General features: G+C 70.6%; 40 protein-coding genes and 1 riboswitch. Of the genes, 21 read left to right on the top strand and 19 right to left on the bottom strand.

The features are described from left to right. On the bottom strand, positions 1-728 hold a 728-nt coding region (locus tag ACHBTE_RS33895; RefSeq protein ID WP_394729254.1), incomplete at its 3' end, for a maltotransferase domain-containing protein. Positions 729-967: 239 nt separating this feature from the next. After that, entirely contained in the window at positions 968-2,170 is a 1,203-nt protein-coding gene (locus ACHBTE_RS33890; protein WP_394729252.1) for a S8 family peptidase, read from the bottom strand. A gap of 352 nt (positions 2,171-2,522) precedes the next feature. Between ACHBTE_RS33890 and ACHBTE_RS33885 the strand changes: the two genes are divergently transcribed. Further along, positions 2,523-5,141 carry a glycosyltransferase family 1 protein gene (locus tag ACHBTE_RS33885; RefSeq protein WP_394729250.1) on the top strand — a complete coding sequence of 873 codons (2,619 nt, stop codon included), beginning with the start codon at positions 2,523-2,525 and terminating at the stop codon, positions 5,139-5,141. A gap of 170 nt (positions 5,142-5,311) precedes the next feature. Here ACHBTE_RS33885 and ACHBTE_RS33880 read toward each other — a convergent pair whose 3' ends face one another. The 9 genes from ACHBTE_RS33880 to glgX all read right to left on the bottom strand — a co-directional run bounded on the left by ACHBTE_RS33880 (position 5,312) and on the right by glgX (position 21,876). Next, positions 5,312-5,830, bottom strand: a complete 519-nt coding sequence (locus ACHBTE_RS33880; RefSeq protein WP_394729248.1) for a DUF1990 family protein — start codon at positions 5,828-5,830, stop codon at positions 5,312-5,314. 69 nt (positions 5,831-5,899) lie between these two features. Then, positions 5,900-7,564, bottom strand: coding sequence for a M4 family metallopeptidase (locus ACHBTE_RS33875; RefSeq protein WP_394729246.1), 1,665 nt, complete (start codon positions 7,562-7,564; stop codon positions 5,900-5,902). Positions 7,565-7,776: 212 nt separating this feature from the next. Continuing rightward, positions 7,777-9,822 carry a M4 family metallopeptidase gene (locus tag ACHBTE_RS33870; RefSeq protein WP_394729244.1) on the bottom strand — a complete coding sequence of 682 codons (2,046 nt, stop codon included), beginning with the start codon at positions 9,820-9,822 and terminating at the stop codon, positions 7,777-7,779. A 317-nt stretch (positions 9,823-10,139) separates the two neighbouring features. Beyond that, complete coding sequence (locus ACHBTE_RS33865; protein ID WP_394729242.1) at positions 10,140-12,185, bottom strand: NAD(+) synthase; 2,046 nt, start codon at positions 12,183-12,185, stop codon at positions 10,140-10,142. A gap of 75 nt (positions 12,186-12,260) precedes the next feature. Next, positions 12,261-14,024, bottom strand: a complete 1,764-nt coding sequence (locus tag ACHBTE_RS33860; RefSeq protein WP_394729240.1) for an ABC transporter ATP-binding protein — start codon at positions 14,022-14,024, stop codon at positions 12,261-12,263. Then, positions 14,021-15,736 (bottom strand): ABC transporter ATP-binding protein, encoded by a 1,716-nt coding sequence (locus ACHBTE_RS33855; protein WP_394729237.1) that lies wholly within the window; start codon positions 15,734-15,736, stop codon positions 14,021-14,023. Before ACHBTE_RS33855 ends, ACHBTE_RS33860 begins: the two co-directional genes overlap by 4 nt. A 64-nt stretch (positions 15,737-15,800) precedes the next feature. Next, positions 15,801-17,654 (bottom strand): ABC transporter ATP-binding protein, encoded by a 1,854-nt coding sequence (locus ACHBTE_RS33850; protein WP_394729235.1) that lies wholly within the window; start codon positions 17,652-17,654, stop codon positions 15,801-15,803. Continuing rightward, entirely contained in the window at positions 17,651-19,459 is a 1,809-nt protein-coding gene (locus tag ACHBTE_RS33845) for an ABC transporter ATP-binding protein (RefSeq protein ID WP_394729233.1), read from the bottom strand. The genes ACHBTE_RS33850 and ACHBTE_RS33845 overlap by 4 nt, the downstream gene beginning before the upstream one ends. A 113-nt stretch (positions 19,460-19,572) precedes the next feature. Further along, positions 19,573-21,876, bottom strand: a complete 2,304-nt coding sequence (gene glgX, locus ACHBTE_RS33840) for a glycogen debranching protein GlgX (RefSeq protein WP_394729231.1) — start codon at positions 21,874-21,876, stop codon at positions 19,573-19,575. A gap of 159 nt (positions 21,877-22,035) precedes the next feature. On the opposite strand from glgX, the gene ACHBTE_RS33835 reads away from it, so the two are divergent. The 6 genes from ACHBTE_RS33835 (at position 22,036) to ACHBTE_RS33810 (ending at position 28,380) form a co-directional block, all read left to right on the top strand. Beyond that, a complete protein-coding gene (locus tag ACHBTE_RS33835; protein ID WP_394729229.1) occupies positions 22,036-23,283 on the top strand; it encodes an Ig-like domain-containing protein in 1,248 nt (415 codons plus the stop codon). A gap of 173 nt (positions 23,284-23,456) precedes the next feature. Further along, positions 23,457-24,695, top strand: a complete 1,239-nt coding sequence (locus tag ACHBTE_RS33830) for an Ig-like domain-containing protein (RefSeq protein WP_394729227.1) — start codon at positions 23,457-23,459, stop codon at positions 24,693-24,695. A 93-nt stretch (positions 24,696-24,788) separates the two neighbouring features. Beyond that, on the top strand, positions 24,789-25,556 hold the full coding sequence (locus ACHBTE_RS33825) for an enoyl-CoA hydratase/isomerase family protein (RefSeq protein ID WP_394729225.1): 768 nt from the start codon (positions 24,789-24,791) through the stop codon (positions 25,554-25,556). A gap of 309 nt (positions 25,557-25,865) precedes the next feature. Beyond that, positions 25,866-26,369, top strand: a complete 504-nt coding sequence (locus ACHBTE_RS33820) for an ATP-binding protein (RefSeq protein ID WP_394729223.1) — start codon at positions 25,866-25,868, stop codon at positions 26,367-26,369. 56 nt (positions 26,370-26,425) lie between these two features. Then, the gene (locus ACHBTE_RS33815; protein WP_394729221.1) at positions 26,426-27,643 is read left to right on the top strand and encodes a YncE family protein; all 1,218 of its coding nucleotides are present in this window, start codon (positions 26,426-26,428) and stop codon (positions 27,641-27,643) included. A gap of 83 nt (positions 27,644-27,726) precedes the next feature. Beyond that, a complete protein-coding gene (locus tag ACHBTE_RS33810; RefSeq protein WP_394729219.1) occupies positions 27,727-28,380 on the top strand; it encodes an ADP-ribosyltransferase in 654 nt (217 codons plus the stop codon). A gap of 177 nt (positions 28,381-28,557) precedes the next feature. Here the strand turns inward: ACHBTE_RS33810 and ACHBTE_RS33805 are convergent, their stop codons facing one another. Beyond that, positions 28,558-29,196, bottom strand: a complete 639-nt coding sequence (locus ACHBTE_RS33805) for a GNAT family N-acetyltransferase (protein WP_394729217.1) — start codon at positions 29,194-29,196, stop codon at positions 28,558-28,560. A 144-nt stretch (positions 29,197-29,340) separates the two neighbouring features. Here ACHBTE_RS33805 and ACHBTE_RS33800 point away from each other — a divergent pair, with 144 nt between their 5' ends. Further along, positions 29,341-29,559 (top strand): EF-hand domain-containing protein, encoded by a 219-nt coding sequence (locus ACHBTE_RS33800; protein WP_394729215.1) that lies wholly within the window; start codon positions 29,341-29,343, stop codon positions 29,557-29,559. A 122-nt stretch (positions 29,560-29,681) separates the two neighbouring features. On the opposite strand, the gene ACHBTE_RS33795 is transcribed toward ACHBTE_RS33800, so the two are convergent. From ACHBTE_RS33795 to gcvT, 5 genes are all read right to left on the bottom strand, one after another. Further along, positions 29,682-30,239, bottom strand: coding sequence for a glycoside hydrolase family 25 protein (locus ACHBTE_RS33795; RefSeq protein ID WP_394729213.1), 558 nt, complete (start codon positions 30,237-30,239; stop codon positions 29,682-29,684). Between the two features lie 161 nt (positions 30,240-30,400). Beyond that, entirely contained in the window at positions 30,401-31,768 is a 1,368-nt protein-coding gene (locus tag ACHBTE_RS33790) for an L-serine ammonia-lyase (protein ID WP_394729211.1), read from the bottom strand. Positions 31,769-31,871: 103 nt separating this feature from the next. After that, complete coding sequence (gene glyA / locus ACHBTE_RS33785; RefSeq protein ID WP_394729256.1) at positions 31,872-33,137, bottom strand: serine hydroxymethyltransferase; 1,266 nt, start codon at positions 33,135-33,137, stop codon at positions 31,872-31,874. 24 nt (positions 33,138-33,161) lie between these two features. Beyond that, positions 33,162-33,539 (bottom strand): glycine cleavage system protein GcvH, encoded by a 378-nt coding sequence (gcvH, locus tag ACHBTE_RS33780; protein ID WP_394729209.1) that lies wholly within the window; start codon positions 33,537-33,539, stop codon positions 33,162-33,164. 121 nt (positions 33,540-33,660) lie between these two features. Next, complete coding sequence (gene gcvT, locus ACHBTE_RS33775; RefSeq protein ID WP_394729207.1) at positions 33,661-34,779, bottom strand: glycine cleavage system aminomethyltransferase GcvT; 1,119 nt, start codon at positions 34,777-34,779, stop codon at positions 33,661-33,663. A 161-nt stretch (positions 34,780-34,940) separates the two neighbouring features. Beyond that, positions 34,941-35,053: riboswitch (glycine riboswitch) on the bottom strand. Positions 35,054-35,296: 243 nt separating this feature from the next. Here gcvT and ACHBTE_RS33770 point away from each other — a divergent pair. The 9 genes from ACHBTE_RS33770 to ACHBTE_RS33730 all read left to right on the top strand — a co-directional run bounded on the left by ACHBTE_RS33770 (position 35,297) and on the right by ACHBTE_RS33730 (position 45,197). Continuing rightward, the gene (locus tag ACHBTE_RS33770) at positions 35,297-36,001 is read left to right on the top strand and encodes an AAA family ATPase (protein WP_394729205.1); all 705 of its coding nucleotides are present in this window, start codon (positions 35,297-35,299) and stop codon (positions 35,999-36,001) included. Between the two features lie 43 nt (positions 36,002-36,044). Further along, positions 36,045-36,836: an enhanced serine sensitivity protein SseB gene (locus ACHBTE_RS33765; protein WP_394729203.1), complete on the top strand. Its 792-nt coding sequence runs from the start codon at positions 36,045-36,047 to the stop codon at positions 36,834-36,836. A 146-nt stretch (positions 36,837-36,982) separates the two neighbouring features. After that, the gene (locus ACHBTE_RS33760; protein WP_394729201.1) at positions 36,983-37,783 is read left to right on the top strand and encodes an enhanced serine sensitivity protein SseB C-terminal domain-containing protein; all 801 of its coding nucleotides are present in this window, start codon (positions 36,983-36,985) and stop codon (positions 37,781-37,783) included. A gap of 361 nt (positions 37,784-38,144) precedes the next feature. After that, positions 38,145-39,143 carry an ABC transporter permease gene (locus ACHBTE_RS33755; protein ID WP_394729199.1) on the top strand — a complete coding sequence of 333 codons (999 nt, stop codon included), beginning with the start codon at positions 38,145-38,147 and terminating at the stop codon, positions 39,141-39,143. Positions 39,144-39,211: 68 nt separating this feature from the next. After that, positions 39,212-40,966, top strand: a complete 1,755-nt coding sequence (locus ACHBTE_RS33750; protein ID WP_394729197.1) for an ABC transporter substrate-binding protein — start codon at positions 39,212-39,214, stop codon at positions 40,964-40,966. 82 nt (positions 40,967-41,048) lie between these two features. Then, the gene (locus ACHBTE_RS33745; protein ID WP_394729195.1) at positions 41,049-42,056 is read left to right on the top strand and encodes an ABC transporter permease; all 1,008 of its coding nucleotides are present in this window, start codon (positions 41,049-41,051) and stop codon (positions 42,054-42,056) included. After that, a complete protein-coding gene (locus tag ACHBTE_RS33740; RefSeq protein ID WP_394729193.1) occupies positions 42,053-43,147 on the top strand; it encodes an ABC transporter ATP-binding protein in 1,095 nt (364 codons plus the stop codon). Before ACHBTE_RS33745 ends, ACHBTE_RS33740 begins: the two co-directional genes overlap by 4 nt. Next, positions 43,144-44,478: an ABC transporter ATP-binding protein gene (locus ACHBTE_RS33735; RefSeq protein ID WP_394729191.1), complete on the top strand. Its 1,335-nt coding sequence runs from the start codon at positions 43,144-43,146 to the stop codon at positions 44,476-44,478. Before ACHBTE_RS33740 ends, ACHBTE_RS33735 begins: the two co-directional genes overlap by 4 nt. Positions 44,479-44,540: 62 nt before the next feature. Continuing rightward, positions 44,541-45,197: a trimeric intracellular cation channel family protein gene (locus ACHBTE_RS33730; protein ID WP_394729189.1), complete on the top strand. Its 657-nt coding sequence runs from the start codon at positions 44,541-44,543 to the stop codon at positions 45,195-45,197. Here the strand turns inward: ACHBTE_RS33730 and ACHBTE_RS33725 are convergent. Next, positions 45,106-46,344: an alpha/beta hydrolase gene (locus ACHBTE_RS33725; protein ID WP_394729187.1), complete on the bottom strand. Its 1,239-nt coding sequence runs from the start codon at positions 46,342-46,344 to the stop codon at positions 45,106-45,108. The two genes, ACHBTE_RS33730 and ACHBTE_RS33725, sit on opposite strands and share 92 nt — an antisense overlap. Before the next feature lie 178 nt (positions 46,345-46,522). On the opposite strand from ACHBTE_RS33725, the gene ACHBTE_RS33720 reads away from it, so the two are divergent. Further along, positions 46,523-47,386: a thioesterase family protein gene (locus ACHBTE_RS33720; protein ID WP_394729185.1), complete on the top strand. Its 864-nt coding sequence runs from the start codon at positions 46,523-46,525 to the stop codon at positions 47,384-47,386. Between the two features lie 106 nt (positions 47,387-47,492). Here ACHBTE_RS33720 and ACHBTE_RS33715 read toward each other — a convergent pair whose 3' ends face one another. After that, positions 47,493-48,119: a TetR family transcriptional regulator gene (locus ACHBTE_RS33715; RefSeq protein ID WP_394729183.1), complete on the bottom strand. Its 627-nt coding sequence runs from the start codon at positions 48,117-48,119 to the stop codon at positions 47,493-47,495. Positions 48,120-48,322: 203 nt separating this feature from the next. Here ACHBTE_RS33715 and ACHBTE_RS33710 point away from each other — a divergent pair, with 203 nt between their 5' ends. The 3 genes from ACHBTE_RS33710 (at position 48,323) to ACHBTE_RS33700 (ending at position 50,187) form a co-directional block, all read left to right on the top strand. Next, on the top strand, positions 48,323-48,475 hold the full coding sequence (locus ACHBTE_RS33710; protein ID WP_394729181.1) for a hypothetical protein: 153 nt from the start codon (positions 48,323-48,325) through the stop codon (positions 48,473-48,475). A 44-nt stretch (positions 48,476-48,519) separates the two neighbouring features. After that, positions 48,520-48,786 (top strand): DUF4190 domain-containing protein, encoded by a 267-nt coding sequence (locus ACHBTE_RS33705; RefSeq protein ID WP_394729179.1) that lies wholly within the window; start codon positions 48,520-48,522, stop codon positions 48,784-48,786. Between the two features lie 225 nt (positions 48,787-49,011). Then, the gene (locus ACHBTE_RS33700) at positions 49,012-50,187 is read left to right on the top strand and encodes a cysteine desulfurase family protein (RefSeq protein ID WP_394729177.1); all 1,176 of its coding nucleotides are present in this window, start codon (positions 49,012-49,014) and stop codon (positions 50,185-50,187) included. Positions 50,188-50,257: the final 70 nt, after the last annotated feature.

Below are 50,257 nucleotides of genomic sequence, written 5' to 3'. Positions count from 1 at the left end.
CAGGAGCCGTACAGGGCGCGTTCGCGTTCCACCAGCAGCGGCAGCGGATCCGACGACGTCACCAGATCCCGCAACGGATACCGGCCCAGCACCCCCTCCACCTCCGGCGTCAGCGCCGCCGCAAGCCGCCACGCGGCCGGCCGGTCCTCGTCCCGCAGCGCCTCGACGGCCTTGAGAATCACCTCCCTTCGGCCCTCGCCCTCCGGTACTTCGGTGGCCGCGCGCTCGTACAGCCGTGCGCCCTCCTCCAGGACCAGCTCGGTGTCCATCCCGGCCGGGATCTTGATCTCCGCATGATGCCGCCAGGTCGCGACCGGATCGCCCCAGCCCTCCACCCGGTAGGTCCAGCGGCCGGGTTCGCCGGCGGTGACGGTGGCGCCCCAGCGGTCGGTGCCCGGGGCCAGTTCCCGCATCGGGGTCCAGGGACCCGCACGGCCGTCCGGGTCGGTCAGTACGACATTGGCGGCCACGGCGTCATGGCCCTCGCGGAACACAATGGCCGAAACCTCGAAGGACTCTCCGGTGACGGCCTTGGCCGGCCTGCGGCCCTGCTGGACCATCGGCCGCACATCGAGCACGGGTATACGCCCGACGCCGTCGGCCCTGTCGCGCGCGAAGGGTCGCTCCGCGGCAGGCGGTGGTCCGGGGTCGGCGGGGACGGCACGGGGGACGGGGGGTGCGTCGGACTTGCGCGTCGGGGGTGACGACTGGTGGTGCTTGGCGGGCATGACCGCTCCTGTCCGCGTCAACGTTGATGGGCGGAGTGCTGTGGGGAGGTGGGTCCTGCTGGGTGCTTCCACGAGTGCGCCCGGGGGCGCACGGGTGGGGTGTACCGGAGGAGCCTTCCCACCCTGTTCGGGTACGCAATCCGGCACTTTGTTAACTACTCACGCGTATGTCTACACACAAGACCGGCCCCGTTCGGGAAGAACGGGACCGGTGATGGCATCTCGTCGACAACTGGCCGTCAATTGCCCGGTACTTGAAGCAGTTTGTCCGGCGATCCGACCCCCCGTCCGGACACCTTCCCGGCTGCCGCCCCGGCCGTCAGCGCCTTGGCCACCCGTGCGGGCCGGGCCCGGGGACGGTCGGCCAGATACAGCGCCGCCGCGCCCGCCACATGCGGTGACGCCATCGACGTACCCGAATAGGTCGCCTTGCCGGAGTCAGTTGCGTACGACGCCGAGGTGATGGAGACGCCGGGGGCGAACAGGTCCAGGGACGAACCGAAGTTGGAGAAGCCGGCCCGCGCGTCGCCGCGGCCGGTGGCGCCGACGGTCACGGCCTCCTTCACCCCGGCGGGGGAGAACAGGCCGGCCGGCAGCCCGTCGTTGCCCGCCGCGACCGTGTAGGTGACGCCGGACGCGATGGAGGTGCGGACGGCCGCGTCCAGCTGTTCGCTGCGGGGGCCGCCGAGGCTGACGTTGGCGACCGCCGGCTTCCTCGCGTGCCTGGTCACCCAGTCGATCCCCGCGATGACCTGGGCCGTGCTGCCGCCACCGGCGTCGTCGAGCACCCGTACGGAGACCACCTCGGCCTTCTTCGCGACGCCGTACCGTCCGCCCGCGACCGTGCCGGCGACATGGGTGCCGTGGCCGTTGCCGTCGCTCGCGGTCCGGTCGTCGTCCACGAAGTCCCAGCCGTGACTCGCCCGGCCCCCGAAGTCCTTGTGCGAGATGCGGATGCCGGTGTCGATCACGTACACGGTCACGCCGGCGCCCGCGGATCGCGGCCAGGTGTAGCGCTTGTCCAGCGGGCGGTTCGGCTGGTCGACGCGGTCGAGCCCCCAGGACGGCGGGTTGCGCTGCGTGCGGTCCAGGGTCACCCGGGTGTCCTGCACGACGGAGGCGACCCGGGGGTCGGCGGCGAGGAGCCTGGCCTGTCTCTCGTCGGCGCGGATGGCGTAGCCGTTGAGGACGGTGCCGTAAGTATGGCTTATTTTCACCCCGTATTTCTCGGCCAGGCTCTTTCCGGCCGCCGACGGAGCCTTCGTCCCTCCCTCGAGTGTCACCACGTAACTGCCGCTGACGGAGCCGGGACCTCCGGCGCCGCGTATCTGCCCCTCCGGTGCGGCGTGCGCGGGCAGCGTGGTGGCCGAGAGCGCGGCGACACAGGTCACCGCGGCCAGCCCACCCGCCCGGCGCAGACGCCGCGTTCGCGTCCGTGCCATGGTGGTGCGTTCCCCTCCTCGACTCGGCGCAACGACGACCCCGCGAACGCCGGGTGCGCCGGCCGGGCCGGTGCGCCATCAGTCAGCCTCCCGCGCCCCGCGAAGTCGCCACAAGAACGCCCATGGGGGTGGAACCGGCCATATCTGGCAAGGGGTTTCTGTAAAGGTTGCGGCGGCTTTCGGACGGAGGCGAGCGATATCGGCCGTCCGGCGTGGGCGGACGACGCGGATCAGGCCAAACGGGAGACTGGGAGCAGAGCTCCCAGCAAAGGTGACACAAGCGCCGGTACCGTCATGAACCACGACGACGCACACTGTCGTGCGTCATCCAGCGAAGCGCCGAGGTGGAACCGTGAAGGCGATCCGTCGATTCACCGTCCGTCCTGTCCTCCCCGAACCCCTCCGGCCCCTCAGCGATCTGGCGCGCAATCTGCGCTGGTCCTGGCACGCGGAGACCCGCGATCTGTTCCGGTCCGTCGACCCCGAGCGCTGGGCCGCCTCGGGCAACGACCCCGTAAGGCTGCTGGGGAGTGTGCCGCCGGGGCGGCTCGCCGAGCTGGCCGAGGACCGCCCCTTCCGGGACCGGCTGGCCGCCGTCGCCGGCGACCTGGGCGATTACGTCACCGGCGAGCGCTGGTACCAGACCCACTCCGCCGAACTCCCCGCCGCCATCGCCTACTTCTCCCCCGAGTTCGGCATCACGGCCGCCCTCCCGCAGTACTCCGGCGGCCTCGGCATCCTCGCCGGCGACCACCTCAAGGCGGCCAGCGACCTCGGCGTCCCTCTCATCGGGGTCGGGCTGCTGTACCGGCACGGCTACTTCCGGCAGACCCTGTCCCGGGACGGCTGGCAGCAGGAGCACTATCCGGTCCTGGACCCCAACGAACTGCCGCTCGCGCTCCTGAAGGAAACCGACGGCACCCCCGCCCAGGTGCTGCTCGCACTGCCCGGCGGCAGGTCACTGCACGCCCGGATCTGGCTGGCCCAGGTCGGCCGGGTGCCGCTGCTGCTGCTCGACTCCGACGTCGAGGAGAACGACCTCGGCGAACGCGGTGTGACCGACCGGCTCTACGGCGGCGGCAGCGAGCACCGGCTGCTCCAGGAGATGCTGCTGGGCATAGGAGGTGTGCGGGCGGTCCGGACGTACTGTCGTCTGACCGGCCACCCCGGCCCCGAGGTGTTCCACACCAACGAGGGCCACGCCGGCTTCCTCGGCCTGGAACGCATCGCCGAACTCTGCGCCGAGGGGCTGGACTTCGACCCCGCCCTGGAGGCCGTCCGCGCCGGCACCGTCTTCACCACCCATACCCCCGTCCCGGCCGGCATCGACCGCTTCGACCGCGAGCTGGTCGCCCACCACTTCGGCCCCGCCGCCGAACTGCCGACGATCGACGTCGAGCGCATCCTCCGGCTCGGCATGGAGACCTACCCCGGCGGCGAACCCAACCTCTTCAACATGGCCGTGATGGGCCTGCGCCTGGCCCAGCGGGCGAACGGCGTGTCGCTGCTGCACGGCAACGTCAGCCGCGAGATGTTCTCGGGCCTGTGGCCGGGATTCGACCCCGACGAGGTCCCGATCACCTCCGTCACCAACGGCGTCCACGCCCCGACCTGGGTCGCTCCCGAAGTCTTCCGCCTCGGCACCCGCCAGATCGGCGTGCAGCGCACCGAGGATGCGATGACCGTCGGCGGCTCGGACCGCTGGGACTCCGTCGGGGACATCCCCGACCAGGACATCTGGGAGCTGCGCCGGGGTCTGCGCGAGCAGCTGGTGCTGGAGGTGCGGGACCGGCTGCGCGCGTCCTGGCGGCAACGCGGCGCGGGGACGGCGGAGCTGGGCTGGATCGACGACGTCCTCGACCCGGACGTCCTGACGATCGGATTCGCGCGCCGCGTTCCGTCGTACAAACGCCTCACCCTCATGCTCCGCGACCGTGACCGGCTGATGGACCTGCTGCTGCACCCCGAGCGGCCGATCCAGATCGTGGTGGCGGGCAAGGCGCACCCGGCGGACGACGGCGGCAAACGCCTGGTCCAGGAACTGGTGCGGTTCGCGGACGACCCGCGGGTGCGCCACCGCATCGTCTTCCTCCCCGACTACGGCATGGCGATGGCGCAGAAGCTGTACCCCGGCTGCGACATCTGGCTGAACAACCCGCTCCGGCCGCTGGAGGCGTGCGGCACCTCGGGCATGAAGGCGGCCCTGAACGGCTGCCTCAACCTCTCCGTCCTGGACGGCTGGTGGGACGAGTGGTTCCAGCCGGACTTCGGCTGGGCCATCCCCACGGCGGACGGCACCGGCACCGACCCGGACCACCGGGACGCCGTGGAGGCCGCGGCGCTCTACGACCTCCTGGAGCAGCGCATCACGCCCCGCTTCTACGAACGGGGCCAGGACGGCCTGCCCGACCGCTGGATCGAGATGGTCCGCCAGACCCTGACACTCCTCGGCCCCAAGGTCCTGGCCGGCCGCATGGTCCGCGAGTACGTGGAGCGCCTCTACACGCCGGCCGCCCACGCCCACCGCGCGATGACCCCGGACACGGCGCGCGAACTCGCCGACTGGAAGGAGCGGGTGCGCTCCGCCTGGCACGGCGTCACGGTCGACCACGTGGAGACGACGTCGGCCACCCCGACCGCGGAACTCGGCTCCACGCTCAGCCTCCGCGTGCGGGTGGGCCTCGGCGACCTCGCCCCCGACGACGTGGAGGTCCAGGCGGTCTCGGGCCGCGTCGACGCCGAGGACCGCATCGCGGACGCGGCGACGGTCCCGCTGAAACCGGTCGGCAGCCCCGACGTCGAGGGCCGCTGGCTCTACGAGGGCCCCCTCGCCCTGGACCGCACAGGCCCCTACGGCTACACCATCCGCATCCTCCCGTCCCACCGCCTCCTGGCCTCGAACGCAGAGCTGGGACTGGTGGCAGTGCCCTCGGAGGGGGCGGGGGAGGGGGCGGGGGTGTTGATGCGGTAATTACCCCGCCGCTCTGAGGAAACTGCGCGTGACCAGTGGCAGGGGAGAGAAACCTTGCCACTGGCGCGTTGTGGCACGGCTATGAATGGGAGCGTGTTTCTTACGCTCGAGAGAGCGATTGAGGGCGCTATGAAGACCGGCAATCCGCGACTTCGCGTCTGACCGGACTTTCAGCCCGCCTCCCGCTCCGCACACAACCGCCGCAACACCAACCCGCACCGCCGCGCATAAGCATGCTGCACCCCCCGAGTAGCCGGCCCCCCGGCCCGGGTGTACCACTTTGCGCCTCGGCTGAAGGCGTTGACCGTCAGCCATACCGTGCCGTCTCCCGTGCGGTCCACGATGAAGGACTCCTCGCCGCATTCGGGATGGCCGGCAAGGGTGCCGTAGGCCCAGCCGGTGCGGCGGGGTTCCTCGATCGTCCAGACCACGCGGCAGGGGGCCTCGATGAGGCCCGCCAGGGTGACCGTGACGTCGACGTCGGGGGCCGCGCGGTCGGACGTGGCGGTTATGCCGACACCCATCGCGCGGTGCATCTCCCAGGTCATGACCGCATCGGCCGCTCTGCGGAAGACGTCCTCGCCCTCGCCTATGCGGGTGCGCACGTGCAGGGGGTGGAAGCCGGGTGGGCAGAAGCCGTTCTCCCGGGTCGCGCCTACGTCGTCGTACGTGAAGGGCCCCAAAGACATGGGTCACAAGAGTAGGGCGGCACCCGGGGGTGACTTCCTCCCGGGTGCCGCCCTGTGACCGGATGTGCGTCAGGCGACGTTGACCGCCGACCAGGCCGCCGCCACCGTCTTGTACTCCGTCCCGGTGGAGCCGTACAGGGCGGACGCCGCCTTCAGGGTCGCCGTGCGGGCGGCCTTGTAGTCGGTCGTCGACGTCATGTACTCGGTCAGGGCCTTGTACCAGATCGCGGCGGCCTTGGCGCGGCCGATGCCGGTGACCGTCGAGCCGTTGGAGGTGGGGGAGTCGTAGCGGACCCCGTTGATCGTCTTGGCGCCGCTGCCCTCCGACAGGAGGTAGAAGAAGTGGTTCGCGGGGCCGGAGGAGTGGTGGACGTCCATGCCGCCGAGCGAGGACGACCAGTTGTCGGCCGAGGAGCCGTCCTTGCTGGGCTTGTCCATGTAGCGCAGCGGTGTGCCGTCGCCGTTGATGTCGATCTTCTCGCCGACGAGGTAGTCGCCGGGGTCCTTGGAGTTGTTCGCGTAGAACTCGACCGCCGTGCCGAATATGTCGGAGGTAGCCTCGTTCAGGCCGCCCGACTCACCGCTGTAGACGAGGCCGGCGGTGTTGGAGGTGACGCCGTGGGTCATCTCGTGACCGGCCACGTCCAGGGAGGTGAGGGGGTTGGTGTTGCCCTCGCCGTCGCCGTACGTCATGCAGAAGCAGCTGTCGTCCCAGAACGCGTTGACGTACGCGTTGCCGTAGTGGACGCGCGAGTAGGCGGCCTTGCCGTCGTTCTTGATGCCGCTGCGGCCGAAGGTCTTCTTGTAGAAGTCCCAGGTCTCCTGCGCGCCGTAGGCCGCGTCGACGGCGGCGGTCTGGTCGGTGGCGGAGCTGGAGGCGGTGCCGGTGCCCCAGGCGTCGTCGGCGTCGGTGAAGAGCGTGCCGGCGGAGGAGCTGGTGCCGCGGGCCTTGTTGTACGTCTTGTGGCCGCCGCGCGTGGTGTCGTGGAGCTGGTACTTCGAGCCCGACTTGGTCGTGCCGAGGGTGACCGGGCCCGAGTACAGGCTCTTGCCGCTGCCGGTCTCGATGCCCTGGTACTCGTAGAGCTTCTTGCCGGTGGCCGCGTCGGTGACGACGTGCAGTTCGTTCGGGGTGCCGTCGTCCTGGAGGCCGCCGACGACCGTCTCGTAGGCGAGGGTCGGCTTGCCGTTCGCGGCCCAGATCACCTTGCGGGGCGCCTTGTCCGGCTCGGCCTTCTCCGAGCCGGCCGCCTTGGCCAGCCGCACGGCCTGGCCCTGGGCCTTGTCCGCCGCGATGGCCGGCTTGAGCGAGGCGACCTCGATGGTGGCCTTCGTCGCCTTGGTGACGCCCTTGTTCGCGCCGGACGCGGACTCGTGGACGACTAGGTCGCCGCCGAGGACGGGTAGGCCTGCGTAGGTGCGCTCATAGCGCGTGTGGACCGAGCCGTCGGCGTCCTTGACGACGTCCTTGACGACCAGCTTCTCCTGGGGGCCGAGGCCGATCGCGTCGGCGGTCCGGGCGGCCTCGGCCTGCTGGTCCTTGATGAGGGCGGTACGGGCCGTGGGGGCGAGCGCGACCGGGGCGGCGAGGGGGGTCGCCGTTCTGTCGCTCTTCGCCGGGGCCTCGGCGGCGGAACTACCGGCGGTCAGACCGGTGGTGAGCAGGGCTCCGGCCGCCACCGCGGTGGCTATGGCCGAAGTGGTGCGCCTACGACGCGCGTAGAGGGGGGTCACACGAGCTCCTTTGTGGGGGAAGTGCAGTGGTGCTTGTGCGGCAGGTGCAAGGAGAGTGACACCTGGGACGCGTACATGTCAGGAGGGTGCCGGTGATGTTGGTCAAAACTTGACCGACCCGGTGAGCGGGCCGGACACATGAACGGGCGTCGTCCCGGCGGGAGTTGAACCCGCCGAGACGACGCCCTGTCAGAGGTGGACCGTCAGCCGGCCTACGGGAAGGTGAGCTTCCAGCTGTTGATGTAGCCGGTGTCGATGGCCGCGTTGTCCTGCACCCGCAGCTTCCAGACGCCGTTGGCGACCTCGGAGGAGGCGTTCACCGTGTACGTCGTCTTGATGTCGTTCGAGCTTCCGCCGGTGCCGTAGCCCTTCAGCGTGTACGCCGTGCCGTCGGGGGCGAGGAGATCCACCTTGAGGTCACCGATGTAGGTGTGGACGATGTCCACGGCGACCTGGAGGTTGGCCGGCGCGTTGCCCGTCCGGCCCGAGACGGTGATCGACGAGGTGACCGCCGCGCCCCGGTCCGGGATCGACACGTCGGCGGTGTTCTCGAAGGACGTGCCGCCCCCGCCGCCGTCGGACCGCGTGCCCACGTTGACGCCCGCCCAGGCGTCCTGCACCGCCTTGTACTCGGCGCTCGTGGTGCCGTACAGCTCACCGGTCGCCGCGAGGGTGCCGGTGCGGGCGGCGGCGTAGTTGGTGTTCGAGGTGAACTTGGTGGTCAGCGCGCGGAACCAGATCTTCTCCGCCTTGTCGCGGCCGATGCCGGTGACCGGAAGGCCGTCCGAGGTGGGCGAGTTGTAGGTGACACCGTTGATGACCTTGGTGCCGCTGCCCTCGCTCAGCAGGTAGAAGAAGTGGTTCGCCGGGCCGGACGAGTAGTGCACGTCGATCGAGCCGATGCCCGAGTACCAGGCGTCCTTGGACGCGCCGTCCTTGCTCGGCTTGTCCATGTAACGCAGCGGCGTGCCGTCGCCGTTGATGTCGATCTTCTCGCCGACGAGGTAGTCGCCGGGGTCGTTGGCGTTGTTGCCGTAGAACTCGACGGTCGCGGCGAAGATGTCGGAGGTGGCCTCGTTCAGGCCGCCCGACTCGCCGCTGTAGATGAGGCCGGCGGTGTTGGAGGTGACGCCGTGGGTCATCTCGTGGGCGGCGACGTCGATCGACGTCAGCGGGTGGGTGTTGCCCGAGCCGTCGCCGTACGTCATGCAGAAGCAGCTGTCGGACCAGAACGCGTTGACGTAGTTGTTGCCGTAGTGGACGCGGGAGTAGGCGCCGACGCCGTCGCCCCGGATGCCCGAACGGCCGTGCACGTTCTTGTAGTAGTCCCACGTCAGCGCCGCACCGTAGTGCGCGTCCGCGCCCGCCGTCTCCGCGTTGGACGGGTTGCCGTTGCCCCACACGTCGTCGGGGCCCGAGAACAGCGTGCCCGTGCCGGAGGTGCCGCGGTTGAGGTTGTACGTCTTGTGGTTGCCGCGCGCTCCGTCGGTGAGGTTGTACGTCGACCCCGACTGCGTGGTGCCCAGCGTCACCGTGCCGCTGTACATCGTGTTGCCGGTGCCGTTCTCGATGCCCTGGTACTCGTAGAGCTTCGCGCCGGTGGCCGCGTCGGTGACGACGTGCAGCTCGTTCGGGGTGCCGTCCGCCTGGAGGCCGCCGACGACCGTCTCGTAGGCGAGGGTCGGCTTGCCGCTCGCCGCCCAGATCACCTTGCGGGGCGCCTTGTCGACGTCGAGGCTCTTGACCTTGTCCGCCTTGGCCGCGGCCAGTGCCTGCGACTTCGCCTCGGCCGCGGGTACGGCGGCCTTGGTGGTGGCCGGCTTGATGGCGGCGCGGGTCGCCTTGACGACGTCCTTGGTCGCACCGGACTTGGTGGTCTCGACGACCAGGTCGCCGCCGAGGACGGGCAGACCGTCGTAGGTGCGCTCGTAGCGGGTGTGGACCGTGCCGTTGCCGTCCTTGACGACGTCACGGACGACCAGCTTCTCCTTGGCGCCCAGGCCCAGGTCCTCGGCGGTGTCCGCCTTGGTGGCGTTGGCCTCGCGGATCAGCTCGGCGCGCTGGGCGGGGGAGAGCTTGACGGACTCGGCGCCCGGCAGGACCTTGCCCGCGGCCGACGGTGCCTTCTCGGGGGCCGCGGTGGCGGCGCCCGTCTGGACGGCGGCGGCGATCAGGGCGGACACGCCGACGAGGGCCACCGCGGCGGCCCGGCGGTGCGTCCTGTGGGGGGTGCGTCTGTGGGAGGAACTCTCTCTCAACACTGACTCCTTCTGCGCGGCCACGGATCACGCGGCCAGGGGAGACCGGTCGGCGGGTGGGCCGTCCGGGCAGTGCAGGTGGTACGCAGAACGACGTGCGCGTGCGGAGTTCGGCCGCGTGCACCGTCGTGTGACGGTGGTGTGGGGTTGCTGTGACGCGGCCGTGGGAAGAGTGCCAGCTGACCGCGCTTTCTGTCAGGGGCGCGTCAGAAACTTGGCCGGAAATCGTTCGTTGTCCGGGAGTTCATGTTCGCTATACGGACCGGAACACCGAGGGCCCGGAAGGTGGGCCCACGAAGCGTGGACCCACCGCCCGGCTAGTCGCCGACGGCCGCCTCGTCGATGCGGGCGAGATCCCGCAGCCAGGCCGCCGCATTGCCGTCGGACGGCGCCCGCCAGTCGCCGCGCGGGGAGAGCGAACCGCCGGCCGAGACCTTCGGACCGTTCGGCATGGCGGACCGCTTGAACTGTGCGAACGCGAAGAAGCGACGGCAGAACACCTCCAGCCAGCGCCGGATCTCCGCCAGGTCGTACGCCCCCCGCTTGGCCTCGGGGAAGCCCGGCGGCCAGGCACCGGCGTCCGCGTCGTGCCAGGCGTGCCAGGCCAGGAAGGCGATCTTCGACGGCCGGAAGCCGTACCGCAGAACGTGGAAAAGCGTGAAGTCGTGCAGCGCGTACGGGCCGATCTTCGACTCGGTGGACTGCATCTCCTCGCCCGGCACCAGCTCCGGGCTGATCTCCGTGTCGAGGATCGCGGCCAGCGTGGCCCCGGTCTCCTCGTCGAACTGCCCGCTGGTGATGACCCAGCGGATCAGGTGCTGGATCAGCGTCTTCGGCACCCCGCCGTTGACGTTGTAGTGGCTCATCTGGTCGCCCACGCCGTACGTCGACCAGCCGAGCGCCAGCTCCGACAGATCGCCGGTGCCGAGCACGATGCCGCCGCGCTGGTTGGCCAGGCGGAACAGGTAGTCGGTGCGCAGGCCCGCCTGCACGTTCTCGAAGGTGACGTCGTACACCGGCTCGCCGGACGCGAACGGGTGGCCCATCTCCTGCAGCATCAGCCGCGCGGTCGGCGTGATGTCCAGCTCGGCCGCGGTCACACCGAGCGAGTTCATCAGCTTGTGGGCGTTGTCCTTGGTGTGGTCGCTGGTGGCGAAGCCCGGCAGCGTGAACGCCAGGATGTCGCTGCGCGGACGCCCCGCCCGGTCCATCGCCCGGGCCGCGACGATCAGCGCGTGCGTGGAGTCCAGACCGCCGGACACCCCGATGACCACCTTCGGGCCGCCGATCGCGCCCAGCCGCTGCTGAAGCCCCGCGACCTGGATGTTGTACGCCTCGTAGCAGTCCAGGGCCAGCCGGTCGGCGTCGGCCGGCACGAACGGAAAGCGCTCGACCCGGCGCCTCAGCCCCAGATCGGCCGTCGGCGCGTCGAGCCGGAACGACACCCGCCGGAAGTCGCCGGTGCGCCCGGCGTGGGTGCGGCGGTTGTCGTCGAACGTGCCCATCCGGAGCCGCTCCTGCCGCAGCAGATCCAGGTCGACGTCGGCCACCGCGAACTGGTCCTCGGCCGCGAAGCGGTCCGTCTCGGCGAGCAGGACGCCGTTCTCGTAGACCATGGTCTGGCCGTCCCACGACAGGTCCGTGGTCGACTCGCCCAGCCCGGCCGCCGAGTACACGTACGCCGCCAGACAGCGCGAGGACGCCGAGCGGCACAGCAGCCGCCGGTCCTCGGCCCGGCCGACCGTGATCGGGCTGCCCGAGAGGTTGGCGAGCACCGTCGCGCCGGCCAGCGCCGCCTCCGCGCTCGGCGGCACCGGCACCCACATGTCCTCGCAGATCTCCGCGTGCAGCACCAGGCCCTCGACGTCCTCCGCCTCGAAGAGCAGGTCCACACCGAACGGGACCTCCGCGCCGCCGACCCGGATCGTGCCGCCGCGCTCGTCGTCACCGGACGCGATCTGCCGCTTCTCGTAGAACTCGCGGTAGTTCGGCGGGTACGACTTCGGCGCCACGCCGAGGATCCGGCCGCGGTGCACGATCACCGCGCAGTTGTAGATCCGGTGGCGGTGGCGCAGCGGGGCGCCCACGACCAGTACCGGAAGCAGGTCTGCCGACCCGGCCACCACCGTGGCGAGCGCCTGTTCGACCTCGTCGAGCACCGTGTCCTGGAGCAGCAGGTCCTCGATCGAGTACCCGGTCAGGCCCAGCTCCGGGAAGACGGCCACCGCGACCCCCTCCCGGGCGCACGCGCGTGCCTGCCACAGAACCGCCTCGGCGTTGGCGTGCGGGTCGGCGATGACGGTGTGGCCGGTGCACGCGGCCACCCGGGCGAAGCCGTGCTGGTAGAGCGACCAGAAGTTCAATGGACTGCGGCTTTCTGCTGTGGCGTTCTTCGGCGGTTCAGCGATCTCCTACTCCATCGAGCATAGATCCCCTGCTCAGGCGGGCCGCTCCCCGTGCCAGGAGCGCCACAGCGCCGCGTAGGCCCCACCCGCCGCGACCAGCTCGTCGTGCGTACCGAGCTCGGTGAGCCGGCCGCTCTCCATCACGGCCACCCGGTCGGCGTCGTGCGCGGTGTGCAGCCGGTGCGCGATGGCGATGACGGTACGTCCCTCCAGTACGGCCGCGAGCGCGCGCTCGGTGTGCCGGGCGGTCGTCGGGTCGAGCAGCGCCGTCGCCTCGTCGAGGATCAGGGTGTGCGGGTCGGCCAGCACGACACGGGCGAGGGCGAGCTGCTGGGCCTGCGACCCGTCCGTACGGCAGCCCCCGTCGCCCAGCGCGGTGTCCAGGCCGGCGGGCAGCCGCCGGACCCAGCCGTCGGCGCCGACCGCGGTGAGGGCGGCCCACAACTCCTCGTCCTCGGCGGACGGTTCCGCGATACGCAGGTTGTCGCGGACCGTGCCGAGGAAGACATGGTGTTCCTGGGTGACCAGGACGACCTGGCGGCGCAGCTGCTCCGGACCGAGGGCGACGACCGGCACGCCGCCGACCGTCACCGAGCCGGCGGTCGGCGCGTCCACGCCCGCGAGGAGCCTGCTCAGGGTGGTCTTGCCGGCGCCCGACGGGCCGACGATCGCGAGACGCTCCCCCGGCCGCACGGTCAGGTCGACGCCGCTGAGGACCTCGCCGCCGCGGTCGTAGGCGTAGCGCACGCCGGTCACGTCGATACGGTCGTCCCCGGGGGCCGGTGCGTCGGTGTCCGTGGCCCGCGGGGCACGGGCCAGGCCCTCCACCCGGGCGAACGAGGCGCCGCTGCTCTGGAGTTGCTCGATCCGCATCAGGATCTCGTCCAGCGGGCCGACCATCTGCTGGAGATACAGCGCCGCCGCCACCACCGTGCCCAGGCTGATGGTGCCCTGTGCGTGCAGTGCCCCGCCGACGAGCAGGACCGCGGCCACCGGGACGAGATAGGCGATCTCGACCGACGGCAGGAACACCGTGCGCAGGAACAGCGTGTGCAGCCGGGTCCGGCGGGCCGTCTCCAGCGCGTCCCGGCTCGCCGCCACCCGCCGCCGCTCCAGCCGCAGCGCCTCCACCGTGCGGGCGCCGGAGGCGGTGGCGGCGAGGATCTCCGCGACGTCCGAGGTGGCCGCGCCCTCGGCGAGATAGCCGGTGCGGGCACGGCGCAGATACCAGCGCAGCACCGGCCACAGAACCAGAAGGCCGAGCAGCCCGCAGGCACCTAGCAGGGGGTCCAGCACGAGGACCGCGCCCAGCAGGAACATGACCTGTACGGAGTTGATGAGCAGCTCGGGCCCGGCGTCACGCAGGGTGGTGCCCACGGCGGACACGTCGGCGGTGCCGCGCGCCGTCAGGTCCCCGGTGCCCGCCCGTTCCACGACCGAGGCGGGCAGCGCGAGCGTGCGGTCCACGTACTCCTCGCGGACGCGGGCCAGGGTGCGCTCGCCGAAGCGGTGTCCGACGTAACGGGCCCAGCGGGCCAGCAGCAGCTGGGCCGTCGCCGCCAGCAGGATGGCCAGGGCGAGCTCGTCCACGGTCGTGACACCCGCGCCGCGTCCGACCTCGTCGACGATGCGGCCCACCAGCCAGGGGCCGGCCAGGCCGGCGAGCGCCGCGAGGGCGTTCAGGGCGAGCACGGCTGTGAAGGCCCGGCCGTCGGCCCGGACCAGGCGGGTCGTGGCCCGGCGTACGTCCTTCGGCTCGGCGACGGGCAGGGCCGTGCGGCTACCGGTTCGGGTCACCTGGCATGCTCCTCGGCGTCTTCGTCCCGGGCCACCAGGGCTCGGTATCCGGGCTCTGTGCCCAGCAGTTCCCGGTGCGTGCCTGTCGCCGCCACCTTGCCGTCGACCAGGAAGTGGACGGTGTCCGCCCGGTCCAGGACCAGCGGGGACGTCGTCGTCACCAGCGTCGTACGGCCCTGCCTCCCCGTGTGCAGACGTTCGGCGACCTGCGCCTCCGTGTGGGCGTCCAGTGCGGACGTCGGTTCCACCGCCAGGAGCACCTCGGGATCGGCCAGCAGGGCGCGGACCAGGCGGACGCGCTGGCGTTGGCCGCCGGAGAGGCTGCGGCCCTGGGCGTCGACCGGTGCGTCGAGTCCGTCGGGCAGGCCGCGGACGATGTCCTCGGCGACCGCCGTGTGCACCGCCCGCGTGATCGCCGCCTCGTCGCGGTCCGTGGAACCGGCGGCCACCAGCTCGCGCAGCGTGCCCGCGAACAGATCCGCCTCGTGGTCCGCCACCAGGATCCGTTCCCGCACCTGCGGTAACGCGATCTCGTCGAGCGGGACCCCGCCCCAGGTCGCCGTCGACGGCACATACCGGCCGAGCCGGTCGACGACCGTCTCGGCGTCGGCGGGCAGCGAGGCGGCCAGCGCGGTGAGGCGGCCCGGCCGCACCCGCACCCCCGACTCGGGGTCGTGCAGCGCGGCCGGCTCCGCCGGCGCGTCCCGGGTGCCCGTGTTCGCCATCGGCTCCAGCCGCAGGAACCGTACGACCCGCCGGGCCGCCACCACGCCGCGGCTGAGCTGGTAGCCGCACTCGATGAAGAACGCCACCGGCCCCACCAGCACCGCGACATAGCCGTACACCGACACCAGCTCGCCCACGGTGATGTCACCCTGGGCGGCCAGCCGTGCCGCCAGCCAGGTCACCACGGCCAGGAACAGCGTCGGCAGCCCCACCCCGAGCGCCTGCACCCAGCTGGTCACCGCCCCGACCCGGTACCCCTGCGCCCGCAGCCGCTGCGAGTCGCGGTGGAAGGCGTCGGCGACCAGGCCCTTGCCGCCGAGGCCGTTGAGGACCCGCAGCCCGCCCGCCAGGTCGGCGATCCGTGCGGTCAGCACGCCCTGCCGCTCCCGGTACTCCGACTCCGTCCCCTGCAGCCGCCCCAGCAGCGGCCCGACGAGCACACCGATCATCGGCATCCCGAGCAGCACCACCACGGCGATCGGCACCGACACCGACACCAGCAGCCCGGCGATCACCAGATAGGCGACGACCGCCCCGACCCCGGGGCCGACGACCGTCAGGGACTGGCTGATGGTCTGCACGTCACCCACGCCGATCGTGACGACCTCGCCGGCCCCGATCCGGCGTGGCAGCGCGGCCCCCAGGCGTACCGCGTGCCCGATGAGCACCTTGACCGTGCGGAAGTTGGCGTCCATCCGCACCCGGGTCATCGTGCGGTGCCGCATGATGCTCAGCCAGGCGTTGAACGCCCCCACCGCGAACAGCGCGCCCGTCCACGCCGCCAGCGCGCCCTGGTCACCGGCCGTCAGCCCGTCGTCCACGGCACGGGACATCAGATACGGGGTCGCGGCCAGCAGCACCATCCACACACTGGAGATCAGCGCCCCGAGGACGGAGCGCGGCGCCTGGCGCACGACCAGCCACCACAGATACCGCCCCCCGCCGCGGCGATCGGGCTCGCCCGGATCCTCGTACGCGTCGATCATCGTCCCCCGTGCCCCGTTCCTCGCCTCGTGCCGTCTCGTCTCGTGTCGACCGCGTGCCACCCGGCTACGCCAGGCTGTCCCGCCAGGCCCGGTGCAGATCCGCGAACCTTCCCTTCCCCGCGACGAGTTCGGCCGGTGTGCCGTCCTCGACGATCCTGCCGTGCTCCATGACCAGCACCCGGTCCGCGATCTCCACCGTGGACAGCCGGTGGGCGATGACGACGGCCGTGCGGCCGTGCAGGACCGTCGACATCGCGCGCTGCACGGCCCGCTCGCCGGGGATGTCCAGGGAGCTGGTCGCCTCGTCGAGGATCAGCACCGCCGGGTCGGCGAGCAACGCCCGCGCGAACGCCACGAGCTGGCGCTGCCCCGCGGAGATCCGGCCACCCCGCTTGCGTACGTCCGTGTCGTAGCCGTCGGGCAGCGAGGTGATGAAGTCGTGCGCGCCGATGGCCTTCGCCGCGTGCTCGATCTCCTCGCGGGTGGCGTCCGGGCGGCCGATGGCGATGTTCTCGGCGACCGTGCCGGAGAACAGGAACGCCTCCTGCGTCACCATCACCACCCCGCGCCGCAGTTCGGGCACGGGCAGCTCGCGCAGGTCGACGCCGTCCAGCAGGACCCGGCCGTCGGAGGGGTCGTAGAAGCGGGCGAGCAGCTTGGCCAGCGTCGACTTGCCCGCGCCGGTGGAGCCGACGACCGCGACGGTCTGCCCGGCCGGGAGGGTGAGGTCGAAGCGGGGCAGCACCTCGCCGCCCGTGCGGTAGGCGAACCGGACGCCGTCGAAGACGACCTCGCGGCCGGGGTGTTCGCTCTCCAGGGCCGGGAGCCGGCGGGGCGCGGACGGCTCGGGCACGGACGGGGTCTGCGCCAGCAGCCCGGCGATCTTCTCCAGGGAGGCCGCCGCCGACTGGTAGGAGTTGAGGAACATGCCGAGCCGGTCGATCGGGTCGTACAGCCGGCGCAGATACAGCACGGCCGCCGCCAGCACACCCAGGGCGAGGGTGCCGCCCGCCACCCGGTAGGCGCCCCACAGCACGATCCCCGCCACGGCCGTGTTGGCGACCAGCCGGGAGCCGATCACATACCGGGCCATCTCCAGCAGGGCGTCGCCGTTGGTGCGCTCGTGCCGGGTGTTGAGGACACGGAAGTCGGCGTCGTTGGCGGCCTCCCGCCGGAAGGCGCGCACCGGGCGGATGCCGTTCATCGTCTCCACGAACTTCACGATCACGGCCGCGATGGCGGTGGACCGCAGGGTGTACACGCGCGCGGCCCGCCGCCGGTAGAGCCGCACGAGGAGGTACAGCGGCACGAAGGAGGCCACCGCCACCGCGCCCAGCCCGAGATCGAGCCAGAGCAGCATCGCCGAGATGTAGACGAAGGACAGGATGACGGTGACGAGCTCCTGGAGGCCCTCGTCGAGCAGCTCGCGCAGGGACTCCACGTCCGTCGTGGAGCGCGAGATCAGCCGGCCCGAGGTGTAGCGCTCGTGGAAGTCGAGGCTGAGGGCCTGGGCATGGCGGAAGATACGGCCGCGCAGGTCGAGCAGCACGTCCTGGTTGACGCGGGCGGAGGCCAGGATGAACGCGTACTGGAGCAGGCCGGAGGCCAGCGCGCACAGCAGATAGCCGGCGCCCACCGCGAGGAGCGGCCCGAGGTCGTCGCGCCGGAACGCCGGTACGGCCGAGTCGATGGCGTACGCCACGAGCAGCGGGCCCGCCTGCACCGCCGCCTGCTGGAGCAGCAGCAGAAGTGTGGTGAGGGCGACGCGGGCCTTCATCGGCGCGAGCAGGGAACGCAGCAGGGCCGCGGTGGCGCCCGGCGGAGTGGGCAGGACATCGCGGTCGAAGGGATCGCCGGGCCGCTGGGGCGGCTCGGCCGGCTGTTCCTTGCCCGGTGCGGTGGCGGTGGTCGCCGTCATCGGTCGGCCTCCTCGGTTCCGGCCATGAGGTGGGCGTACTCGGCGTTCGTGCGCAGCAGTTCGTGATGGGTGCCGACCGCGGTGATACGGCCGTCGGAGAGCAGCGCGACGCGGTCGGCGAGCAGCACGGTGGACGGGCGGTGGGCGACGATCAGGGCCGTGGTCTCCGCGAGCACGTCCCGCAGGGCGGCCTCCACGGCGGCCTCGGTGTGCACGTCGAGCGCGGACAAGGGATCGTCCAGCACGAGGAAACGGGGCCGGCCGACGACGGCCCGCGCGAGCGCGAGGCGCTGGCGCTGCCCGCCGGAGAGGCTCAGCCCCTGCTCGCCGACCTGGGTCCCGGTGCCGTGCGGCAGGGCGTGCGCGAAGTCGGCCTGCGCCACCGCCAGCGCCCGCTCCAGTTCGGGCTCCGCGGCGCCCGGCCCGGCGCCCATGAGGACGTTGTCCGCGACGCTGGCCGAGAAGAGGGTGGGCTCCTCGAAGGCCACGGCGACGAGTTCGCGCAGCTCCTGTCTGGACAGTGCGGTGATGTCCCGGCCGTCGAGGGTGATCCTGCCGGACGTCACCTCGTGCAGACGGGGGACCAGGGCGGTCAGCGTCGTCTTGCCGCTGCCCGTCGCGCCGACGAGGGCCATGGACTCGCCGGGCCGGATGTGCAGGTCGATGCGGTCCAGGACGGGCGCGGCGTCCTCGGGGGCGTCGGGATAGCGGAACCGCACGCCGTGGAACCGCAGTCCGAGGTCCCTACGGTCCTCCTCGGCAGCCGAGCGCTCATGGCCCTCCGGCGCCTCGTCCATGACCTCGAAGTACCGCTCCGTGGCGGTGGCCGCCTCCTGGCTCATCGCCAGCAGGAACCCGATGGAGTCCACCGGCCACCGCAGCGCGAGCGCCGTCGACAGGAACGCCACCAGCGTGCCCGCCGACAGCTCGCCGTCGGCCACCTGCACGGTGCCCAGCACCAGGGCCGCCCCGATGGCCAGCTCCGGCAGCGTCACGATGACGCCCCAGATCGTCGCGAGCAGCCGCGCCTTGTGCAGTTCGGTGCCGCGCAGCGTCCGCGACAGCTCACGGAACGCCCGGGCCTGACTGCGGTGCCGCCCGAACCCCTTGATGATCCGGATGCCGAGCACGCTCTCCTCGACGACCGTCGTCAGATCGCCCACCTGGTCCTGGGCGCGGCGGGCCACGGAGGCGTACCGCTTCTCGAAGATCACGCAGGTGACCATCACGGGCACGGCCGGGATCAGGATGACCAGTCCCAGCGTCCAGTCCTGGACCAGCATGATGATCACGCCGACGAGGATCGTCACGCTGTTGACGAGCAGGAACGTCAGCGGAAAGGCGAGGAACATCCGCAGCAGCATCAGATCGGTGGTGCCCCGCGACAGCAACTGCCCCGACGCCCACCGGTCGTGGAAGGCCACCGGCAGCCGCTGAAGATGCCGGTACAGATCCGCCCGCATCGATGCCTCGACCCCGGCCAGCGGCCGGGCCACCAGCCACCGCCGCAGCCCGAACAGCAGCGCCTCGGCGAACCCGAGCAGCAGCAGACACAGCGCGCCCAGCCAGACCCCGGCCGGGTCCCGGCCGGCCACGGGCCCGTCCACCATCCACTTCAGGACGAACGGGATGACCAGCGACAGACAGGAGGCCAGGACCGCCACGAACGCCGCGGTGAACAGCCGCGTCCGCACGGGCCGCACATACGGCCACAGACGCAGCAGCGTGCGTACGGCGGAACGGCCGGGCCGGCCGGCGTCGGAGCGGTCGGAGGGATCCTTGTCGGTCGCATGTGAGGTCACCATCAGCAGCGAGCCTACGGATCGCCACTGACACTGCCCACCGAGTTTTGGCCGGGCCGCGGTCCGCCGTTGGTCCTACGACCTGCGTGTTCGAGGGGGCCGACCAGGCATGCCCGTCACGTCGTATCCCTCGCCTCCATCGATCGGGTGAAACCGTCGACCCGCAGCAACAGCACGGACCGCGCCGCGACCGTGATCACCTCGCCCGCCCGGTGCTCCACCCCCGGCGCCTCCTGCTGCTCCTCCCGCGAGGTGTCGACGACCACCTCGTAGCGCTCCGCCCATGGCGGCGCCGGCAGGACGAAGCTCACCGGCCGGTCCCCGGCGTGCAGTACGGCCAGGAAGCTGTCGTCGAGTATCGGCGCCCCGCGCTCGTCCCGGCCCGGGATGTCCCGCCCGGACAGATACATGCCCAGCGTGGCGGCGGGCGCGTACCAGTCCCGCTCCGTCATCTCGGTGCCCCGCGCCGTGAACCAGGCCAGGTCGCGCAGCCCGTCCGCCGAGTGCGCCCGCCCGGAGAAGAACGCCCGCCGGCGCAGCACCGGATGCCGGTGGCGCAGCGCGATCAGCCGTGCGGTCAGGTCGAACAGCGCCCTCCACCGCGGGTCCTCCAGCAGCCCCCAGTCCAGCCAGCTGATCTCGTTGTCCTGGCAGTACGCGTTGTTGTTGCCCCGCTGCGTCCGCCCCAGCTCGTCTCCCGCGACCAGCATCGGTACGCCCGTCGACAGCAGCAGGGTCGTCAGCAGGTTCCGCAGCTGCCGTCGCCGCAGCGCCCGTACCCGCTCGTCGTCCGTCTCGCCCTCGGCGCCGCAGTTCCAGGACCGGTTGTCGTCGGATCCGTCCCGGTTGCCCTCCCCGTTCGCCTCGTTGTGCTTGCGCTCGTAGGACACCAGGTCCCGCAGCGTGAAACCGTCGTGCGCCGTCACGAAGTTGACCGAGGCGTACGGCCGCCGCCCGCCCCAGGCGTACAGGTCGCTGGATCCCGACAGGCGGTACCCCAGATCCCGCACATCCGGCAGCGCGCCCCGCCAGAAATCCCGTACGGCGTTGCGGTAGCGGTCGTTCCACTCCGTCCACAGCGGGGGGAAGGCGCCGACCTGGTAGCCGCCCGACCCCACGTCCCACGGCTCGGCGATCAGCTTCACCCGGCGCAGCACCGGGTCCTGTGCGATGACCGCGAGGAACGGCGAGAGCATGTCGACGTCGTGCATGGAGCGGGCCAGCGCCGCGGCCAGGTCGAAACGGAAGCCGTCCACCCCCATCTCCGTCACCCAGTACCGCAGCGAGTCGGTGATCAGCCGCAGGACGTGCGGCTGGACGACGTGCAGGGTGTTCCCGCAGCCCGTGTAGTCGGCGTACCGGCGGGCGTCCGGCTGCAAGCGGTAGTAGCCGCGGTTGTCGATGCCCTTCAGCGACAGCATCGGACCCAGCTCGCCCGCCTCCGCCGTGTGGTTGTAGACGACGTCGAGGACGACCTCGATCCCGGCGGCGTGCAGCGCTCGGACCATCTGCTTGAACTCGCCGACCTGTTGACCGGTCGTCCCGGAGGCGGCGTAGGCGGCATGCGGGGCGAAGTAGCCGATGGAGTTGTAACCCCAGTAGTTGCGCAGACCTTTGCGCAGCAGATGGTCCTCGTGCGCGAACTGGTGCACCGGCAGCAGCTCCACGGCCGTCACCCCCAGCTTCACGAGGTGCTCGATCGCCGCCGGATGCGCGAGCCCCGCGTAGGTGCCCCGCAGCTCCCGCGGGATCCCCGGGTGCAGCTGGGTGAAGCCCCGCACATGCACCTCGTAGATCACCGAGTCGGCCCACGGCGTCTTCGGCCGCCGGTCGTCCATCCACTCGTCGTCGGGGGCGTCGTCATGGACGACCACCCCCTTCGGGACGTACGGCGCCGAGTCCCGTTCGTCGCGCACGGTGTCGGCGACATGCTGCTGCGGCCAGTCCCTCACATGGCCGTACACCTCGGGCGGCAGGCTGCTGTAGTCATTTCCCTCGGCGCCGTCCACCGCGCGCGCGTACGGGTCGAGGAGCAGCTTCGCCGGGTTCCAGCGGGCGCCGGTCCACGGGTCCCAGCGGCCGTGCACCCGATAGCCGTAGCGCTGGCCGGGCATCACGCCGGGCACGAAGCCGTGCCAGATCTCGTGCGTCAGTTCGGTCAGCTTGGCCCGCGTCTCCTTGCCCTGCCCGTCGAACAGGCACAGCTCCACCGCCTCCGCCCCGCCCGCCCACAGCGCGAAGTTGGTGCCCGCCACCCCGTCCGGGCCGACCCGGAAGCGGGCGCCGAGCGGCACCGGCGTGCCCGGCCACACGGGCACCGCGGGGGCCTTGCGCCGCGCCCCGTTCACCACGGCGGCCGGGCGCCCCTCCTCGGCGGCGACCGCCCCGGCCACCGCCTCCTGTTCGGCTGCGCTCGACACCTGACGGCCTCCCACGGCTCAGGGACCACACGAACGGGGAAGGAGAGCCCGCGCAGTCCCGGTCCGCGGCTCCCCATCGCGTCGTCCTCCCCACTGTTCTGCCCACCGGGTGGCTCGCACTCACGTTTCCCCAGGGCCGCCCCGGTCGTTGGGGTCTTCGTGAGGCACGTACAAGGGCGCGCGCGGCGCGCGGGGGCCGTGTTGGCCGCCGTACTGACATGGGCGGGACTGCTGGCCGGCGCGGCCGGCTGCACTTCGGACACCGGCCGGGGCGGCATCGACCAGATGCTCGGCAAACCGCCCGCGCCCGAGGACGTGATCCGGGTGATGCCGGACGACGGCACCAAGGACGTACGCCCCGACGACCGGCTGCTCGTCCGCGTGCTGAGCGGGCGCCTGGAGTCGGTGAAGGTCGTCAAGTCCCAGGATGCTCAGGATTCCGAGGTGCCCGGGCGCATCTCGCAGGACGGCCGGCGCTGGGAGCCAGACGACGCCGGGCTCGCGCTGGCCGCCAGGTACACGATCGACGCGGTGGCCCTGGACGGTCACGGCAGGCGCAGCGCACGCCACACGACCTTCGCCACGCACGTCCCCGACGAGCGGTTCATCGGATACGTCACCCCCGAGAACCGCTCCACCGTCGGCACCGGAATGATCGTCTCCCTGGAGTTCAACCGGGAGATCCGGGACCGGGCCGCCGTCGAACGCGCCGTCCAGGTCACCGCCGAACCGGCCGTGGAGATCCGCCCGCACTGGTTCGGCGGGGCCCGCCTCGACTTCCGCCCCCGGGACTACTGGCGGCCCGGCACCCGGGTCACCGTCGCCCTGCGCCTGCGGGACGTCGAAGGGGCGCCCGGGGTGTACGGGCTCCAGCACAAGACGTTCTCCTTCACCGTCGGCCGCCACCAGGTCTCCGTGGTGGACGCCGCCAGGCACACCATGGAGGTCCGGCGCGACGGCGAACTGCTCACCAGCGTCCCCGTCACCGCCGGCGCCCCGAAGACCACCACCTACAACGGCAAGATGGTGGTCACCGAGATGCTCGAGCTGACCCGCATGAACGGCGCCACGGTCGGCTTCAAGAAGAAGAACGGCAAGGGCGAGTACGACATCCCGGACGTCCCGCACGCCATGCGGCTGACCGACTCCGGCACCTTCCTGCACGGCAACTACTGGGCGGACGCCTCGGTCTTCGGCCGGGACAACGTCAGCCACGGATGCGTGGGGCTCAGGGACGTCAAGGGCGGCGGCTCCGAGACGCCCGCGGGCTGGTTCTTCGACCGCAGCCTCGTCGGGGACGTGGTCGAGGTCGTCCACAGCAACGACAAGAAGGTCGCTCCCGACAACGGCCTCGGAGGATGGAATATGGGCTGGAAGGAGTGGAAGGCCGGGAGTGCGGTGAAGTAACCGGACAGAGGGGTGCGTTGCCGCCAACCGGCCATCGGCCGATGTTGGAACGCAATGGTGACAATCGCGCGATGCCGACGCCCCTGACCTTGTGGTTAATATGCGCCGGTGAGCGCGGCAGACGCGCGGGGGAGCGGGCCTGGCGGGACCAGGCCCGGGGAGGGGAGTACGACTTGAACGTGCGGCCGATATCGGGGGCGTCGGTTGACGCGCGCGTGCGCAGGCGCAAGGGGATGGCGGCACTCGTGGGTGCCCTGCTGTTCACGGTCACCGCGTGCGGTGGGGGCGGCGGATCGAATTCCGGGGCGGGCGACGGCAAGGGCAAGGACGCCGGCGCGGCCGAGGGCAGGAAGTCACAGGCGGTCGTGACGATAGCCCCGAAGGACGGCGCGAAGTCCGTCGAGACCAGCGGCGCGCTGAAGGTCACCGCCGCCAAGGGCAAGCTCACGGACGTCGAGGTGAAGGACGCCAACGGCAACGCGATAGCCGGGAAGATATCCGGCGACGGCGCCACCTGGACGCCGTCGACGCATCTGGCCGCCGACACCGAGTACACGGTGCACGCGGTCGCCAAGGACTCCGAGGGCGCCGAGGCCGCCGAGGAATCCGACTTCACCACACTGACCCCGAAGAACACCTTCGTCGGCCGCTTCACGCCGGAGGACGGTTCCGAGGTCGGCGTGGGAATGCCGTTCTCGATCCGCTTCGACCGGGGCATCACCGAGCCCGAGGACGTCGAGAAGGCCATCACCGTCAAGACCGAACCGGCCGTCGAGGTCGCCGGTCACTGGTTCGGCAACGACCGCCTGGACTTCCGGCCCGAGACGTACTGGAAGGAAGGCACCAAGGTCACCGTCGACCTCAACCTCGACGGCGTCGAGGGCCGCCCCGGTGTCTACGGCGAGCAGGACAAGAAGGTCTCCTTCACCATCGGCCGCAACCAGGTCTCGATCGTGGACGCCAAGGCCAAGAAGATGAAGGTCACGCAGGACGGCAAGGTCGTGAAGACCATCCCCGTCACCACAGGCGCGCCCGGGTACGAGACCTGGAACGGCCAGATGGTCATGACCGAGAAGTTCGTCCAGACCCGGATGAACGGCGACACGGTCGGCTACGAGGGCGAGTACGACATCAAGGACGTGCCGCACGCCATCCGCCTGACCGACTCCGGCACCTTCATCCACGGCAACTACTGGGCCGGTGGCGCCTTCGGCAACACCAACGCCAGCCACGGCTGCGTCGGCCTGCGCGACGTCAAGGGCGCGTGGGACAAGGACACCCCGGCGGCGTGGTTCTACAACCACTCGATCCTCGGTGACGTGGTGGTCGTGAAGAACTCCGCCGACGGGACGGTGGCCCCCGGGAACGGCCTCAACGGCTGGAACATGTCCTGGGAGAAGTGGAAGGCGTAAGCAGCAGAATCCGGACAGGACGGCCCCGGTGCCCGCCTCATTGTGAGGTACGGCACCGGGGCCGCCGCCGTTAATCCCCGTTAACCTGCTCGCATGACCGTGAATCTCGAAGTCGCCGAGGGCGTCGGCACCCTCCGCCTCGACCGCCCGCCCATGAACGCGCTGGACGTCGCCACCCAGGACCGGCTCAAGGAGCTCGCCGAGGAGGCGGGGCGGCGCGACGACGTACGGGCCGTGGTGATCTACGGCGGGGAGAAGGTGTTCGCGGCGGGCGCGGACATCAAGGAGATGCAGGCCATGGACCACACGGCGATGGTCCTGCGCGCACGGGCCCTCCAGGAGTCGTTCACAGCGGTGGCCCGGATCCCCAAGCCGGTCGTGGCGGCCGTGACCGGCTACGCGCTCGGCGGGGGCTGCGAGTTGGCCCTGTGCGCGGACTTCCGGATCGCCGCCGAGAACGCCAAGCTGGGCCAGCCGGAGATCCTGCTCGGCCTGATCCCGGGCGCCGGCGGCACCCAGCGACTGGCCCGCCTCGTCGGACCGTCGAAGGCGAAGGACCTGATCTTCACGGGCCGCATGGTCAAGGCGGACGAGGCGCGGGAACTGGGCCTGGTGGACCGGGTGGTGGCGGCCGACCAGGTCTACGCCGAGGCGCACGCCTGGGCGGCGAAGCTGGCGCAGGGCCCGGCACTCGCGCTGCGCGCCGCCAAGGAGTCCGTCGACGCGGGCCTGGAGACGGACATCGAGACGGGCCTCGCCATCGAACGGAACTGGTTCGCGGGCCTGTTCGCGACGGAGGACCGCGAGCGCGGTATGCGCAGCTTCGTCGAGGAAGGGCCGGGCAAGGCCAAGTTCCTCTGACGCCCCGCGGTGAGCGCTCGGAAAATTCAGGTGTGAAAATGCGCCGTACCACTTGCAGTTGACGGCGTGTCTGATCCGGGTCCCTCGATGGAGCGCTTTATGGCAGCCTTAAGGCAACCTTAAGCGTGTCTTGTCGAGGGAGTCCGTCTCTTGCCGCCGGCGCGCCCTTCGCCGCAGGTCGGACGGGCTGTTGCAGGTCCCGAACTGCCCCCGTCATATGCCGGTGGAGGCTTTCGGAATGCCGGATTCCGGGGGGTGTATTCCACAGGAACGGCCCCGGAGCGCCCCGGCGGCAGCCATGATGGGGTCATGGCGGGGCTGGAGGGTATCGAACAGCCGCGGGGACACAGCCGTGCAGCCGCGGCGCGCTGGTCGCCGGCGGCGGAGGACGAAGCTGCTGCGAAGGCACTCGAGTTGTTCGGCAATCCCACGGAGGCGGAGGTTCCGCTGCCGTCGCGCCCCGAGTCCGCCGCCACGGCACGGCGGCTGGCCCAGGTCGTGGTCCTGTGCCAGTGGGGCCTCGGCCCGAAGATGACCGAGGACGCGGTCCTCCTCGTCTCCGAACTCGTCGGCAACGCCGTCCGCCACACCGGCGCCCGCGTCTTCGGCCTGCGGATGCGCCGCCGCCGCGGCTGGATCCGTGTCGAGGTCCGCGACCCGTCCCGCGGGCTGCCCTGTCTGATGCCGGTACAGGAGATGGACATCAGCGGCCGGGGCCTGTTCCTCGTGGAAAAGCTATCCGACCGCTGGGGCGTGGACCTGCTGCCGCGAGGCAAGACGACATGGTTCGAGATGAGGGTGGCGGACCGCTAGGTCAGGGATCAAGCTACGAGCTCCGACCCGCCTGGGGCCCGCCTATCGGGTGAATCATGCGTTTTTCGGCGCAGTTCTCATTAAATAGTCCGGTGAACCTGACCCACCGCACCCTCCTCGCCGGCGTCGGCCTACTCGCGCTCGCGGCCTGCGGCACCGAGTCCGCCAAGGACAGGGGCCAGGCCGTCGAGTCCCGCGGCACCCGGGCCGCCGTCCCCGCCCCGGCCAAGCAGCCGCCCGTCGACGGACTGCCCGGCATGCCGCCCGTCCTCGACCCGAAGGACGTCTACGCCGCCGACCGCCCCGACAAGCTCTCCCCGGTCGTCAAGGACTTTCCCTCCCGGGTCTACGTCCCCAACACCGAGTCGGACACCGTCTCGGTCATCGACCCGAAGACGTACAAGATCATCGAGACCGTCCGCGTCGGCCGTCAGCCCCAGCATGTCGTGCCGTCCTGGGATCTGAAGACCCTCTGGGTCAACAACAACCGCGGCCACACCCTCACCCCCATCGACCCGAGGACCGGCAAGGCGGGCAAGGAGGTGAAGGTCCACGACCCGTACAACCTCTACTTCACGCCCAACGGCAAGTACGCCGTCGTCATGGCCTCCCTCGACCGCGAACTCGTCTTCCGCGACCCGCACACCATGAAGCGGCTCAAGACCGAGCCGGTCACCTGCTACGGCGTCAACCACGCCGACTTCTCCCTCGACGGCCGGTACTTCATCGTCTCCTGCGAGTTCAGCGGGGAGCTGCTCAAGGTCGACACCGAGAAGATGAAGGTCGTCGCACAGCAGAAGCTCCCCTTCGACGGGGCCATGCCGCAGGACGTCAAGGTCTCGCCGGACGGCAAGCGCTTCTACATCGCCGACATGATGGCCCATGGCATGTGGGTGCTCGACGGCGACAAGTTCGACGAGCCGACGCTGCTGCCCACCGGCAAGGGCTGCCACGGTCTCTACGTGAGCCGCGACTCACGGGAGATGTATGTCTCCAACCGCGGCGAGGGCAGCGTCTCCGTCTTCGACTTCACCAAGAACAAGCTCACCAAGAAGTGGCAACTCCCCGACGGCGGCAGCCCCGACATGGGCGGCGTCTCCGCCGACGGCAAGGTGCTGTGGCTGTCGGGCCGCTACGACGCCGAGGTGTACGCCATCGACACCCGCACCGGGAAGCAGCTCGCCCGCATCCCGGTGGGCAGCGGACCGCACGGCCTCGCCGTCTACCCGCAGCCGGGCCGCTACTCCCTGGGCCACACCGGCGTCTTCCGTTAGCGGCTGACCGGCGGTCAGCGGACACGCCGCCGTACGGGTGAAGATCCATGGCGCTCCGCCGCGGGGGCGGAATCGTGCTCCCCATGATCACAACTCGTCTGCGGCGGCGTGCCGCTGCCGCCGTACTGTCCCTTGCGGCCGTCCTCACCACGACGGCCGCCACGGCTCCCGCGTCCCCGCCCGCGGCTGCCGCGACCGCCGTGAGGGCCGCTGCGCAGGCCGCAGTTCCTGCTGCCGCGCCCGCCCCGGCCGCCTGTCCCGTTCAGTACGACGACCGGATCGAGGCCGCCGCCGACCGCCGCGTCGACGTCGAGCGCATCACCCCCGACCCGGCCTGGCGCACCAGCTGCGGCACGCTCTACCGGGCCGACGGCCGAGGGCCGGACATCGTCTTCGAGGAGGGCTTCAAACCCAAGGACGTCGTGGACGGCCAGTACGACCTGGAGCAGTACGTCCTGGTCAACCAGCCCTCCCCGTACGTCTCCACGACGTACGACCACGACCTGTACAAGAACTGGTGGAAATCGGGCTGGAACTACTACATCGACGCCCCCGGCGGTATCGACGTCAACAAGACCATCGGAGACACCCACAAGTGGGCCGACCAGGTGGAGGTCGCCTTCCCCGGTGGTATCGCGCGCAAGTACATCATCGGCGTCTGCCCGGTGAACAAGACGACCAAGGTCGAGATCATGAGCGGCTGCCAGAGCAACCCGCACTTCGAGGCCTGGCACTGAGCCACTAGGGGGTGTTTCGAAAGTCTCGTGCGGTGCCCGCGGTGTCCGGTGCGTGCCCTCGGCGTGCCGGACGAAGGCCCTCGTACTGGACGTACTTGGGCCTTTGGCCGGTGCGGCGAGGGTGCGTGCCGGGCGCCGTGGGTGCTGTGCGGGACTTTCGAAACACCCCCTAGCCGCCTATCGGGCGCGGAGCAGCAACTCCGCGCCCACCGGCCGGTACCCGGCCGCCTGGAACGCCCGCGCACTACGGGCGTTCCCAGGCGCGACCTGCGCCCACAGCGGCTCCGTGACGAGATGCCGGGCGGCCGTCACCAGCAGCCGCCCCAGCCCCCGGCGCCGTACGCCCTCGTCCACCTCGACCGAGACCTCCAGCCGCCCGGCGACCCCGCGCCCCAGCACGAGCACCCCGCCCTGAGCCGTCCAGGCGCGCACGGCGTCGCGGCGTCCGTGGGCGTAGCCGACCCGGGGATGGCCCGCGTCCTCGACCTCCGCCAGCGCCAGCGGCGGCTCACCGGGCAGTGGGGAGCCGACCAGAACCGCGTCGACGGTCTCGCACGTCCGGCCCGTCCGCTCCATGAGGGCGGCCAGGAAACGCGGGTTCAGGGGCGCGGCCAGCGCGTCGCAGTCCACGCCGCGGAGGGTGTCGTACACCCAGCCGGGGTCCTCGTCGGTGAAGACCACGGTGTGCGCGGTGAGGGCGAGGACGCCCGCGCCCCGGGGGGACGGCTGGGGCACGACCCTCGTACGGCCGTCCTCGGGCGGGAAGACGCCCCGTGCCGCCGAGTCCAGGATGTCCCGCAGGATCGTCGCTGCCACCGCCGCTCCTCGTCCGCGTCGAGTCCGCACCCCGGCCCCGGTGGTCGCCGCCCGGAAGGTACGCAAGGGCAGCTAATCTGACCTGCGGCAGCAAGCCAGCACAACACGACAGACGCGAGTCAACGCGAGTAAAGGGGCGGACCGGTGGCGCACATCGACATCGAGGAAGCACGCAAGCAGTTCGAGCGCATCGATGCGGACGGGGACGGCACCATCACCGCCGCCGAGTTCAAGACGGCCCTCGCCCAGGGCGGCGACTGGAACGTCACGGAGGCGGTCGCCGAGGCGATCATCAAGAGCCGTGACCTGAACGGCGACAAGCTCCTGTCGTTCGACGAGTTCTGGGCCTACCTGAGCAAGTGACACTCGCGGAAGGGGCGCCCGGCCTGCCCACGCGAGCCGGGCGCCCCTTGCCGCGCGGGCAGCGGTTCGACTCTCGTCAGGCGAGCCGACGCCGCGTCACATGACCCCCGGCGGCCCGGCCGTCAGGCGTTCTCGGCCCATTCGCGCAGGGCCGCCTTGCTGGAGAAACGCGCCACGTTCTTGTCCAGCGGGTCGTCGGTGTACTGGTGGAAGCGCCACTTCGCCTGGATGCGGGGCTTGCCCGCGGACACGTAGTCGGCGATCCAGAGTCCGTCGCCGGCGTACGACGTCGTGTCGACGTTCAGCCAGTAGTGGCGGTTGGCGTACAGGATCACCGGGTTGTTGGGCCGCTTCTCCTTCACCTTCCGGATGAAGAGGTCCTTCTCCGCGTTGCTCGCGTGCGTGCCCTCGCTCGTCGTCTCCCAGTCCACCGCGAGGATGTCGCCGGCCCTCTCGGGGGCGTGCCGGACGAAATAGTCCGCCTGGGCCGAGAGATTGCCCGGCCACAGGAAGTGGTAGAAGCCCACCACCAGGCCGGCGTCACGGGCCCGCTCGGTCTGGGCGGCGAGTTTGGGGTTGATGTACGAACGGCCCTCCGTCGCCTTGATGATGACGAAGGAGAGGCCGTCGGTGTCGTAGGACGAGGACTGATACGCACTCACGTCGATGCCGCGCAGCATGGGGGACTCCCTGAAGTGCCGGTGGGGGGCAGGAGTTGGGGTTGGTGTATGCCCACCGTGGCACGCTTGACGCGTCCCTGACGTGGAATCGTCAACATTCGAACCACCGCACTCGTGTGCGGTGGCCGAGGCCCTGACCGCCCGCGCGGAGGGGGCGCCGATCAGCACTCGATGATGTTGACCGCCAGCCCGCCCCGAGCCGTCTCCTTGTACTTCACCGACATGTCGGCGCCCGTGTCCTTCATCGTCTTGATGACCTTGTCCAGGGACACCTTGTGGGAGCCGTCGCCGCGCATCGCCATCCGCGCCGCCGTGACCGCCTTCACCGCGGCCATGCCGTTGCGCTCGATGCACGGGATCTGGACGAGCCCGCCGACCGGGTCGCAGGTCAGGCCCAGGTTGTGCTCCATGCCGATCTCGGCGGCGTTCTCCACCTGCTCCGGGGAGCCGCCGAGCACCTCCGCCAGCGCGCCCGCCGCCATCGAGCAGGCCGAGCCGACCTCGCCCTGGCAGCCGACCTCGGCGCCGGAGATCGAGGCGTTCTCCTTGAAGAGCATGCCGATCGCGCCGGCGGCCAGCAGGAAGCGGACCACGCCCTCCTCGTCGGCGCCGGGGACGAAGTTGATGTAGTAGTGCAGGACGGCCGGGATGATGCCCGCCGCGCCGTTCGTCGGCGCGGTGACGACCCGGCCGCCGGCGGCGTTCTCCTCGTTCACCGCCATCGCGTAGAGCGTGATCCACTCCATCGCCAGGGCCTTCGGGTCGCCCTCCGAGCGCAGCTTGCGCGCGGTGTTCGCGGCCCGGCGGCGCACCTTCAGGCCGCCCGGCAGGATGCCCTCGCGGGACATGCCCCGCGACACGCACTCGCGCATCACCCGCCAGATCTCCAGCAGGCCCTCGCGGATCTCGTCCTCGGTGCGCCAGGCCCGCTCGTTCTCCAGCATCAGGGACGAGATCGACAGGCCCGTCTCCTGTGTGAGCCGCAGCAGCTCGTCGCCCGTGCGGAAGGGGTACTTCAGGACCGTGTCGTCGAGCTTGATCCGGTCCGCGCCCACCGCGTCCTCGTCGACGACGAAGCCGCCGCCCACCGAGTAGTAGGTCTTCGACAGCAGCTCCGCCCCGGAGGCGTCGTACGCCCACAGCGTCATGCCGTTGGCGTGGTAGGGGAGGGTCTTGCGGCGGTGCAGGACCAGGTCGTCGTCGAAGGAGAACGGGATCTCGTGCTCGTCGAGCAGCCGGAGCCGGCCCGTGGCCTTGATGGCCTCGACGCGCTCGTCCGCCGTCTCCACGTCCACCGTCCGCGGGGAGGACCCCTCCAGGCCCAGCAGCACCGCCTTGGGGGTGCCGTGGCCGTGTCCCGTCGCGCCGAGGGAGCCGTAGAGCTCGCAGCGGACGGATGCCACGGAGGGCAGCACCTCCTCGTTGCGCAGGCGGCGCGCGAACATACCGGCCGCGCGCATCGGGCCGACCGTGTGGGAGCTGGACGGGCCGATGCCGATCGAGAACAGGTCGAAGACCGAGATGGCCACGGGGTACTCCTCAATACGGGGTGGTGCAGAAGGGTTTCTGCGGGGCGCCCCGGTCGCTCACGACCAGTGTGCGGGACACCCCACAGAAAGGAACTACCAGGAACTACTTGTTCAGACCGGGGTACAGCGGGTGCTTGTCCGCCAGCGCCTTCACCCGGGCCTTGAGCGACTCGGCGTCGTAGGACGGCTTCAGCGTCTCGGCGATGACGTCCGCGACCTCGGCGAAGTCCTCGGCCGTGAAGCCGCGGGTCGCGAGCGCCGGCGTACCGATGCGCAGCCCCGACGTCACCATCGGCGGGCGCGGGTCGTTCGGGACGGCGTTGCGGTTGACCGTGATGCCGACCTCGTGGAGACGGTCCTCGGCCTGCTGGCCGTCCAGCTCGGACTCGCGCAGGTCCACCAGGATCAGGTGCACGTCCGTGCCGCCGGAGAGCACGTTCACCCCGGCCGCACGGGCGTCGGCCGCCGTCAGGCGCTCGGCGAGGATCCGCGCGCCTTCCACGGTACGACGCTGGCGCTCCTTGAAGTCCTCGCTCGCGGCGACCTTGAAGGAGACCGCCTTGGCCGCGATCACGTGCTCCAGGGGGCCGCCCTGGAAGCCCGGGAAGACGGACGAGTTCAGCTTCTTGGCGAAGTCCTTCTTCGCGAGGATGATGCCGCCGCGCGGGCCGCCCAGCGTCTTGTGGGTGGTGGAGGTGACGACGTCCGCGTGCTCGACCGGGTTCGGGTGCAGCCCCGCCGCGACCAGGCCGGCGAAGTGCGCCATGTCGACCCACAGGTACGCCCCGACCTCGTCGGCGATCCGCCGGAACTCGGCGAAGTCCAGCTGCCGCGGGTACGCCGACCAGCCGGCGATGATCACCTTCGGCCGGTGCTCCTTGGCGAGCCGCTCCAGCTCGGCCATGTCGACCAGGCCGGTCGCGGTGTCCACGTGGTACGCGACCACGTTGAACTGCTTGCCGGAGAAGTTCAGCCGCATGCCGTGGGTGAGGTGGCCGCCGTGCGCCAGGTCCAGACCGAGGATGGTGTCGCCGGGCTGGGCCAGGGCGAACAGGGCGGCCTGGTTGGCGGAGGCGCCGGAGTGGGGCTGGACGTTGGCGTACTCGGCGCCGAACAGCTCCTTGACCCGGTCGATCGCGATCTGCTCGGCGACGTCGACGTGCTCGCAGCCGCCGTAGTAGCGGCGGCCCGGGTAGCCCTCGGCGTACTTGTTGGTGGCGACCGAGCCCTGGGCCTCCATGACCGCGACCGGCGCGAAGTTCTCGGAGGCGATCATCTCCAGGGTGGACTGCTGGCGCTCCAGCTCGGCGTCGAGCGCGGCGGCGATGGCCGGGTCCAGCTCGTGCAGGGACTGGTTCATGAGTGACATGTCAGACATAAGGGATGGAACTCCTCAGCCGGCGGTGTGGGCGACGTACTCGTCCGCGGAGAGCAGGTCGGCCGGCTCCTCCGTGATCCGTACCTTGAACAGCCAGCCGCCCTCGAAGGGGGCGGAGTTCACCAGCGACGGGTCGTTCACCACGTCCTCGTTGATCTCGGTGACCTCGCCGGTGACCGGGGAGTACAGGTCGGAGACCGACTTGGTCGACTCCAGCTCGCCGCAGGTCTCACCCGCGGTCACGGTCGAGCCGACCTCGGGGAGCTGGGCGTAGACGACATCGCCGAGCGCGTTGGCCGCGAACTCGGTGATGCCGACCGTCGAGACGCCGTCCTCGGCGGTCGACAGCCACTCGTGCTCCTTGCTGTAACGCAGCTGCTGGGGGTTGCTCATGGCCTGAATTCTCCTGTACGCGCGGGAGTGGTGATGGGCGGGGGGCTGCAAGAAACGTCTGTGAGCAGCGGGTATGTGCGCAGAGTCACGCGCTCACCGCTGTCAGTCTCTACTTCTGGCGCTACTTCTGCCGCTTGTAGAAGGGCAGGGCCACGACCTCGTACGGCTCATGGCTGCCGCGGATGTCCACGCCGACCCCGGCCGTGCCCGGCGCCGAGTGCGCCGCGTCGACGTACGCCATCGCGATCGGCTTGCCCAGCGTGGGGGAGGGCGCACCGGAGGTGACCTCACCGATGACCTCGCCGCCGGCGACGACCGGGTACCCGGCGCGCGGGACCCGACGCCCCTCGGCGATCAGGCCGACCAGGACGCGGGGCGGGTTCTGCGCGGCACGGTCGGCGGCCTGCTGGAGCGCCTCGCGCCCGACAAAGTCGCCCTCCTTCTCGAACTTCACCACCCGGCCGAGCCCGGCGTCGAAGGGCGTGAGGGAGGTGGTCAGCTCATGGCCGTACAGCGGCATGCCCGCCTCAAGGCGCAGGGTGTCCCGGCAGGACAGCCCACAGGGGATCAGGCCGACGCCCGCGCCGGCCTTGGTCAGGGCCTGCCACAGTTCGACGGCGTGCTCCGGCTTCACGAACAGCTCGAAGCCGTCCTCGCCGGTGTACCCGGTGCGGGCGATGAGCGCGGGGACACCGGCGACGGTGCCGGGCAGACCGGCGTAGTACTTCAGGCCGTCGAGGTCGGCGTCGGTGAGCGACTTCAGGATGCCGGGGGACTCGGGGCCCTGGACGGCGAGCAGCGCGTAGGCGTCCCGGTCGTCACGGACCTCGGCGTCGAAGCCGGTCACCCGCTCGGTGAGCGCGTCCAGCACGACCTGGGCGTTGGAGGCGTTGGCGACGATCATGTACTCGGTGTCGGCGAGCCGGTAGACGATCAGGTCGTCGAGGATGCCGCCGTCGGCCTGGCAGATCATGGTGTAGCGGGCGCGGCCGACACCGACGGAGGCGATGTTGCCGACCAGCGCGTGATTGAGGAAGGCGGCGGCCTGCGCACCGGTGACGGTGATCTCACCCATGTGGGAGAGGTCGAAGAGCCCGGCCTGCGTCCGTACGGCGATGTGCTCGTCGCGCTCGGAGCCGTAGCGCAGGGGCATGTCCCAGCCGGCGAAGTCGGTCATCGTCGCGCCGAGCGAGCGATGCAGGGCATCGAGCGCGGTGTGGCGGAGTGGCGTACTGCTCACAGTCGGTCGTCTCCAAGGGCAATGACGGGCGAGGTCGTTCCTCCCCATCTGTCATCGGAACCTGAGAGGTTCGCCATGACCACGCGGGTCCATGGCTTGCACCTTGGGTGGGGCCACGCCCTCGAGACGAACGAGGGATGCGGCCCGCTTTTCAGATGTGCCTCGCCCGCGCGGTAACGGGGCCTGAGAGATTCAAGGGAGGGACTTGCTCCTTCGGCGCCCGGACCGTCGTACGTGTCGTCGTACGTGTCCAGGACTCTCCCGCGCGGATTCAAGCGGCCGGTATGCAGTTGGCGCGGACATCATTGCACGCATACGGGCGACACGTCAGGGGGAACCTTTCCCGGGGCCCCGCGGTGCCGCGCACGGCGGGTCCCCGGCCGACGCGGCCGACGGCGGCCCCTGTAGCAGGCTTGTTGCGGGAAGCGGACGAAACAGCAGACACCGGGGATTACCTTCTCTTTACACTCGACGGGGATGGGACTCCCGACCCAATCCCATGGGGAGGACGATCACGGTGAACAGGACCACGGCGTACGCGACCACCCCGGGCCTCGCGCTGCCCCCGCAGCCGACGGCCCCGGCCGGGGAGGTCTGCGGCGCGCGCCCGGCACCCGTGGTCCGCGATCTGCGCGAGCGCTCCGGCCGCAGCCCGCACGCCCTGCTCTTCGCCCCCGAGGACCTCGTCGTGATCACCGGCCTGCCCGGCAGCGGCAAGTCCACGCTGATGCGGCGGACTGTGCAGGGCGTTCGCATCGACTCCCAGGACACCCGGGACCGCTGGGCCGCCCGTATGCCCGGCTTCCTCCCCTACGCCGTCTACCGCCCCCTGGTGCGCCTCGCGCACTACGCCGGACTGCGCCGCGCCGTGCGCTCCGGCGAGGGCGTCGTGGTGCACGACTGCGGCACCCAGGCCTGGGTGCGGGGCTGGCTGGCCCGCGAGGCCCGGCGCCGCGGCGGCTCCCTGCACCTGCTGCTGCTCGACGTCACCCCCGGCACGGCCCTGGAGGGCCAGCGCGAGCGCGGCCGGGGCGTCTCCCGCTACGCCTTCCTGCGCCACCGCAGGGCGGCGGCCCGGCTGCTGAGCTCGGTGGAGCGGGGCGAGCTGCCCCAGGGCTGCGGCTCGGCGGTGCTGATCGACCGGGCCGCGGGGGACGTACTGCGCCGGATCGGTTTCACCGGCGGAAAGGCCGCAGCCGTACGCCGGTCGGCCACCGGCTAGCCTTTCGGTCCACAGACGTAGTTCACAGCAGGCGGTCGGACAGATGGACTTCCCAGCGGATCTCCCCGCGGACTTCCCGGCACGGACACACCCCCACCCGCACGGCGGCTGGCCCGGCAACGAGCTGGAGGAGGTGCTCTCGGCCTCCCTCGGCATGCCCTCTGCGGGCGGCCGGATCATCGAGGTGCTCGGCCGCAGCTTCGTCTGGGTGCCCCTGCCCAACGGCGGCGGCCCCCAGAGCGGCCCGCTGGACCTGCCCACGGTGGAGATCGGCGGCCAGGCGTTCGTGCCGGTCTTCAGCTCCGAGGAGCAGTTCCGCCAGGTCGTCGGCTCCCATATGTCGTACACCGTCGCCCCGGCCGTGGAGTTCGCCCGCGGTCTGCCGCCGCAGGTGGGCATCGCCGTCAACCCGGACGGCGTGGTCGGTGTCCCGCTGCCCCCCGCGGCGGTGGCGGAGCTGTGCCGGACGGGCCGCACGCCCCTGGACGGCCTCACCTCCGGCGGGCGCGTCAAGCTCTACGAGCCCGACTGGCAGGACGACCCGATCGACTTCCTCGCGGCAGCCTCGGCCGAGTTCGCCGGCACCGGCGTCGTCACGACGGCCCGCCGCTGCCTCGCGTCGATCGAGACGGCCGCCCCGGTGATGTTCATCGGCGTCGAACTCGCCCACTGGGAAGGCGACTTGCGTGCCGCCCCCATGGACGCCGTCGCCCGCGCCCTGGGCCGCGCCCCCGTCGCATGGCCGGTCAACCTCGTCCTCCTGGACGTGGCCCAGGACCCGGTGATCGACTGGATGCGGGCACAGGTACGGCCCTTCTACACGCGCGAACTCTGAGAACCTGGGGCCGCGGGAGCCGCGCGAGCGATCCCCACGACCCGCGGCCCGCGGAGCACATCAAGTCCCGAGCTCCCGACGGCTCGCCCGGCGGAGCGCCTAAGCTTGGACCGAAAAGCCATGTTTCCCGAAGGGGCGGTTAAAAGGTGAGCGCGAGCGGCACAACCTCGACCGGGCAGGTCGAGCACATGCTGCGCCAGGTGACCCCCGGGCGCTACGACGCCTACGAGGCCCTGCTGCGCGCCCTCGCCACCCCGACCTCCGGCCAGATCTGGATGCTGCTGTGGCACGGCCAGGCCGGCTCCCCGGACGCCCAGTACGGAAACATGGAGGTCGACGGCTACGGCTACGCCCCCTGCGTCACCTCCGCCCAGGAGCTGTCGGCCAGCGGCTGGAACCGCGCGTACGAAGTGGTCGACGGAATCGACGTGGCCCGCACCCTCTACCCGGACCACTACGGCCTCTGGCTCAACCCGCACGCCCCGGGCGGCGGCGTCGGCATCCCCTGGCTCGATCTGCGCCGCATCGCCACCGGCCTGGACCGGCAGCCCGCGGGACCCCTGCGGCTGTCGGAACCCGGCATCGAGATCCCGCAGTTCTACGCCCTGATCGCGCAGAACGCCCACCGCACGCCGGCCGTCCGTGCCCTGCGCCGCGCCTGGGTGCAGCCGGCGCTCGGCGCCCCGTACCTCGCCATCGGCCTCGACGTGTACGACACCAGCCCGCCGGCCGTCGACTCGGTGCGCTCGATGATGTCGCAGTCGATCGGCGCGGTCCCCGACGGGCTGCCCGTCTCGACCGTGGCGATGTCCGACGAGGACGACCCGGTCGCCATGTGGATGCGTGCGAACACCCGTCCCTTCTACGACCGCGAGGCGCACGCCGCCGCACCGGCACAGGCACCGGCGGCCGGCTACGGCTACCCTCCGGCACAGGGTCGTTACTGATCAATTCCGGCTACCCTACTGAGCAGTCAGCAGGCTGACTCTCGTAGGCGCACAGGTCGCCGGACATCGATTTCACAGGCAGATCTCCGCGCGTAGATGCGATCGGAAGGTCCCGGTCCGCCCTCATACGCCCCAACTGGCTCGCGTCCGGCCGTCGTTACCTCCTGTTCGGATAACGGAACTCCTCGAACAGCATCACGGTTGCGCATCCTTTCCTTGCCAACTCTGGCAACAGATCGCCAAAGCGTTGAAGACTCCCGGCAAGACACGGGCCGGTCGGTCCCGTGTACGAGTGAAAGCGACCGCTACAGCGGCAGCCAGGGGGGTCGGCAACCGCCGGCCGAGAGGGGTCAATCGCAAAGTGACGGCACCGATCGAGACCACCGGATCGCAGGCCGAAGCCCAGCCCGAGGCCGTGCTCGCGGGGGTCGAGTCCAAGAAGATCGAGGGTCGCTCTCTCGGACAGATCGCCTGGTCCCGCTTCAAGCGCGACAAAGTGGCGGTCGTGGGCGGCATCGTTGTCGTGCTGCTCATCCTCGTGGCCGCCCTGTCCCGTCCGCTCCAGGCGCTGCTGGGCCTCGACCCGAACGCCTTCCACCAGGACCTGATCGACCCCAACACCACCCTGCCCAAGGGTGACTTCGGCGGCATGAGCTGGGACCACCCGCTCGGTGTGGAGCCGAAGTTCGGGCGGGACATCCTCGCCCGCATCCTGGAGGGGTCCTGGGTCTCCCTCGTCGTCGCCTTCGGCGCGACGCTGCTGTCCGTCGCCATCGGCACCGTGATGGGTCTGGTCGCCGGTTACTACGGCGGCCGGGTCGACGCCATCGTCAGCCGGCTGATGGACACCTTCCTCGCCTTCCCGCTGCTGCTCTTCGCCATCGCCATCTCGGCGACGCTCCAGGGCGGCGCGTTCGGCCTCGAAGGACTCCCGCTGCACATCCTCGTGCTGATCTTCGTGATCGGGTTCTTCAACTGGCCCTACATGGGGCGCATCGTGCGCGGCCAGACACTGGCCCTGCGTGAGCGCGAGTTCGTCGACGCCTCCCGCGGGCTCGGCGCGAAGGGCCCGTACATCCTCTTCAAGGAACTGCTGCCGAACCTCGTCGCGCCGATCATCGTCTACTCGACGCTGCTCATCCCGACGAACATCCTCTTCGAGGCCTCGCTCAGCTTCCTCGGCGTCGGCATCCAGCCGCCGCAGGCATCGTGGGGCGGCATGCTCAACCAGGCCGTCGACTTCTTCGAGGTCGACCCCCAGTACATGATCGTCCCCGGCCTCGCCATCTTCATCACCGTTCTGGCCTTCAACCTCCTCGGTGATGGCCTCCGGGACGCTCTCGACCCCCGCAGCCGCTGATGTCCACGGCGGCGGACCGGGTCCGCGTCCAGCCCAAGAGTTCGACTACGAAGGGGAATCCGACCATCATGCGAAGGTCAGCAACGGCCGTAGTGGCGGCCATGGCCAGCGCCAGCCTGGTACTGGCGGCCTGCAGCAAGGCCGACGAGGACGGCAACGACGGCGGCAGCAAGGCCGCTGCCAACGCCGCTACCAAGGAGGTCGTGAACGCCTCTACCAAGAAGGGCGGCACGGTCACCTACGCGATGTCCGACGTCCCGGACTCGTTCGACCCGGGCAACACGTACTACGCGTACATGTACAACTTCAGCCGTCTCTACGCGCGTCCTCTGCTCACCTTCAAGCCGGCCCCCGGCGAGAAGGGCAACGAGATCGTGCCCGACCTGGCGGAGTCCAAGGGCCAGGCCTCCGACGGCGGCAAGACCTGGACGTACAAGATCCGCCAGGGCGTGAAGTACGACGACGGCACCGAGGTCACCGCGGCCGACGTCAAGTACGCGGTGGAGCGCTCCAACTTCGCCCGTGACGTCCTCTCCCTCGGCCCCAACTACTTCGCGCAGTTCCTCGACGGCGCCGACAAGTACAAGGGCCCGTACAAGGACAAGAGCACCAAGGGCATCGCCTCCATCGAGACGCCGGACAAGTACACGGTCGTCTTCAAGCTGAAGCAGGCGTTCGCCGACTTCGACTACCTGGTCACCGCCCCGCAGACCGCGCCCGTGCCGCGGGCGAAGGACACCGGCGTCGACTACACCAAGAAGATCGTCTCCTCGGGCTCGTACAAGTTCGAGAGCTACGAGGAGGGCAAGTCGGTCACCCTCGTGCGCAACCCCGAGTGGAGCGCCAAGACCGACCCGCTGCGCCAGCAGTACCCGGACAAGATCGTGGTCAACCTGAAGGTCAACCAGGCCACGATCGACAAGGACCTGATGGCCGGCACCACCACCGTCGACCTCGCGGGCCGCGGTGTGGACACCCAGACCCAGGCCCAGCTGCTCAACAAGCCGGACCAGAAGGCCAACACGGACAACACCTACGGTGGCCGTCTCGTCTACGCGGCGCTGAACACCGAGGTAAAGCCGTTCGACAACGTCGAGTGCCGCAAGGCCGTGCAGTACGCCATCAACAAGGTGGCCGTGCAGACCGCGCAGGGCGGCCCGGTCCGTGGTGACATCGCCTCCACGGTGCTGCCGCCGGACGTCATCGGCTACCAGAAGTTCGACTCCTACCCCACCGCGGGCAACAAGGGTGACGTGGCCAAGGCCAAGGAGCACCTGACGGCCTGCAAGCAGGAGAAGGGCTTCAAGACCTACATCTCCGCCCGCAGCGACCGTCAGCAGGAGGTCGACGCGGCCACCGCGATCATCGACTCCCTGAAGAAGGTCGGCATCAACGCCGAGATGAAGCAGTACCCGTCCGGCAAGTACTTCACGGACTACGCCGGTGTCCCGGCGTTCGCCAAGAAGCAGGGCATCGGCATCATGATGATGCAGTGGGGTGCCGACTGGCCGACCGGCTACGGCTACCTGAACCAGATCCTCAACGGCAAGGCGATCAGCGCCTCCGGTAACACCAACCTCTCCTCGTTCGACAACGCCGAGGTCAACAAGCTGCTCGACGAGGCCATCCAGAACACGGACGAGTCGGCGCGCAACGCCGCCTACGCCGAGGTCGACAAGAAGACCATGGACGAGGCCGTGATCGTGCCGCTGACCTACTTCAAGGTCCTGCTGTACCGCTCGCCCAACGCCACCAACGTGGTGTCCACGGCTGCCTTCAGCGGTCAGTACGACGCCCTGAACCTCGGTACGACCAAGAAGTAGCGCGAAGAAGCAGCCCCGGAAGGCAGGTGAAGGCATTGGCGCCCGCGGGTTCCCCGACCCGCGGGCGCCGGCGCCGGTCCCCGTGATCTCGTACATCATCCGCCGGACGCTCGCGGCAGTGATCCTGCTGCTGGTCGTCACAGCGGTCACCTTCGGCATCTTCTTCCTGCTGCCGAGACTGGCCGGGCAGAGCCCCGACCAACTGGCCGCCCAGTACATCGGAAAGAACCCCTCGCCCGAGGACATCCTGGCGGTCAAGCAGAACCTCGGGCTGGACAAGCCCGTATACGAGCAGTACTGGGAGTTCATCAAGGGGATCGTCTCCGGCGCCACGTACAACCTCGGCCCGACGACGGCCACCTGCGAGGTGCCCTGCTTCGGCTATTCCTTCAAGAACCACACCGAGGTCTGGCCGCAGCTCGTCGACCGCCTTCCGGTGACCATCTCCCTGGCCGCGGGCGCCGCCATCCTGTGGCTCGTCTCCGGCGTCCTCGCGGGCGTCGTCTCGGCGCTCAAGCCGGGGTCGTTCTTCGACCGCAGCGCGATGGGCGTGGCCCTCGCCGGTGTGTCGCTGCCCATGTTCTTCACCGGGCAGCTCGCGCTGCTCGTCTTCAGCTACCAGCTGGACATCTTCGGGCGCACCTATGTGCCGTTCACGGAGAACCCCTCGCAGTGGGCCAACACCCTGATCCTGCCGTGGTGTTCACTGGCCCTGCTGTACTCCGCCATCTACGCACGGCTCACCCGGTCCGGCATGCTCGAGACCATGAACGAGGACTTCATCCGCACCGCACGGGCCAAGGGCCTGCGCGAGCGCAAGGTCGTCGTCAAGCACGGTCTGCGGGCGGCACTGACCCCGATCGTCACGGTGTTCGGCATGGACATCGGCCTGCTGCTCGGCGGCGCGGTGATCACCGAGTCGGTGTTCTCGCTGCCCGGCGTCGGCCAGTACGCCGTCCAGGCCATCACCGACAACGACCTGCCGCCGATCCTGGGCGTCACCCTGCTGGCCGCCTTCTTCGTCGTGCTCTGCAACCTGGTGGTGGACGTGCTGTACGCCACCGTCGACCCGCGGGTGAGGCTCTCGTGACCGACCTGACCAAGACCGGGGCCGCCGTGGGCGAGCCCGCACGCGACGGCGAGCCGTCCCGGGCCTTCCTCGAAGTGCGCGACCTCAAGGTGCACTTCCCCACCGACGACGGCCTGGTCAAGTCCGTCGACGGGCTCTCCTTCCAGCTGGAGAAGGGCAGCACCCTCGGCATCGTGGGCGAGTCCGGCTCCGGCAAGTCGGTGACCTCGCTGGCCATCATGGGCCTGCACCGCCTGGGCGCCCGCGGCAAGAACGTGCAGATGTCCGGCGAGATCTGGCTCGGCGGCAAGGAACTCGTCTCGGCGAGCCCCGACGAGGTACGCCGGATGCGCGGCCGTGAGATGGCGATGATCTTCCAGGACCCGCTGTCCGCGATGCACCCGTACTACACGGTCGGCAACCAGATCGTCGAGGCCTACCGGGTCCACAACGACGTCAACAAGAAGACCGCCCGCAGGCGGGCCGTCGAACTGCTCGACCGGGTCGGCATCCCCGAACCGGACAAGCGCGTCGACAGCTACCCGCACGAGTTCTCCGGCGGTATGCGCCAGCGGGCCATGATCGCCATGGCCCTGGTGAACAACCCCGAACTGCTGATCGCGGACGAGCCGACGACCGCCCTGGACGTCACGGTCCAGGCCCAGATCCTGGACCTGGTCCGGGACCTGCAGAAGGAGTTCGGCTCCGCGGTCGTCATCATCACGCACGACCTCGGCGTGGTCGCCGAGATCGCCGACGACATCCTTGTGATGTACGGCGGGCGCTGCGTGGAGCGCGGACCGGTCGACCAGATCTTCTACGAGCCGCAGCACCCCTACACCTGGGGCCTGCTCGGCTCGATGCCGAGGATCGACCGCGCGCAGACCGACCGGCTGATCCCGGTCAAGGGGCAGCCGCCCAGCCTCATCAATGTCCCCTCGGGCTGCGCCTTCAACCCGCGCTGCCCGTACGCGGACGTCCCCAAGGGCGGGGTCACCCGCACCGAGCGCCCCGAACTGCGCGAGGTCGGCAGCAGGCACTTCACCGCGTGCCACATGTCGCAGGAGGACCGTACGCGGATCTGGAACGAAGAGATTGCGCCGAAGCTGTGAGCGAGACTGAGACGGGAACCGTGACAGCGGCCGGCAAAGCAGGGCCGGCCGCCGAGGACGCGCCGCTGCTCAAGGTCGAGGGCCTGGTCAAGCACTTCCCCATCAAGAAGGGCCTGCTCCAGCGGCAGGTCGGCGCGGTCAAGGCCGTGGACGGCATCGACTTCGAGGTGCGCCGCGGCGAGACCCTCGGAGTGGTGGGCGAGTCCGGCTGCGGCAAGTCGACCATGGGCCGGCTCATCACCCGGCTGCTGGAGCCCACCGGCGGGAAGATCGAGTTCGACGGCACGGACATCACGCACCTGGGCGTGGGCGGCATGCGCCCGCTGCGCCGCGACGTCCAGATGATCTTCCAGGACCCGTACGGCTCCCTGAACCCCCGGCACACCATCGGCAGCATCGTCTCGGCGCCGTTCCGGCTCCAGAGCGTGGAGCCCGAGGGCGGGGTGAAGAAGGAGGTCCAGCGCCTCCTGGAGCTGGTGGGCCTGAGCCCCGAGCACTACAACCGCTACCCGCACGAGTTCTCCGGCGGTCAGCGCCAGCGCATCGGCATCGCCCGCGCGCTGGCCCTCAAGCCCCGGATGGTCGTGGCCGACGAGCCGGTCTCCGCGCTCGACGTGTCCATCCAGGCGCAGGTCGTGAACCTGATGGCCGACCTCCAGGACGAGCTCGGCCTGACGTACGTGATCATCGCGCACGACCTGTCCGTCGTACGGCATGTCTCGGACCGTATCGCGGTGATGTACCTCGGCAAGATCGTCGAGCTCGCCGACCGGGACGCGCTGTACAGCTCGCCGATGCACCCGTACACCAAGGCCCTGCTGTCGGCGGTGCCGATCCCGGACCCGAAGCGGCGGACGCAGAAGAGCGAGCGCATCCTGCTGCGCGGCGACGTGCCCTCGCCGATCGCCCCGCCGAGCGGCTGCCGCTTCCACACGCGGTGCTGGAAGGCGACGGAGATCTGCCGCACGGCGGAGCCGCCGCTGGTGGAGCTGCGGCCCGGCCAGCGGGTGGCCTGTCACCACCCGGAGGACTTCGAGGACCAGCAGCCGCAGGACACGGTGCTGCTGTCGGTGGCCAAGGAGGCCGCGGAGCTGGTTGCCGACGAGGTGCTCGCGGAGTCGGCGCAGACCTCGGCGGCGGTGGCGGCGGAGACCTCGGCGGCGGTGGCGGCGGAGACCTCCGTACAGACCTCCGAGCCGACCTCCGTGAAGACCTCCGTGGAGAAGGAGGCGTCCGTGACGAAGACGGACGCGGCCTCAAGGGAGCCCGAGGCGTCGGCCGATGCGCCCTCCGAGGGGTCCGGCTCCTCCGACGAGCCCGGCGGCAAGTAACCCGGCCCGGCCCCCGCCTTCCTTTGCAAGGCGGGGGCTCAGCGCTGGGTGAGAATATCCGGGTGCTCCAACCCTTGTTCAGCCCTTCCGTCCAGCACACGCTCGACTTGATCGGCATTTTCGTCTTCGCCATCTCCGGCGCCCTGCTGGCCGTCCGCAAGAACTTCGACGTCTTCGGCATCGCCGTCCTCGCCGAGGTCACCGCCCTGGGCGGCGGGCTGTTCCGGGACGTGGTCATCGGCGCCGTGCCGCCGGCCGCGTTCACGGATCTGGGGTACTTCCTCACCCCGCTGCTCGCCGCGGCCCTGGTCTTCTTCCTCCACCCGCACGTGGAGCGCATCCAGACCGGCGTGAACGTCTTCGACGCAGCGGGCCTCGGGCTGTTCTGCGTCGCCGGGACGACGAAGGCGTACGACTACGGCCTCAACCTCACCGCCTCCGCCACCCTGGGCCTCGCGACCGCCGTCGGCGGCGGTGTGCTGCGGGACGTCCTCGCCAACGAGGTGCCGTCACTGCTGCGCTGGGACCGCGACCTCTACGCGGTCCCGGCGATCGTCGGCGCCACGATGACGGTGCTGTGCATCCATTACGCCGCGCTGACCCCGCTGACCAGCGCCCTCGCGGCCGTCACGGCCTTCGTGCTGCGGCTGCTGGCGATGCGCTTCCACTGGCGGGCTCCACGTGCCTGGAACCGGCGGTCGACGGTGCGAGAGGAGTAGAGCCGGGCGCCGTACGAGCTTCGTGCTCCACCCCCATCACCTCGGTCAGCCAGCGGAACGCCGGGACCACCTGCGGCTTCCACAGCGCCATGGTGTGGCCGCCCGCGCTGCTCGGGATGGGCACGACCTCCACGGTCGTGGGTGCCTCGGCGGCCCGCTGGAGGGCCTGAGCGGCCTCGTACCCGTCGTTCGGCTGCCCGGACAGATAGAGCGCGACGCGCGGCGGGACCTGCGCCCGGCCGAGCAGCACGAGCGGATTGTTCGCGTCCCGCAGGGCCGGGGTCTTTCCGGCCAGCGAGTTCGGTACGGCGACGGGGTCGTTGTAGCCGGACAGGCTGACCGCGGCCCGGTACCGGTCGGGGTGGGCGACGGCCAGCTTCGCCGCGCAGTGCGCGCCCGCCGAGTAACCGGCGACCGCCCAGCCCTGCGGTGCGGACCGGGCCCGGAAGTTGTCCATGACCATCTTCGGCACGTCGACGCTGAGCCAGCTGTCGGCGTTCACCTTGCCCGGGATGTTCGCGCAGCCCGTGTCCACGCCGGGCAGCAGCGTGGTGCGCGGCGAGACGATGATGAACGGCTCGATCTGCCCGCTGCGCATCAGCGGCGCCAGCTGCTCGGGCGCGTCCATGGTCCCGAACCAGGCCTTCGACGATCCCGGGTAGCCGGGCAGCACCTGGACGACAGGGAACGTGCGATCGCGGTAGGCGGGCTCGTGGTACTGCGGCGGCAGCCAGACGTTGACCTCGGCATGCACGCCGGAGACCCGGCCCTTGAGATGGGTGACCAGCACCCCGCCCTCGGTGCGCATCCCCGGCCCCTTGCCCTGCTTGAAGACCTGCCGGACCTTGGGCAGCTTCTCCAGCGCGATTCCTCCGGTGCCGCTCGCTCCGAGGTCGGCCGCCTTGTGCACATGGTTGCTGGTGCCGAGCAGGTCGCCCCAGTTGTCGTACAGCTGGTTGGAGTTGTTGACCATCGTGAAGACCAGGGCGACCGCGGTGCCCTGGGCGAACAGCACCATCAGCAGCCGGACGGCGGCCCGGACGATCCTCGGCCCGCGCACCCGCGACCAGAGAGCCAACGGCAGCACGACGGCGGCGACGCACAGCGCGATCAGCGTGTAGAGGAACGGGGCCCCGGTGAGACTCATGTCCTCATAGAGGGGGAGAGCGGGCCGCAGGTTTCGGGCGAGCGGGACACTTGCCGAAAAGTTGCGCACGTCATAGCGGGGCGTCGACGTGGGCGTCGACGCTGGGGACGGGGCGCTTCCGGCAACTGACGCCGGAGAAAAGCTACCGCTTAGTAGTTAGCTGTTGTACCGTTCATCCATGCCAGAAGCAGCCTCCGCCCCGACGGCCACGCGAGCCACCATCGGCGACAGCGAGTTCGACCGCGACACCGCACTCACCCTGCGCGAGCCCGGCGTCTACGACGTCGACCTCTCGGCCGGCTGGACCATCATCAGCGCCGTCAACGGCGGCTATCTGCTGGCGGTCCTCGGCCGCGCCCTCGCGGACGCCCTGCCGCACAGCGACCCGTTCACGATCTCCGCGCACTATCTGACGGCGTCCCAGCCGGGCCCGGCCGTCGTCCGCACGGACATCGTCCGCACCGGCCGCACCCTGTCGACCGGCCAGGCCTCGCTCCTCCAGTACGACGACGAGGGCCGCGAAGTCGAACGCATCCGCGTCCTCGCCTCCTACGGCGACCTGGACGCCCTCCCCGACGACGTCCGTACGACGGCCCGGCCGCCCGCGATCACGCCGATGGAGCACTGCTTCGGCCCGGAGGACGGCCCGGCCCCCGTCGACGGCAGCTCGGCCATCGCCGACCGGCTGATGCTCAAGCTCGACCCGTCGACCCTGGGATGGGCCCTCGGGCAGCCCTCCGGCAAGGGTGAGATGCGGGCCTGGTTCGGCCTCGCGGACGGCCGCGACCCTGACCCCCTGTCCCTGCTCCTCGCGGTGGACGCCCTGCCTCCCACCGCCTTCGAGATCGGCATCTCCGGCTGGGTCCCGACGGTGGAGCTGACGGTCCACGTCCGCTGCCGCCCGGCCCCCGGCCCGCTGCGGGTGTCCATCACCACCCGCAATCTGGCCGGCGGCTTCCTGGAGGAGGACGCGGAGGTCTGGGACAGCGCGGACAGGCTGGTGGCCCAGTCGAGGCAGCTGGCGCGGGCGCGGCTCGGCTGACGCGCGACGGACTACGACTGACGCACGACGGCGTACACAGGGCGGTACCTCCGAGAAGGGGGTGCCGCCCTTTTTCGTCGCGGATACTCCGGTTCGTGACGGGTACTCAGTCCAGCCAGTGCTGCCTGCCGATGCTGATCAGCCGCATCCGGCGGGTCGCGACCTGTGCGACGCGCCGCCGCTGCTCCTCCGGTTCGTCCAGGACGTCCAGGAAGAGGGAGGCCGTCATCAGCATCTGGTCGACGTAGAGGTTGGCGAGCATGAGGAGGTCGTCGTCGTTCCAGCCTTCGGAAACCGGGTCCTTGGTGAGTGCGACCTTCACCTCGTCGGCGAACCGGGCCAGTTGGTCCTGGATCGCCTCCCGTACCGACTGCACCCCGCCGTGCCGTTCGCGGGCGATGAAGCGGACGTGCGCCGGGTGTGTCGCGACGTGCTGGGCGATCAACCCGACGGCGCGCTCTATGCGTTGGTCGCTGTCGCCGGAGGACGTCACGATCGTGCGGATCATCGGGTGGAGGCTGCCCAGCGCCTCCTCGACGAGGGCGACGCCGAGGTCCGCGGTGGAGCGGAAGTGCCGGTAGAAGGCCGTCGGGGCGACGCCGACCGCGCGGGTGACCTCGCGCAGGCCCAGGCTGCTCAGGCTCTGCTCCTCCAGCAACCCCAACGCCGCGTCCAGGAGGGACTGCCGGGTCTTCTGCTTCTGGGCCTGCCGAATGCCGAGGGTGTGACTCATGCCATGCAGTTAACAACTGTTCTCCGGAATTGAAAAGCCGTGGAGCGCGCTAGACTTGGAGTCAGTGAACAACTGTTACTACAACTGTTCACCGAAATGTAACGAGAGAGATCGCCAGAGCCCCAACAGGGCTCGACAGAGTTCGACAGAGCGACAGGGCTCGACAGAGTCGACGCAAGAGATCTCGGAGGGGGATCCATTCCATGCTGTTTCTCGTCGCAGCGCTCCTGCTGCTGGGTGTGCTGCTGGGCGCCGTCGCCCACGCGCCGCTCGGCTTCACCGTCGTCGCCGCCGCCGTGATCGCCGTGTGGCTGGGCATCTTCGCCGCCCGCGAGCGTCACGCCCGCCGCAACTGATTCGCGCACCGCATCGGACCGACACTTCCCAGGAGCTGATACTCATGCATCTCACCGCACCGGCCACCGCCCGCACAGGCGCCCGCGATGCCGACGGCATGGCCGTCGCGTCCTTCATCCTCGGCCTCATCGGCCTCCTCGTCTTCAACGTCTTCCTCGGCCCGGTCGCCATCGCCCTCGCGGCGGCGGCTCTCTGGCGGGGCACCGACCGCAAGGGCCGCGCCTACCTGGGCATGGGCCTCGGCGTCGCGGACCTGCTGGTCCTGCTGGCCTTCATGCAGGCGGACAACACGCTGTCGTGGAGCTTCTAGACGGGCCAGGGGGGTTCAGGGGGTCACAGGGCCAGTCGGTGGTGGTGCTCCCGGCGGTGCTGCGGAGGTCCTCGGGCCCACAGGGGCTTCAGGGACCAGAGGGGGCTTCAGGGCCCATAGGAGTCCTCGCGTCCTGAGCGGCGGCCGACCGCCCGGCCGGGGCCGTAATCGGGGCCGACCTTGACACAAGGCCCTCTACAGGCGCCCCTTAGAATCGTGGCCACCATGGCTTACCTCGACCACGCCGCGACGACCCCCATGCTCCCGGAGGCGGCAGAGGCGCTGACCGCCCAGCTGAGCGTCACCGGCAACGCGTCCTCCCTGCACGCATCCGGCCGCCGCGCGAGGCGCACCGTCGAGGAGGCCCGCGAGACCCTCGCGGAAGCGCTCGGCGCCCGCCCCAGCGAGGTCGTCCTCACCTCCGGCGGCACCGAGGCCGACAACCTCGCGGTCAAGGGCCTGTACTGGGCCCGCCGCGACGCCGACCCGGCGAGGCCGCGCACCCGCGTCCTGGCCAGCCCCGTCGAACACCATGCGGTTCTCGACGCCGTCCACTGGCTCGGCGACCACGAGGGCGCCACGATCGAGTACCTCCCGGTCGACTCGCACGGCCGCGTCCACCCGGACGCCCTGCGCGAGGCCATCGCCCGCAACCCCCAGGACGTCGCCCTGGCCACCGTGATGTGGGCCAACAACGAGATCGGCACCGTCATGCCGATCAGTGAACTGGCCGACGTGGCAGCCGAGTTCGACGTCCCGCTGCATGCCGACGCGGTCCAGGCCTTCGGTCAGGTCCCCGTCGACTTCGCCGCCTCCGGACTCGCCGCGATGACCGTCTCCGGCCACAAGATCGGCGGCCCCTACGGCATCGGCGCCCTGATCCTCGGCCGCGACCAGACCCCGGTCCCCGTCCTGCACGGCGGCGGCCAGGAGCGCCATGTCCGCTCCGGCACCCTCGACGTCCCCGCGATCGCCTCCTTCGCGGTCGCCGGCCGGCTCGCCGCCGAGCAGCGCGAGTGGTTCGCCACCGAGATCGGCGCCCTGCGCGACGCCCTGGTCGACGCCGTCCGTACGGCCGTCCCGGACGCGATCCTCGGCGGCGACCCGGCACCCGGCGGGCGCCTCCCGGCCAACGCCCACTTCACCTTCCCGGGCTGCGAGGGCGACTCCCTGCTCCTGCTCCTGGACGCCCAGGGCATCGAGTGCTCCACCGGCTCCGCCTGCACCGCGGGCGTCGCCCAGCCCAGCCACGTCCTCCTGGCCACCGGCACCGACCCGGACCTGGCCCGTGGCACCCTGCGCTTCTCCCTCGGCCACACCTCGACCGAGGCCGACGTCGAAGCGGTCGCCAAGGCGATCGGCCCGGCGGTGGAACGGGCCCGGGCGGCGGGACTCACCTAGTGACCTGAGTCGAAGATTCGTCGTTGGTTCGGTATGAGTCGTCCGGGTCCGAAGATTCCGCCGTTGTCGG

Origin of the sequence: Streptomyces sp. M41 (assembly GCF_043673425.1) — a bacterium.
Taxonomy (GTDB): Bacteria; Actinomycetota; Actinomycetes; order Streptomycetales; family Streptomycetaceae; genus Streptomyces.
Note: the sequence above shows the minus strand (reverse complement) of the source record. Positions and strands in the feature narration are given on the sequence as shown.

Bases quoted from the DNA above. Each gene is read 5' to 3' on its own strand.
- ACHBTE_RS33890 (WP_394729252.1), bottom strand. From the start codon at position 2,170: ATGGCACGGACGCGAACGCGGCGTCTGCGCCGGGCGGGTGGGCTGGCC.
- ACHBTE_RS33880 (WP_394729248.1), bottom strand. From the start codon at position 5,830: ATGTCTTTGGGGCCCTTCACGTACGACGACGTAGGCGCGACCCGGGAG.
- ACHBTE_RS33855 (WP_394729237.1), bottom strand. From the start codon at position 15,736: ATGATCGACGCGTACGAGGATCCGGGCGAGCCCGATCGCCGCGGCGGG.
- ACHBTE_RS33850 (WP_394729235.1), bottom strand. From the start codon at position 17,654: ATGACGGCGACCACCGCCACCGCACCGGGCAAGGAACAGCCGGCCGAG.
- ACHBTE_RS33845 (WP_394729233.1), bottom strand. From the start codon at position 19,459: ATGGTGACCTCACATGCGACCGACAAGGATCCCTCCGACCGCTCCGAC.
- ACHBTE_RS33825 (WP_394729225.1), top strand. From the start codon at position 24,789: ATGACCGTGAATCTCGAAGTCGCCGAGGGCGTCGGCACCCTCCGCCTC.
- ACHBTE_RS33820 (WP_394729223.1), top strand. From the start codon at position 25,866: ATGGCGGGGCTGGAGGGTATCGAACAGCCGCGGGGACACAGCCGTGCA.
- ACHBTE_RS33815 (WP_394729221.1), top strand. From the start codon at position 26,426: ATGCGTTTTTCGGCGCAGTTCTCATTAAATAGTCCGGTGAACCTGACC.
- ACHBTE_RS33810 (WP_394729219.1), top strand. From the start codon at position 27,727: ATGATCACAACTCGTCTGCGGCGGCGTGCCGCTGCCGCCGTACTGTCC.
- ACHBTE_RS33795 (WP_394729213.1), bottom strand. From the start codon at position 30,239: ATGCTGCGCGGCATCGACGTGAGTGCGTATCAGTCCTCGTCCTACGAC.
- glyA (WP_394729256.1), bottom strand. From the start codon at position 33,137: ATGTCACTCATGAACCAGTCCCTGCACGAGCTGGACCCGGCCATCGCC.
- gcvH (WP_394729209.1), bottom strand. From the start codon at position 33,539: ATGAGCAACCCCCAGCAGCTGCGTTACAGCAAGGAGCACGAGTGGCTG.
- ACHBTE_RS33765 (WP_394729203.1), top strand. From the start codon at position 36,045: ATGGACTTCCCAGCGGATCTCCCCGCGGACTTCCCGGCACGGACACAC.
- ACHBTE_RS33750 (WP_394729197.1), top strand. From the start codon at position 39,212: ATGCGAAGGTCAGCAACGGCCGTAGTGGCGGCCATGGCCAGCGCCAGC.
- ACHBTE_RS33725 (WP_394729187.1), bottom strand. From the start codon at position 46,344: ATGAGTCTCACCGGGGCCCCGTTCCTCTACACGCTGATCGCGCTGTGC.
- ACHBTE_RS33720 (WP_394729185.1), top strand. From the start codon at position 46,523: ATGCCAGAAGCAGCCTCCGCCCCGACGGCCACGCGAGCCACCATCGGC.
- ACHBTE_RS33715 (WP_394729183.1), bottom strand. From the start codon at position 48,119: ATGAGTCACACCCTCGGCATTCGGCAGGCCCAGAAGCAGAAGACCCGG.
- ACHBTE_RS33710 (WP_394729181.1), top strand. From the start codon at position 48,323: ATGCTGTTTCTCGTCGCAGCGCTCCTGCTGCTGGGTGTGCTGCTGGGC.
- ACHBTE_RS33705 (WP_394729179.1), top strand. From the start codon at position 48,520: ATGCATCTCACCGCACCGGCCACCGCCCGCACAGGCGCCCGCGATGCC.
- ACHBTE_RS33700 (WP_394729177.1), top strand. From the start codon at position 49,012: ATGGCTTACCTCGACCACGCCGCGACGACCCCCATGCTCCCGGAGGCG.